The following is a 55,681-nucleotide window of genomic DNA, read 5'->3' on the forward strand; positions in this document are numbered from 1 at the left end:
CGCGAAGTTCGCGGCGAGCGAGCTCGCCGACGCGATCCGTGGTGCGCTGGGTGCCGCGCCGGCGAAGACGGCGGCTTGAGGTCTGGGGTGTCGAGCAGTGAATCGGGTCGCCGCGCTCAACGATGCGCGGTAAGCTCGATCGAGAAGTCCATCCTGCCGATCTCGACGCCCATCGTGTTGAGCCGCTGCGGCGCATGAAAGCCGTCGAGCGCCGCGCGTTGTTCAGGCGTACCGATATCGAGCACGGCGAGCAACTCGGCGGTGATCGCGTAGAGCACGCCGGGATTGCCGTCCTCGATCTTCAGCGCGATGCCTAGCGCGCCCTTCGCGCCGAGCCGCGCGGTCTGCCGCGATGCGCGTACGCCGATCGCATAGCTGCCGTCCGCGCCGACCTTGCCGACCAGCGCGCCATCGAAAGCCTGCATCAGCAGCGTACAGAAGCGCCCCTCCCCGCCGACCAGTTTCGGGTACGACGTCATCGCGCGATAGATGCGAGCGAGCGCGGCCGCGCGCGGCGTCGTCGCGGCGGCTTCGGTTTCCTGTTGATCCTGCGCCGCCGCGAGTTTCGCGAACAGACGTGCGAGCCGGTCGAGCGCAAACGCCGGCGTCGGCAGATTGCAGCCGTCGATCGCCCATTGCACGCCCTCGTCGGGCAGATCGCAGACGCTCGCGACCGTCTGCTTCACACGCACCTGCAACGGATGCCCGGGCAGTTCATAGCCGGCGAGCGCCGCGCCGATCGAACGCGCGCCGGCCAGCATGCCCGCGTGCTTGCCCGAACAGTTGCTGCACACGCCGGTGGGCGTAAAGCCGCGCCGGATCCAGTCGACGTACACCGCATCCGATAGCGGCGGATGACCGCCGCAACGCAGATCGGCCTCGCTCGCCTGCGCTTTCGCGAGCATGCCGCGCGTGCGTTCGATATGACGCGGCTCGCTGCTGTGCGATGCGCACATCAGCGCGAGATCGGCTTCGACGAAACCGCAACGCTCGAGCGCGCCGGTTTCGAGCACCGCGAGCGCCTGGGCCGGCTTCGCCGCGGAACGCGCGAGCGTCATGCGCGCGGCGTCGCCGAACGAATACAGCAGACGACCGTCCGCATCGACGACCGCGACGTGCGCGAGATGCGTGTTCTCGACGGATTCACCACGATAGATCGTCGCCGCGACCGGCGCGGCGGGGTGCAGTTCGGACTGGCTCATGCGGTTCGTCTCCTCGTAGTGTCATTGATCAGGCATTGGCGCACAGGCCCTGGCAATCAGGCGCTCGCCGCGAGCGCCTCTTCGCGCTCGAGCGTGCGCGTGTGCCGCAGTTCGGGAAAGAGCCGCATCCACAACAGCGCGATCGCGATCGTCGCGACACCGCCGACCAGCACCGCGGGCTGCGCGCCCCACCATCCCGCGGTCAGGCCCGATTCGAACTCGCCCAATTGATTCGACGTCCCGATGAACAACGAATTGACCGCGCTGACGCGGCCGAGCATTTCATCGGGCGTGCGCAATTGCACGAGCGACAGCCGCACCACCACGCTGATCGTGTCCGACGCGCCGAGCACCATCAGCGCGAACAACGACACGAGGAACTGATGCGACAGCCCGAACACGATCGTCGCGATGCCGAACGCGATCACGCCGCCGAACATCGCCGCGCCGGGCCGGTTGCGCAATGGAAAATGCGCGAGCCAGATCGTGCCCGCGAGCGCGCCGATCGCCGTGCCCGAGCGCAACAGGCCGAGACCGAGCGGGCCCGCGTGCAGCACGTCGCGCGCGAAGATCGGCAGCAACGCGGTCGCGCCGCCGAACAGTACCGCGAACAGATCGAGCGACAGCGCGCCGAGAATCACCGGCTCGCGACGAATGAACGCGATGCCCGAAAAGATCGATTCGAGCGTGACGGGCGCGCGGCTCGCCGGCTTCATCTGCAACGGAATGCTCCACACCGACGCGGCCGCCGCCGCGAACGTCAGCGTGCACGCGAGATACGCGGCACCGGGACCGATGCCGTACAGCAGACCACCGAGCGCAGGCCCGGCGATCTGCGCGGTCTGATTGGCGGACGTCGCCCACGCGGTCGCCTTCGGCAGATAGCCGCGCGGCACCACGGCCGGCAGCAGCGACGCCACGGCCGGCGATTCGAACGCGCGCGACGCGCCGACGCAGGCGGCCAGCACGTAGATGACCGGCGCGCTGATCCAGCCGCCGAAGGTGCCGATCGCGAACAGCAATGCAGCGACACTTTCGAGGCTCTGGCAGACGGCGGCGATGCGGCGGCGATCGTAACGATCGGCGACATGGCCGACGACGAGCGTCAGCAGGAACATCGGCAGAAACTGCGCGAGACCGACGAGGCCAAGTGCGAACGCGCTATGCGTGAGCGCGTAGACATGCCAGCCCATCGCGACCGCGAGCATCTGGAACGACAGCGACGACAGGATGCGGGTGCACCAGAAACGCTGGAACGGCGGGTGTTTCGGCAGGCTGAAATGCGGGGAATCGGCGGGATCGATGGAGGCTGGGGGCATCGGGATTGTTGCTCGTGACGGGGCGCATCGGGGCGTGGGTTGGGCGGGCGCCAGTTTAGAGCAAGACCGGAGGAGATGCACAAAGGAGGCCGATCTCGAATCAGTGGAGACGCCCATCGTCGAAATGGGGCGCCATACCTAAACCGTAGCCCGGCACATCGGACACCCCATGTGCCATCGAAAAGATTGAAAGCCAGATTGTGGCCTGGCTCTTCAGTTGCATACAGATCCAGTTCAGTTCCTTTCAATTTGGCGCCTCGATTGATCGTCAAGTCTGCCGATTACGGTGCATCAGCGCGCCGTATGTCACGCGACGGGCGTTAAATCGAACGCGCGTCCGCATCAATGGGCATGATTGGGCATCAGTCGGGCTCGCCGCGCGCTTCGCAGTGCGTATATTTATGCTTGATGTATCGATGTGAACTGCCGGCCTGTTTGCGGCTATGATTGTGCCCCGTGGGGAGCCGCCCGGCTGGCGGTACTCCGGCCCACTCCCCACCGGCCAGCCACACCGTCTGACACTCGAACTACCGGAGGGCATCGAATGGTACTGGGGTGGCTCGTCCTACTTCCGTTCATGGCCGCGGCGCTCATCGCGCTCACGAGGCCGCGCGCCGCCGCGCTCTGCACCTGGATCGCGTTCGCGACGGCGCTGTTCGGCTGCGGGCTGCTGCTGAGCGAGCGCATGGGCATGGGCGACCACGACGTGCTGCAATGGCGCTATGAGTGGATGCCCGACATCGGCCTCGCGCTGTCGCTGCGCCTCGATGGCCTCTCGTTCATGTTCGCGTTGCTCGTACTCGCGATCGGCCTGCTCGTCTTCATCTACGCACGCTACTACCTCGCCGGCAGCGATTCATTGCCGCGTCTGTACCTGCTGCTACTGCTCTTCATGGGCGCGATGCTCGGCATCGTGCTGTCGAACAACCTGCTGCTGCTCGTCATCTTCTGGGAACTGACGAGCCTCGTCTCGTTCCTGCTGATCGGCTTCTGGCCATCGCGGCCCGACGCAAGGCGCGGCGCACGCATGGCGCTCACCATCACCGGCGCGGGCGGTCTCGCGCTGCTTGCGGCCGTGCTGTTGCTCGGCCACGTATGCGGCAGCTACGAGCTGAACGACGTGCTCGCCCAGCTTGACAAGGTGCAGCACGATCCTGTCTACCCGGCCATTCTGCTGCTCACGCTGTTCGCGGCGTTCACGAAGTCGGCGCAGTTTCCTTTTCACTTCTGGCTACCGCACGCGATGTCGGCGCCCACACCCGTGTCGGCCTATCTGCATTCGGCGACGATGGTGAAGGCCGGCGTGTTCCTGCTCGCGCGTCTCTATCCGGTCTTCGAAGGTACCCACCTATGGGCGTACACGGCGACAGTGGCCGGGCTCGTCACGCTGGTGGGCGGCGCGGGGATGGCGTTGTTGCAGCGCGATCTGAAGGGCCTGCTCGCCTATTCGACCATCAGCCATCTCGGCCTGATCGTGCTGCTGTTCGGCCTCGACACGCAGCTCTCGACTGTCGCCGCGCTCTTTCACACGGTCAACCACGCGGTGTTCAAGGCGTCGCTCTTCATGGCGGCGGGCATCGTCGATCACGAAACCGGCACGCGCGATCTGGGCCGTCTGCGCGGCCTGCGCAGGTACATGCCGCATACGGCCGTGCTCGCGAGCGTCGCGTCGCTGTCGATGGCCGGCGTGCCGCTGCTCAACGGCTTTCTCTCGAAGGAAATGTTCTTCGGCGAAACACTCGCGCAAAGCATGTTCGGGCCGCTGAACCTTGCCGTGCCGGTCATCGCGATCGTGGCGGCGGCGCTCTCCGTGGCGTACTCGCTACGTTTCGTCTGGGGCGTGTTTTTCGACGGCGAGACGCCGCGCGATCTGCCGCACTATCCGCCGCACGAGGCGCCGCGCTTCATGAGGCTGCCGATCGAGATTCTCGTGGGGCTGTGCCTGCTGATCGGCCTGTTCCCGCAGCAATGCATCGGCAGGCTGCTCGAGTCGGCCGCGTGGGTCACGCTCGGCGGCAAGCTGCCCGACTACAGCCTGAGCCTGTGGCACGGCGTCAATACGCCGCTCGTGATGAGCGCGGTGTCGTTCGCGGCGGGCGCGGCGCTCTTTTTTCTGCGCCGCAATGCGTTCCGCCACCGTCGCACGGCGCTCACCGAGTTGAACGCGAGCGAAATCTTCGACCGCTTCGTGCAGCGTCTCGAACAGAGCGCCGGCGTGATCGTGCGCTTGTTCGAGACGCGCTCGCTGCCGGCCTACCTCGCATGGATGATCGCGGCGATGCTGATCGTGCCGGGCGTGCCGCTCGTCGCGCTCGACACCTGGAGCGGCAGCCACACGCGCCTGCCGCCCGATCCGTTCACGCTGGGCGGCCTCGTGCTGATGGCGTTGCTCGCCGTCGGCGTGGTGCTCGTGCGTGCGCGCACCCTTTACGCGCTCGTGATGCTGAGCACCTGCGGCCTGCTCGTGTCGCTCGCCTTCGTGCGCTTCTCCGCGCCCGATCTCGCGCTCACGCAGATCTCCGTCGAACTGGTCACGATCCTGCTGCTCGTGCTGGCCGTCTATTTCCTGCCCGCGCTGCAACGCGCCGTCGAGCCGCTCCCCGTCCGGCTGCGCAACGGCGTGCTCGCGCTCGCGGGCGGCGCGCTGCTCGGCGCCGTGTCGTACAGGATCATGACGAGCGCGCCGCTGCCAGGCATCGCTCCGTACTTCCTCGCCAATGCGCTGCCCGGCAGCGGCGGGCATAACGTCGTCAACGTAATCCTCGTGGATTTCCGCGGCTTCGATACGATGGTCGAAATCAGCGTGCTCGTGGTCGCGGGGCTCGCCGTCAAGGCGCTGCTGCGCGGGCTGCGCCTGAAGTCGCCCGATGCGGGGCCGGATGGCCGGCCATGGTCGTCGCAATCGCATCCGCTGATGCTCGCGATCCTCGCGCGGCTGATGCTGCCGCTCACCGTGCTCGTCGCCGTGTTCGTGTTCCTGCGCGGCCACAACCTGCCCGGTGGCGGCTTCATCGCGTCGCTGATCCTCTCGATCGCGTTGTTGCTGCAGTACGTCGCGAGCGGGGTGCTGTGGACCGAGTCGCGCATCCACCTCAACTACCGCGCGCTCGCGGGCTTCGGCATTCTGATCGCCGCGGCCACGGGGCTCGGCAGTCTCGCGTTCGGCCAGCCGTTTTTGACCAGCGCGTTCGGGCACCTGCACGTGCCGCTGATCGGCGAGATCGAACTGTCCACGGCGATGCTGTTCGATCTCGGCGTAACGGGCGCGGTGGTCGGCACGACGCTCACGATCGTCTCGCACCTCGGCGTGCGCGACAAGGACATGCAGTCCGTGGAGAAAAGCTGATGGAAGCTGCCTTTGCCATCGCGATCGGCGTGCTTTGCGCATGCGGCATCTACCTGCTGCTGTGCGCACGCGTGTTGCCGGTGATTCTCGGTATCACGCTGTTCTCGTATGCGATCAACCTGTTCCTGCTCGGCATGGGCCGGCTTTCGATCGGCAAGCCAGCGGTCATCGCGGCGGGGGCGCAATACGCCGATCCGGTGCCGCAAGCGCTCGTGCTGACGGCCATCGTGATCGGCTTCGCAATGACGGCCTTCACCGTGGTGCTCGCGCTGCGCTCGTTTTCGATCACGGGCAACGATCACGTCAATGGCGAGGAGACGCCCGTCGAATGAACCACCTTCTCCTGCTCCCGATCCTGATTCCGCTCTTTTCCGCGGGCGTCATCGTCGCGCTGCCGCTGCGCGCGAAACGCCTGCAACGCGCGCTGAACGCGCTCGCCATCATCGCGCTGCTGCCCGTCGCGTGCCTGCTGATGGCGCGCGCCGCGCAAGGCGAGATCGCCAGCTACGCGCTCGGCGCATGGCCCGCGCCGTTCGGCATCGTGCTGGAACTCGACCGGCTCGGCGCGCTGATGCTGGTGCTCACCGCCGTGCTGGCGGTCTGCTGCCTGCTCGGCACCTCGAGCGAGGACGCGAGGCGCGGCCGCTATTTCCGTGCGCTGTTCCAGTTCGAACTGATGGGCCTGAACGGCGCCTTCCTCGCGGGCGATCTCTTCAACCTGTTCGTGTTCTTCGAGCTGCTGCTGATCGCGTCGTATGCGCTGCTGCTGCATGGTGGCGGCGCGCGACGGGTGCGCAACGGCTTGCACTATCTGTTGATGAACCTCGTCGGTTCGTCGTTCTTTCTGGTCGCGATCGGCGTGCTCTACGGCGTCACGGGCACGCTCAACATGGCCGACATGGGCGAACGTCTGGCGCATCTCGGGCCGGAGTCGCTGCCCCTCGCGCAGTTCGCGGGCGCGACGCTGATGCTCGTGTTCGGCCTCAAGGCCGCCGTGTTTCCGATGTCGTTCTGGTTGCCGCAGGCCTACCGCAGCGCCATCGGCCCGGTGGCGGCGCTGTTCGCGATCATGACCAAGGTCGGCATCTATGCGATGCTGCGCTGCGACGCGCTCGTGTTCGGCGCGGCGGGCGGCGTGCTCGATGCGTTCATGCATCAGTGGGCATGGTGGCTCGCGATCGCGACGATCGTGTTCGGCGCACTGGGCGCGTTGGCGGTGTCGAGTCTCAAGACCACGACGGGCTATCTCGTGCTGGTTTCGGTGGGCCTGCTGATCGCGGCGATCGCACTACAGACGCCGCTTGCATGGAGCGCGCTGCTCTACTACCTGATCAGCACGACGCTCTGCACAGGCGCGCTGTTCCTGCTCGCCGACACGCTCGAACCCGAGCAAGCCCCGACACCGCACGCCGCGCATGCCGCCGTTTCCGCCGATGCCAATTCGATCGAGCCCGGCTCGCTCGAAGCGCTCGACGACGCGGCCGCGGCGGCCATCTCGCCCGACCCGGACCGCGAAGCGGTGGCGACGCTGGCGCGGGTGCAGCCGCTGCAGGTCGAGACGGCCGGCGCGCTCGCCGTGCTGGTCGGGGAACCGGCTCGCACCGAAGCCGAAGCTACGGTCGAAGCGGTCCCGCGCACGCATGCACCGTGGCCGTCGAACCTCGCCGCGCTGCTCTATCTGATCGCCGCGGTGGGCGCCGCGGGCCTGCCGCCGCTGTCCGGGTTCCTCGGCAAGGCGATGGTGCTGGCCGCCACGCCGCTCGGCGCGGCAGTCGTGCTGTGGCCGGCCGTACTGCTGTCGAGCCTGCTCTCGATCGTCGCGCTGAGCCGCACGGGCACGCGCCTGATGTGGGCCGCGCCGGCCGCGCGCGCCGTCGCCGGCAAAGAGGAGCGCGCACCGCGTGGCAGTAATGCGAAGCTCGCCGCCTGCGCGGTCCTGCTCGGCTGTGTCGTGGCCATCACGCTCGGCGCGGGCGCGGTGCGGCACTATCTCACCGATACGGCGACACAGCTATTCGATCGCGCCGCCTACGTGCACGCGGTCCTCCCCGCGGCGCGCTCCTCGCCACCAGCGGCCGCCGCGACCACGGCCGACGCACAGGGGAACTGACGATGTTGAAACGGCTCTTCCCCCACCCGTGGCTCGCGGTCTTGCTGATCATCTGCTGGGTGCTGCTGATGAACGACGTCTCGCCGGGCAATCTGTTGCTCGGCGCCGTGCTCGGCTACGTGATCTCTTTTCGCGTCGCCAAAGGCTTGTGGCTGCGACCGGTGCGCTTCGGCCGACCGTGGCTGCTCGTGCAACTCGCCTGGCATGTGTTGGTCGACATCATCGTGGCCAACGTCGAGGTCGCGCTGCTCTTGCTCGGCCCGACGCAGCGGATGCGCCCGGCGTTCATCGAAGTGCCGCTCGACAGCACCCACGAGATCGCGCTCACGGTGCTCATCAGCGTGGTCTCGCTGAGCCCTGGCACGCTGTGCGCCGAACTCAGCGACGACCGCACGCGCCTCTCCGTGCACGTGCTCGATCTCGACGACGAAGCGGCACTCATCGCGCTCATCAAGTCCCGTTATGAAGCCCCTTTGATGGAGATCTTCGCATGCTAGCCATCGTGATTCCGATCTCGCTCGCGATCCTCGGCATCGCGTTCCTGCTCGCGCTGTGGCGCCTCGTGCGCGGGCCGTCGCTGCCCGATCGCATCGTCGCGCTCGACACGCTCAACATCAATGCGATCGCGTTGATCGTCGTGTACGGCATCAGCTTGCGCTCGACGGTGCTCTTCGAGGTTGCGCTTCTGATTGCCGTGATGGGTTTCGTGGGTACCGTCGCGCTCACCAAGTACCTGCAGCGCGGCGACATCATCGAACTCAACTAGCGTGGGGTATGCCGATGGAAACTTTTGTCGAAGCGATCGTTTGTTTGCTGCTGCTGGCCGGCAGTCTGTTCACGCTGGTCGGGGCGGTCGGGCTCGCTCGGCTGCCCGACTTCTTCATGCGGCTGCACGGTCCGACCAAGTCGACCACGCTCGGTGTGGGCGGCATCGTGTTCGCGTCGGTGGTGTATTTCAGTGCGCATAACAACTTCGCGAGCCTGCATGAGTTGCTGATTCCGGCGTTTCTGTTTCTCACCGCGCCGATCAGTGCACATATGCTGGCGAAGGCGGGGATTCAGCAGGGAGTGACGTTGTCAGAGGGGACGCGGGGGCGGCCGCCTGTTACGGGCGCTTGCGCGGAACGGGGGAATACGGGGGAGTTGCGGGAGGGGGATGAGGGGTGAGGCTCGTCGAATCTTCGTGCCTCTCGGGACGATCCCACGTGCACAAAATTCTCGTTGACCGGACTTCGCAGTTGCAGTTGCAGTTGCATAGAGGCAGATGCCGCTGGGCCGATGTGTTGCTCGCGGACTATGCATCGAAACCGCCGCTAACGGACACCGGATAGCTACAGCTCGCGTCATGTGGGTAGCGGTGTAGGTACACAAACGAAAAACGGGCCGAGGGCCCGTATTCATTTGATGTCCTGGCGGAGAGAGGGTCCGCCCGAGCCCCGTCTCCCACCGTCGTCCTTTATCGCAATCAGCCGGTAATTTCCCCGTAAAATCAATGCATTACCGTTCAGGTGCGTCGGTAATGTATCCGACCCCATTGCAATTTGTCGCCTTTAACCGTAAATTTTATGGTGGGTAGATTGGGGGGTAGACGAATGCCGAAGATTGCACGGGAGCTGGGCGCGCTGGCGGTGTCACGCCTGACCGAACCCGGCTTACACATGGTCGGCGGGGTGGCGGGCCTGGCGTTACAGGTCACGCCGGGTGGCGCGCGCTCATGGATCCTGCGCGTGATGGTCGGCAGCAGGCGGCGCGAGATCGGACTCGGCGCATATCCGGCCGTCCCGCTCAAGACTGCGCGCGAACACGCGAGTGCCAAACGCGACGAGATCGCCGCCGGGGTCGACCCGGTGCTGGCGCGCAAGGAGAAGTTCAGCCAGCTGCGGGCCCGTCAGGCGCGCGAAATCACCTTTGAGGACGCGGCGAAGCGCTTCATCGAGGCGAAGTCGGCCGAATGGAGCAACCCGAAGCATGCGAGCCAGTGGCGCAACACGCTTGCAGAATACGCCTATCCGCTGATCGGCAGGCTTCAGGTCGCGCATGTCGGCCGCGAGCATGTGCTCGCCGTGCTCGAAACCATCTGGACAACGAAGACGGAAACCGCGTCGCGGCTGCGCGGCCGGATCGAGAACGTGCTCGACTGGGCACGCGTCAAGGGCTATCGCGAAGGCGAGAATCCCGCGACGTGGCGCGGTAACCTGGACAAGCTGCTCGCCGCACCCAGCAGGACGAAGCGGGTTCGCAATCATCCGGCGATGGCCATCGACGAAATGGGTGCCTTCATGGTGTCGCTGCGCGGCACGCTGACGATGGCCGCGCGCTGCCTGGAGCTTGCCATCCTGACTGCCGCCCGCTCGGGCCCTCAAGCGTGCCCACTTCCCCGGAGGGAGGGCGGTGTCCATTCCATCTCGACCCGCGCACGAACGTCCGTATCGGGTCCGCCATTCTGCACGATTACATCAGAGCGTCGGATGGGAACCTCGAGAACGCATTAGATCGCTATAGCGGGGGCGCCAAAGACTATGCGCGACGCGTGGCCGATCACTTGAGCATGATCAAGGCTGAATTCGGCTTGTAGTGCGGCTTGCTCTAGAACACGATCATGCAAGTGCCTGGCGCGGTGGCCGAAACCCAGTCGGGGCTGAGCTGCCGATCAGGTCTGGCCTCAGTTCCGTCTCGACCGGCAATGTCGCATCTCCGGCCAGCAGCCGGATATCGGAAAGCATCGAGTTCGGCCTGCGTGGTCGTGCCGGTCCCGACCTGATGTTTCCATTGTTCTCGTCGCGCACGTTCAGTCGGCTACCTGGTCCGCTGCCTTCCAGGGCGCCCGTCGTTGATTGGGGCGATTACTATTCCCGCTGGCTGGGTCGTAATTCAAGCGTCTCACGAAGCGATAGAAGAGCCATGGATGGATCTTCAGCAGCGAGATGACGACGGAAAGTTTCGGCCGGCCGTCGGCATAAATGCCTATCAAGTGCTCGATGCGCAACTTTTCCGAAACGCTTTTCAGAATCGGCCTTGCTAGTTGATAGCTCGGCGCGGTGCTGGCGGTTTGAAACGCAATTGCACGGTATGCAAAGACGTATTTGAGCCGGAAGAACAGCCGCTTGTAGTCGGGAATCCCAAGGGAGGCGGTGTATTTTTCGACGCGATACTCTTTCAGCAGCCCCATATAAGTGACGATGTTTTTCCGTCGCACAGGATTGCTGCCCTTTACTGCATGAATGAAGATCATTGGATTGCCCACTCTTGTGCCGCCGCAGTAGATATGCATCATGTGCTCGTCATCAATGACGCGCTGCCCGTGTGGCAAGCCGCCAGCGCGTTGCTTCCCGAGCGCTATCGATGGTACATCGTCCACGAGCAGTACGCGCTCCTGTTCGCGGTGAAGCGCCTCGATTGATGCACGCGCGCCTTGGCTTCGCTGAAGCTCATGGCGCGGCACGCAAGCCGCGCTAACCCTCACGTCTACTGTGTCGACCAGTGTTGGTGCTTCAGCAGCCCGCTTACGTACCGTAGCGGCATTTTTAGAAGCTCATACATTTTCCTGACACCATCAATAATCGCGACAGGTGTGCTGCTTCGAAAACGGTCTATTCCGGCAGTAGCGATACCGTATTCGCATCAATCACACGCATTATCATTCTCAACGGCTTGAGCGCCTTTCCGGAGCCGGATGTATTGGCCACGTTGTGCGCTTGATATGATGAAGCCATGGGAGATACTCTTTTAGTAGCCTCATAAAACTGACGATATCTTTCCGTCGCACCGGATTGCTGCCCTTTACCGCATGAATGAACAACATTGGATTGCCCAGTCGACCGCTCGCATATGATTTGCCTACATCGCTTGTTTTGCCACGAATGACCTTTATCGGAGCGCCCAGCATCCCGTATTGCGCGAGCGTCTGATTCAATTCAAACAATGGACTCGTAGTTGAATCGTCTCCCATGCCGCTCCCAGCCGAACCGACCGGGCGTGTATGGAACACGGAAAAACGATCAATAATGCCAACCTTTCCAAAAGAAGCGACCCACTTGGGCCACAAGAAATCGACGCCCCAGCCTGATTGGCTCATCCCAAAGCTGTGTTTTATCGCATGCAAAGCATTCGACGAGAAACATGGCATCATCACCTCCACGAAATTTGTTTCGCGAAATTCAAACGCGCTGTTTTGCAACGTCGTTTGGTGACCGAAATAGCTTCTCTCGTCGAGAGACGGTTGCGCGAGTGCGAAATTCTCTCGTTCTACATACTCGAAGAAGTCGTTCAGGGTTTGAACATCCGTCAGGATGTCGTCGTCCGGGAGCCAGATGTAACGATATTGCAGAATCAATTGGGCATTTTGCAACATGAAGTCGTTAAGACCTTCCCATTTTGATCCTTTGAATCGATGTATGGCTTTGGCAAAGATGTCTGCATAATCTTCGTTCTTCCCGTAGTAACTCAGCATCAAATCAAAGTTGGGGGCCTGTCCGCCGCTGAACCATTGCGGATGCAAGGAACTGTCTCCACACCTCAGAACGACCAGGTACTTTTTCATCTTTCAATTTCCCTATGCGTAGATGCAGATTGCGCGGCACGTAAAGACAGTCACTGGCGAAGAATTGCATTTGACCGACACCAACCGCGCGAAATCATGAAACGACACACTCCGCTCGGCGACGCGCGCCCTTCCCATTTCCACAGCGTGCGCACTCGCCGATAGATTGCGCGGCTGACACGCCTCGACACGGCGAGTGTCACGTTGGTGGTCTGCGGTGGGTGATCTTCGAGCCACCGCAACCGTGCTTCGATATCGCGTTCGCGGTCCGCGTAGAGTGAAATCGGAAAGGGATGGCCGAGCCTCGCGTCGTACAGCGCGCGAGCGGCATCGACGATGTCGCGGTTCTCCTCACGCTGGGTAAAGTACGCGATGTGAACGAACGGCACGCTGCGCGTACAAACGATTCGCAGCTGGTGTCGCGCGCAGTACATATGCATCATGTGCTCGTCGTCTTGCCCACCGTCGTCGATCATGTCCCATAACTGCTTGCGAAAAAGAATGCAGCCGATCGAATAGCGCGATCCTGAGGGCACTTCGCAAGGTTCGAGCGCCCGAGTGGCGGCGATGAAAGCATCAGGCTGCAGCGTCGTCCGTTCATGTAGCCAGCGCGCGATATGCGGATAGCCCCATATCGTGCCATTGGTGCCTTTCTCGATCTGGTCAGCAGGGATGATTCGCATCGGACAGCGACCGTCCCCGGCGGCACCGACGAAATGCGGATGCGCCTGGTTCGTGAAGTACTCGCGTTCCAGACTCATCGCACGCATCACCTCAGAGAAGCCCCAGTTGTTGTTGATGAGCGGGGTGACGTAGGCACGCCCGTTCCCGCTTTCCTTTTCCACCGCGTCGTACGTGGCGAGCATCTTGTCGAACCACCCGCCGGCGATCGGGAACGCGTCGTCGTCCACCTTGCAGATCAGGTCGATTTCGGCGAACGCCGGCTGCGAGAGTAGTTTTTTGATCGTGCGATAGGGTGGACCAGGCGGAATATCGTCGACGACCCGAACGACGCCCGGAAAAAGCCTTGCGTAGCGCCGCGCGACGGCAAGCGTGCGTTCCGCGTCATAGCCGCCCCTGCAGTTCTGAAGCAGGATGAACTCTACGCCTGTCGGCCGGTCCGCCATGTGACTGGCGAGGGTCAGTTCAAGCGCTGCGTAGTCGCGACAGAGCAGGACCAGAATGGCGACTCGCCTCAATCCCGCGTTTGAGCCGGATGCAGTCATGCTACTCCTTCGTAGGACGAGCACATTGCCGAGGCAAGACGGCTACGTTGCATCGCAGCACTTTCCGGGTGCCGGATCGAGAGGCGCGGTCCGGTGAGTTTCCGGACTGAGCGTCGGCGAGTGCGAAGAAAAACTCGGCGGTAGCGGATAACTGTCTCTGACCTCAACGTTGTAGATATCTATGCCCGACGGCGTGACCAGGATTGCGCGGGGTTCCAGTGATTTTTATAGGGGTCCCACCGCACCGCCCGACGCATGCAGCGTGCTTATATCTTATATATCCGCTGCAGGAATGAAAGATAACCGGCCCAAATCGTTGATGAGTTGTCGCGATTGGCGGTGCCTCTGCCAGTCGGATGCGGATCGTTCGAGAAAATGAGCATTTGCACCAGCCGCTCGAACGGCCTTGGGGTCAAGACCGCTTTGCAAATACGTCTTTGAACGCGGGCATTGCCGAAAAGACGTTTGGCCAGCCCGCATAGAAGGCAAGTTGAGTCAGCACTTCCGACGCGTCGTCGCGAGTCAGTCCATTGTCCATCGCGCGATTGAGGTGATACGGTATTTGCCCCACCTGGCCGTTTGCAACGAGCGCGCTGACTGTCACGAGACTGCGATCACGAGGGGCGAGTCTGGGCCGCAACCAGAGATCGCGAAACAGAACGTCCGTCGTGTACTGGACTACGCCGGGGGCTACCTCGCCGAAGTTTTCCTTCACCGTCTGCGCGCGTTGTTGCTCGTCCGCTTCGTTCAACGGCAGAAGCGCGACGTCGGTGGCATACGCGTGATCTGGACCGACGCCGCGTTCAGCGAAGATGGGCCCGACGACCGCCGCAGCCGCGATTGCGTTTCCCCAGCCGGCATAGAAGGCCAAATGCGCGATCATCTCCGACACTTCTGCCGCATTTACCCCGTTATCGAGCGCGAACCGTAATTGAAACGGCATCTCGATGACCTGCTTGCGGGCGATGAGTACCGACAGCGTCACGATGCTCCGGTCTCGCGGCGACAGTTGCGGCCTCTTCCAACGGCCGCCGAACACGGTTTCGTTGGTATAGCGCGCGAAAGCGGGAGAGGCGAGCGTGAGGTGAACGTTCATTGATGGAACTTGCATCTTTCGAGTCCTTTGATTGAGGCGCCGGCCGCATCCTGAGTTGCGGTGCACAAAAGTGCAGGTCTGCGGCCGCGTGAACGGCACTTACACCTGGCCGCCGCTGCCGAGGTACTGCTCGTCCGTAACTTTCTCCAGCCATTCGACATTCTTGCCGTCGAGCGCTTCCTGAATGGGATGTGTGTCATCGCGGTGGTCGAAGTTGCGCCATGCCAGTGCTTGTGGCCAGGCGGGCACCAGACCACGTCACCCGCGCGAATTTCCACGCGCGGCTCGCCCTCGCACTGGGTCCAACCGCAACCGGCTGTAACGATCAGTTGCGTTGAGTGCAGGGCCAACAATCATCATTGGTCGAAAAGGAAGCGTCGGCGAAGTTTTAAACAATATAAATTCGCACGAAGTTCGGGCGCTTCCGCTGTTGTTGCCGCCCCTTGACGAACAGATGGAAATCGCCGGTCGTGTCGAAAAACTGTTCGCATTTGCCGATCGCGTTGAGGCACGGATAGAGCAGGCGCGCCTTTCTGTTGAGCGACTTTCGCCGGCTATTGTCGCCAAAGCCTTCCGTGGCGAACTCGTTCCGCAGGATCCGAACGATGAGCCAGCCGCAGAACTGTTGAAGCGGTTGGCCAAGCAGCGGTCCTCCGAAGGCAAGACGACGAAGAGCACGCGCACAAAACCCGCCGCGGCAGTTGCGCTGAAGAGAGAAGAGAAAACGACTGTCGAGTAGGAGTTTACCCGTCGCAGCCCGACAAGTGGGGTAGTGCTGCGCGGTCATGCATCCGCTGTGCGCCGCCCTACCCGCTCAGCGAGTGTCCGATTTCACTGGGACCGATCACACGCTACCCGCGGAGACGCGAACGTCAGGTAGATGACGTGCCGCCTCCTGGCCAGAGCCGGCTCTCGAATGACGACAAGGGCCGAGAACTCGGCAGCGAATCCCCCGTCAATGCCTTTTGCGCTCCACAACGCGCCACATGGTCTCAAGCTGGCGACCGGCGGCAACGGGTCCGATAGTACTCATCGTGACAATAACGCGAAATTCGTGGTACGCAGATCCGAACGTCCGGAAGACGGCTTTAAGCTGCCCCATGAACGGCGCGACCTGAACGTCAACATGGGCCGAGCAACCGTCCTATATTAGCTGCACATACAACGATCTTGACTGTTTCGACAGCCGACGGGCGGTATCCAAGTGTCGGCCAACTACAGCTTCGCAGACTTTAGTGCCGGCGTTGGCGGATGGCAGCTTTCGCATGCGGGAAGTGAGACTTCAGACCTCGTTGCCATCGGTCGGTCCTTCGACGTTTCGATGCTGCCTTTCAGCGCTCAGCCATCGACTGCAACAGGCACTCGTTAAGTGGATGGGTCTTTGCTCTCGCAAGCCGTTACCGCGTCGCTTGTCGACAAGCGGCTTCAGTCCACAAGGCGCATCTGGCCTCGCGCTTCCAGTTGCTGTTGCTCTGATCCTTTGGCCTTGCGTCTCCTGCGGGGTCCCTGGCGCAAGCACTCGACGAGGATCAAGCGCGCCTCGTCGTCAGTACACGCGAAGCCATCCGGCCGGGTTACCGTGATCGTGTATTCGTCGCCGAGGCTGGGCTGATTCAGCAGCGCCTTGCCGGGCAGTTCAAGGAAAATCTTGCGCATGAATGTGTTTGACGCATTTGGGTCGGTACCTTCCTTACGGTCGAACGATCTGGCGGGACCGCGATATTGTGCTGTCGATGTCCAGGCATTGCGATGCGGTCTGCCTTGCCACGCAATGTGCACCCACCGTCTTGGCTGATCAATGCGGCAGCACACACTTATCGTCGCAATTGGCGGGAACAGATTCCAAGCAGGACCGGCTGTGTGGCATACGGGTAACGATGATGTGTTCCCCCGGAAATTTTTCAATTTGTGATTTTCCTCATGCAGCACTTCGTCGAGCGCAGAAAACGATGAGCTGCTCGAAAATCAGGCCGCGCGGCGTCAGCTCAGATTGGCGATGCTGGTACGTGCGGTAGCGACAGGGCAGTTGCCCAGTCTCGATGAGAACTGAGCCACCTGGACAGTTTCACCGGCGACGAGGCACCGTTTGTTCTATCTATGAAATGTCCGCCGGAAACGGTGAACCGGCCATAGATTGCGGAGTACGGTTCCGAAGCGATCAAGCAGTCGCGCAATCTCCCGGAGTTCCCGTAACGAGAGCGGAGATCTTTTTTACGGCCATGGTCAACGGCGCCAGGCTGAGGATGACCGCTTCAGCTTGCGCGGCAGCGGCGTCCTCTACGCCGGTGACGCCTGCCGCTGCGCATGATCTGCGACAGAGGACCGAGCCCGCACTCCCGGGCGCGTCCGCGTTCGAGTTGACCGTCGCTTAAGGCATCGGGAGAAACATGGGCGCGTCAGATTTTGCGCGACAAGTGCGCGAGGACCGCGAGCGATGGGAGCACCAGCGCGAGGAACAAGATCGCAGACTTAAAGAGCCGATAAACGAGTGGACCGATTCATCCGCTGGTTCGCATGGCCGATGTGCGCTTTGGCTGGCCTGTCGTTTCTCGTGCTGCTTTACACGGTCGCGCCGGCGATGCAACGCGGTCATCCGGCCACCCACGCACCAGTGGCAGGCCCTAACCCGATAAGGAGGTTGCATGGACACGCACAAGTTCGTACTTGCGCTGGAGGTCGAAGGTATGGATCCCGACCAGGCAGCCATCATCGCCCACGAGATATAGCAATCTATGCTCACTCCGGACTGGGTGGAGTCTATAAACCCGTGGACTATGGCGATCTTGAAATGCTTCGCGCGAAGGCAGATCTTGTGCGACCCGAGAAAGAAGCGCGACTCCAGGCGCTACTCGCGATGAGAGCTGACGACGCCGTGCAACAAGCGTACTGGATGGGCGAAATGAAGCGGATCGAAGGAGAGAGAAGGAAGCGCGGCTTCATCAGATGAGCGGTTCCAGACTCCGCAGCCGAATGGCGATTCAGGCAGACGATTGCCTCCGAACCTGACCGGTTGCATGGCCGCCGGGAGTTGGCATTGCCGGCCGGGACCCAGGCGGCGTTCCGCGAAGTCGGCAACGGCAACAGGTATCACGCGCGCGCGTGTCGCCGCCAATGCTCAATGCAAACGGGATGGTTTCAACCCATGGTGGCAACGTGGCGTGCGCCGACCCCTGTACCGACGGGCCACGACCCGCAACCACAGTTTGGCGTATGGTGGGTTGTTTGGTGGGTAGAAACGAAAAACGGGCCGAGAGGCCCGTATTCATTGATATCCTGGCGGAGAGACGGGGATTCGAACCCCGGATAGGCTATTAACCTATACACGCTTTCCAGGCGTGCGACTTAAACCGCTCATCCATCTCTCCGGCGAGGAGCCGAATTATAGCAAACTTCGCGCCCTGCGCCACACCCAGGCCAAAGCCTCGCGCAAACCGCCTACGGATGCCGGATATAGTCGACCAGCGCGATCGTATAAGCGTCCGCCTTTCGATCGATCAAACTCACCCCGATCGCCACGAGAAAACCCGCCGGCACGCCGAACACGCCTGAACTGATCGGCTCGATGCCAAACCAGCGCGCACCTGTGAATCCCGTCATCTGCGTGAAGAACGGATACGTCGACACGATGTAGTAGATGCACACGACGAGCCCGGCGACCATCCCCCCCACCGCGCCGAGCCGCGTCGTGCGTTTCCAGAACACGCCGAGCACGAGCGCCGGAAACAGACTCGACGCCGCCAGAGAAAACGCCGCCCCGACCAGAAACAGAATATTCCCCGTATTCAGCGACGCCACGTACGACGCGAACAATGCGACACCCAGCAGCAGAATCTTCGAGATCGTCACGCGCCGCTGGCTCGACGCGTTCGGATCGATCATGTGGTAGTACACGTCGTGCGATAGCGCGTTCGCGATCGTCAGCAGCAGACCATCCGCGGTCGATAGCGCCGCCGCGAGCGCCCCCGCCGCGATCAAGCCCGACATCACATACGGCAGCCCCGCGATCTCGGGCGCCGCGAGCACGACCATATCGGGCTGCATCTGGATCTCGCTCCAGCGCACGATACCGTCGCCGTTCATATCGGCGAGGCTGATCAGGCTCGGTTCGACCTTGCGCCATTGCATTAGCCACTGCGGCAGATCGGCGAAATGATGGCCGACCAGATTCGACAGGATCTCGTACTTGATCAGCACCGCCAGCACCGGCACGGTCAGATAGAACAGCGCGACGAAAAAGAGCGTCCAGCCGACCGAGCGGCGCGCCGACGCCACCGAAGTCGTCGTGTTATAGCGCGTCAGGATATGCGGCAAGCTCGCCGTGCCAAGCGACAGACACAGCAGCAGCGATAGAAAGTTACGCGCGTGCGTGCTCCGGTCTTCATCACCGACAGCAGGAAACGGTTCCTGCATCGGCACTGGCGCGGTCGCCCGCATCAGCATGTCGTCGCGCTTCTGACTCCAGACGATCTGCGCGGCGGCGGCATCGCGCGGAAACTGTTCGAGCGCGCGCTCGCGCTCCTTGATCTCGCGCAACGGACCGTTATGGCGGCGCAGATCGCCGACCTCCTGCGTGAGCCGCCGCTTTTCGTCGATGAACGATTGCGGCAGCGTATCGAGCCGCAGTTGCATCAACGCGGCGCGGCGTCGATAGTCGTCGCGCACGCGCTCCTCGAGCGGCGCGTCGCGCACCTGTTTCTCGAGCCCTTCCATGCGCTCCATCAGGCGCCCATAGCTGAATTGCGGCACCCAGCCGAGGCCGTCCTTGTGCGCGATCATCGATACCGGTATCAGCATTGCGAGGATCAGGATGATGTACTGTGCGACCTGGGTCCAGGTAACGGCACGCATGCCGCCCAGAAACGAGCAGACCAGAATGCCCGCGAGCCCGCAGAAAATGCCGACCGCGAAATCGACGCCGATAAAGCGCGTCGCGATCAGCCCGACGCCCTGGATCTGCGCGACCAGATAAACGAACGAGCACAGGATCGCGGCGAGCGCCGCGAGGCCGCGCACCGCGTTGCTCGAATAGCGCGTGCCGAGAAAATCGGGAATCGTGTAGCGCGCGAGCTTGCGCACATACGGCGCGAGCAGGAACGCGACGAGGCAATAGCCGCCGGTCCAACCCATCAGGTACGCGAGGCCGTCGTAGCCGGTCGCGTAGATCGAGCCGGCGAGACCGATGAACGATGCGGCCGACAACCAGTCGGCCGCGGTCGCCATGCCGTTGAACGCCGACGGCACGCGCCGCCCCGCCACGTAGTATTCGACCAGGTCGGACGTGCGCGACAGCACGCCGATCACCGCATACACCGCGATCGGCACGAACAGGAACACATAGCCGATCCACACCCCGGGACCGGTGCTGCGCTCGATGCGCCACATCACGTAGACGAACAGCAGAAAGCCGAGCGTATAGAGCGCGTACGAGCGGATCAGCCGATGCGTGAGCTTCATCGGCTCAGCGCCCTCGCGCGGCCGGCGCGTCTGTGTCGATCTTGACGTCATCGTTCGCGCCGCTGGTGGAATCCGCGGCGGGACCACTTGCCGCATCGCGCTGCGAATCCGCTTCGAACGCGTGCTGCAACTGACGATCGGCGCGCTGCATCAGCACGATATAGACGACGATCAACGCGAGGTAGATCAGGATCGCGCCTTGTGCGCCAAAGTAGAACGGCAGCCTGAAGCCGCCTGCGTGCACCTGCGCGAGCGCGGGCGCCAGCAATGGCACGACGAAGGAGACGAAGAAGCCAAGCGTCATCAGCACCGCGATCAGCGCGAGGTTGAAACGCCAGTACTTGCGATGCGCGAGCGCCATCGCCGCCGAGACCGGTGGCGGTTCGGGCGGGGGGTTCAACGTGGCGTGGGAGGATAGGTGCGGCGCGGTCATGCGCCTATGTATCAAAAAGGCATCGGCGAGGCAATTGGGATTGTCCGCGCAACGCCGCGATGCAACCCGTCCGCTCGAATGACGGGTTTGCGCGGCGTGCCCGCAAGCATGTCGATCGACACACCGCCGCCGTCCGCGCAGACCCGCTTACAACGCTTTAAATCGACTCACCGAGCTGATCGAGAATCGCCGGGTTTTCCAGCGTCGACACGTCCTGGGTGATTTCCTCACCCTTCGCGAGCGAACGCAACAGACGACGCATGATCTTGCCCGAACGCGTCTTCGGCAGGTTCTCGCCGAAGCGGATGTCCTTCGGCTTCGCGATCGGACCGATCTCCTTGCCGACCCAGTTGCGCAGGTCGTTCGCGAGCTTCACGGCCTCTTCGCCTTGCGGACGCGCACGCTTGAGCACCACGAACGCGCACACCGCCTCGCCGGTCGTCGCATCGGGGCGGCCCACCACGGCGGCTTCCGCGACGAGCGGATTGGCCACCAGTGCCGACTCGATCTCCATCGTGCCGAGCCGATGGCCCGACACGTTCAGCACGTCGTCGATGCGGCCCATGATCGTGAAGTAGCCGGTCTCCTTGTCGCGCACCGCGCCGTCGCCGGCGAGGTAGAGCTTGCCGCCGAGCTCGTCGGGGAAGTAGCTCTTCTTGTAGCGGTCCGGATCGCCCCACACGTTGCGCAGCATCGCCGGCCACGGGCGCTTGATCACCAGAATGCCGCCCTGCCCGTTCGGCACGTCCTGCCCGGTTTCGTCGACGACCGCGGCCATGATGCCCGGCAGCGGCAGCGTGCACGAACCCGGCACGAGCGGCGTCGCGCCCGGCATCGGCGCGATCATGTGGCCGCCGGTCTCGGTCTGCCACCACGTATCGACGATCGGACAGCGGCGGCCGCCGACGTTCTCGTAGTACCACACCCACGCTTCCGGATTGATCGGTTCGCCGACCGTGCCGATGATGCGCAACGTCGACAGGTCGTAGCTCTTCGGATGCACTTTAGCGTCGGCCTCGGAGGCCTTGATCAGCGAGCGGATCGCAGTTGGAGCCGTATAGAACAGCGTGACCCTGTGCTTCGCGATCATCTGCCAGAAGCGCCCGGCGTCCGGATAGGTCGGCACGCCCTCGAACACGACCTGGGTGCCGCCAAGCGTGAGCGGCCCGTACGTAATGTAGCTATGGCCGGTGATCCAGCCGATGTCGGCGGTACACCAGAACACGTCGGAGGGGCGCCAGTCGAAGGTCCACTTCAGCGTTTGCGCGGCCCACAGCAGATAGCCGCCGGTGCTGTGCTGCACGCCCTTCGGCTTGCCGGTCGAGCCCGACGTATAGAGGATGAAGAGCGGATGCTCGGCGTCGACCCATTCGGGCGCGCACTGGTCCGACTCGCCATGCGTGAGTTCGTGCATCCACAGGTCGCGCCCTGCGTCCCACGCGACCTTGCCGCCGGTGCGCTGGTACACGATCACGCTCCTGACCTTCTCGCAGCCGCCGAGCGCGAGCGCTTCGTCGGCGATGTTCTTCAGCGGCAAGGCCTTGCCGCCGCGCATCTGTTCGTCGGACGTGATCAGCGCGACCGCGCCGACGTCGACGAGCCGCTCGTTGAGCGACTTCGACGAGAAGCCGCCGAACACGACCGAGTGCGTCGCGCCGATCCGCGCGCACGCCTGCATCGCGACGATGCCCTCGATCGACATCGGCATATAGATGACGACCGGGTCGCCTTTCTTCACGCCGCGTTTTTTCAGCGCATTCGCGAAGCGCGATACGCGTTGCAGCAGATCCTGATAGGTGACGTTGGTGATGGTACCGTCGTCGGCTTCGAACACGATCGCGACGCGCTCGCCGTTGCCGGCCTCGACGTGACGGTCGATGCTGTTATACGACGCGTTCAGCTGGCCGTCTTCGAACCACGTGTAGAACGGCGCCTTCGATTCGTCGAGCACCTTCGTAAACGGCTTGTGCCAACTCAGCGTCTCCTTCGCGAGACGCCCCCAGAAGCCTTCGTAGTCGCGCTCCGCTTCGGCGGCGAGCGCCCGGTACGCGTCCATGCCGCAGATCGTGGCACCCTTCGCAGTGTCAGCGGAGGGCGGAAAAACGCGGCGTTCCTGAAGAACCGATTCAATCGCAGACATCGACAACCCCTTGGTGAAGATGAAACGTAAACCTGTACCGGCGCGCGGCGCGCGCGGGCCTTATCCTGTTCGAGCCGCCACGAGCGGCGCTGTCTCCCGCCGCGATGCCGTCCGACGCGTGTGCGTGCGGCATCGCAACATTCCTGCAGGCGGGCGCTCTGCTCAATCGTATCCAGCGTTGAGGCTTAACCATAAGCGCTGCAACTTACCGGCCACTTACGCGCATCATGTTGATCTGCAAGCGAAAACCCTTAGATCGCGAACGCCGTCGACGCGGCCACGCGTTGATCAGACGAGAGGCGCCCGCCTTTACGCTCTCTTGCACGGCCTCTTACAATGCTAACTGAACTAGCCGTCCGGATTCCAGCTTGAATCGCTACGCCCTGCTTCTCATTACCTCGATGCTGCTGGTCGGCAGCAATGTCGGAATCGGTAAATCGATCGTCGCCTTCGTCCCCGTCCCGCTGTTCGCGCTGCTGCGTTTCGTGATCGCGATGGTCGTGCTCTGGCCACTACTGCGTGTGACCAAACTGCGGCGCGTCAAACGCGACGAATGGATCAACCTGTTTTTGCAGGCGCTATTCGGCACCTTCGGCTTCACCCTGCTGATGCTCAACGGCGTCGCGCGCACGAGCGCGGTCGCGGCCGGCGTGATCACGAGCACGATTCCGGCGGTCGTCGCGCTGCTGTCGTGGCTGATCCTGAAGGAGCGGCCGGATGGCCGCGCGCTCGCGTCGATCGTGCTGGCGATCGTCGGCGTCGTCGTCATCAATGTCGCGCACGTCGAAACGGGCGCGAATGCGACGGCCGGCGCCGGCTCGCTCGCGGGCAACTTCATGGTACTTGGCGCCGTGTGCTGCGAATCGCTGTACATCATCCTGTCGCGTCGTCTCACGCAAACGCTCGCGCCGATCGACATCTGCGCGTACACGCATCTGTTCGGCCTGCTGCTGATGCTGCCGCTCGGCGCCGGCGCGCTCGCGCATTTCGACTATCGCGCGGTGCCGTCGAGCGTCTGGATGCTGGTGCTGTGGTATGGGCTGTCGGCCAGCATCTTCTCGTTCTGGCTGTGGATGAAAGGCATCCGTCACGTGCCAGGCAGTCTTGCCGGCGTGTTCAGCGCGGTGCTGCCGGTCGCCGCGGCACTCTACGGCATCGTGTTCCTCGGCGAGCGGCCCACGCTTGCGCACGGCATCGCGCTTGCCTGCGTGGTCGCCGGTATCGGCCTCGCGAGCCTGAAGGCGCGCAGCGTGCCGCCGATCGCATCGTAATTCTGGTGTGGCGGGCGCGCTGCCCGCCGCAAAGCAGCAGATTCGACCGACGCTGTACAATGGCGCGCCTGACGCGAGTCTCGCGCCCCTTCGACGGCCGCGCCCCGCACCGCCGTCGGCGCCTGGCCCCCGTGTTCCGTCACCCGCGCTTCATCTGACCGTTGCCTATGTCCGCTTCGCGACCCGCCTCCGCCCGTCCGCGCCGCCCCATGCGCGCGCTGCCCCACCTCGTTTTCATGAGCCGCTGGCTGCAGGTGCCGCTGTACCTCGGGCTGATCGTCGCGCAGGCGGTCTACGTCGTGTTATTCCTGAAGGAAGTCTGGCATCTGGTCACCGACTCGATGAAGCTCGACGAAACCAGCATCATGCTCGTCGTGCTGGGCCTGATCGACGTGGTGATGATCTCGAACCTGCTGATCATGGTGATCATCGGCGGGTATGAAACGTTTGTATCGCGACTCGGCCTCGACGGTCATCCGGACGAACCGGAATGGCTCGATCACGTGAACGCCGGCGTGCTGAAAGTGAAGCTGTCGATGGCGCTGATCAGCATCTCGTCGATCCATCTGCTGAAGACCTTCATCAGCCCCGACCAGAACACCACGCACACGATCATGTGGCAGGTGATCATCCATGTCGCTTTCCTCGTATCCGCGCTCGTGATGGCGTTTGTCGACCGCCTCACCACGCACACGCACCCCAAGCATCTCGAAGAGCCCGCGGCCTTGCACGCCGTGGGTGGCACCAGAATTTCCACTCCCATGAAGGCGCAAGACTGACCGCACCGCGCTGCGATCCGACAACAAGCGTCAATCCCCACTGAGCTAGCCATGACCGTCATCAAACAGGAAGACCTGATTCAGAGCATCGCTGATTCGCTGCAGTACATCAGCTACTACCATCCGCTCGACTACATCGAAGCGCTCGGCCGCGCGTACGAGCTCGAACAGAGCCCCGCAGCGAAGGACGCGATCGCGCAGATCCTGACCAACAGCCGCATGTGCGCCGAAGGCAAGCGCCCGATCTGCCAGGACACTGGCATCGTCACGGTGTTCGTGAAGGTCGGTATGGACGTGCGTTGGGACGGCGCCACGATGAGCGTCACCGACATGATCAACGAAGGCGTGCGCCGCGGCTATCTGAATCCGGACAACGTGCTGCGCGCATCGATCGTGAGCCCGCCCGAAGGCGCGCGCAAGAACACCAGGGACAACACGCCGGCCGTGATCCACTACGAGATCGTGCCGGGTAACACCGTCGACGTGCAGGTCGCGGCCAAGGGCGGCGGCTCGGAGAACAAGTCGAAGTTCGCGATGCTGAACCCGTCGGACTCGATCGTCGACTGGATCCTGAAGACCGTGCCGACGATGGGCGCGGGCTGGTGCCCGCCGGGCATGCTCGGCATCGGCATCGGCGGCACCGCTGAGAAAGCGATGGTGATGGCGAAGGAATCGCTGATGGACCCGATCGACATTCAGGACGTGATCGCGCGAGGCCCGAAGGACTGGATCGAAGAGCTGCGCGTCGAGTTGCACGAGAAGGTCAACGCGCTCGGTATCGGCGCGCAAGGCCTCGGCGGTCTGTCCACTGTTCTCGACGTGAAGATCATGGCCGCGCCGACGCACGCCGCATCCAAGCCGATCGCGATCATCCCGAACTGCGCGGCGACGCGCCACGCGCACTTCACGCTCGACGGTTCGGGCGTCGCCAAGCTCGAAGCTCCGTCGCTCGACGCATGGCCGAAGGTGCACTGGGAACCGAACACGGAAACCAGCAAGCGCGTCGACCTCAACACGCTGACGCCGGAAGAAGTGGCGGGCTGGAAGCCGGGCCAGACGCTGCTGCTGTCGGGCAAGATGTTGACGGGCCGCGACGCCGCGCACAAGCGCATCGCCGACATGCTCGCGAAGGGCGAGAAGCTGCCGGTCGATTTCACGAACCGCGTGATCTACTACGTCGGCCCGGTCGATCCGGTGCGCGACGAAGCGGTCGGCCCGGCGGGCCCGACCACTGCGACGCGGATGGACAAGTTCACCGAGACGATGCTCGCGCAAACGGGCCTCATTTCGATGATCGGCAAGGCCGAGCGCGGCCCGGTCGCGATCGAGGCGATCAAGAAGCACAAGGCCGCGTATCTGATGGCCGTCGGCGGTGCCGCGTACCTCGTGTCGAAGGCGATCCGCAGCGCGAAGGTGCTCGCGTTCGAAGACCTCGGCATGGAAGCGATCTACGAGTTCGACGTACAGGACATGCCGGTCACGGTCGCCGTCGATTCGAACGGCACCTCCGTGCACCAGACCGGCCCGAAGGAATGGCAAGCCAGGATCGGCAAGATTCCGGTCGCCACGGCTTGATGAGTCGCGATTAACGCTACTCAGGTCAGTCGAAAAGCCGGGGCCGCGATCCCGGCTTTTTCTTTCCGTGCGTCATGCTCGCGCAAGGCGCCGCACGCACGAGGCCGCCAACGCCGCCAAAAGTTGTATCGGATTTCTTGGCTTTTTTGGACATGACGTTTATTGTTGTTGGAAATTCAAGGTCCCCGGAAAAGGAAATAACATGCAAGGCGACAAGAAGGTCATCGAATATCTGAACGCGCAGTTGAAGAACGAACTGACCGCGATCAATCAATACTTCCTGCATGCCCGAATGTACGGTCACTGGGGCCTCGACAAGCTCGGCAAGCACGAGTACGACGAGTCGATCGGCGAAATGAAGCATGCCGACATGCTGATCGAACGGATCTTCATGCTCGACGGTCTGCCGAATCTGCAGGACCTGCACAAGCTGCTGATCGGTGAGGAAACCAAAGAGATCCTCGAATGCGATCTGAAGCTCGAACAGATTTCGCAAGGCACCTGCAAGGAGGCGATTGCCTACTGCGAATCGGTGCGCGATTTCATCTCGCGCGAAATCTTCACGAAGATTCTCGACGACACCGAAGAGCACATCGACTGGCTCGAAACCCAGCTCGATCTGATCGACAAGGTCGGTATCCAGAACTACCAGCAAAGCGCGATGGGCTCGGTCGAGTCCTGATCGAAGCACGCTGAAGCATCCCGCGCGGTAGCGGCACGACGCCTGCCCAGCAGGCATTCGCGCCGGACCGTACCGCACGGGCGATATACTTGCGCGCTTGTTCGCGCCTCACCGTGGTTTCACCCTTTTCCCCGACCGCCACTTCACGCTCGTTTTCTTCGCCTATGCCCGCCCCTTTCCCGTCCCCGACTGTCCGCAGTGTTGCCGCTGGCGCCGCGTCGCAGGCGCCGATCGGCATTTTCGACTCGGGGCTCGGCGGCCTGTCCGTGCTGCGCGCGGTGCGCGCGCAACTGCCTGACGAGGCGTTGCTGTATGTCGCCGATTCGCTGTACGCGCCCTACGGCGAGCGCGACGACGACTTCATCACCGACCGCACGCTGGCCATCGGCGAATGGCTAGCCGCACAAGGCGCGAAGGCGCTGGTGGTCGCGTGCAATACGGCAACCGCGCAGTCGATCGCGCTGGTGCGCGAAAAGCTGCCGATTCCGCTCGTCGGCGTCGAGCCGGGTGTCAAGCCCGCCGCGCTGCAATCGAAAAGCCGCGTCGCCGGCGTGTTGGCGACCCAGGCGACACTGCGCAGCGCCCGCTTCCAGGGGCTGCTCGAACGCTACGCCGTCGATTGCCGCTTTCTGTGCCAGCCCGGCCACGGGCTCGTGCAGGCGGTCGAGCGCTGCGACGTCGGCTCGGCCGATCTGCACGCACTGCTGCGCAGCTACCTGGAACCGATGCTCGACGCGGGCGCCGACACGCTGGTGCTAGGCTGCACCCATTACCCCTTTCTCGACGCGGCGATCCGCGACATCGTCGGCGAGCGGCTCGCGCTGATCGACACGAGCGTGGCGATCGCGCGTCAGCTCGAACGCGTGCTCGAGCAGCACGGCCTGCGCGCCGCCGCGTCGGCCGAGGTCACGCCGCTGCCGCGCTTCTACTCCACCGACGACGGCATCCATCAGCAGCAACTCGCCGCCACGCTGCTGCGGATCGAGGCCGCGGTCGAGCAGGTATCGATACCGTCGCGCCGCACGGCCGCATCGGATTCTCGCGCCGCCTAGAGCCGGCAACCGGCGCGCTTCCCGCCCTTCCTTCCAACGAAATCCATTCTAAGAGACTGGTTTTGTTACAAAAAATCGCATAGGACGCTTGCCAAACGAACCAAACAAAATGATAATAATTCGCATTAACGTTAGCTATGACGCCTGCCATGATCGTCTGTGTCTGCAAATCCGTATCCGACCGCACAATCCGCTCCTCGATTGCGGACGGCATCGACTCGTTCGACGAGTTGCAGTTTGAACTCGGCGTCGCCTCGTGCTGCGGCAAATGCGAGGAATCCGTGCGTGAAGTGATGCTGCAAAGCGGCGTGTGCGCGAGCCGTTGCGGCGTGGTCGAGCATCGGCAGGTGCAGAGCGTCGCCGAGGTCGTGCAAGTCGCATTCTACGAGCGCAAGGCCGCCTGAGCTCAGCTAGCACGGCCCGTGCAAGCCGTGTCGGTGCGTCTAAAAGCCCTCTGCTTCACGCACGTTTAATGTAACGCTCGATGCGACGTTGAATGTGCCGGATGTTTGCAACACAACCGCAGTACTGTCCGCCGTACTGCGTTATCCCACTGCCGTCAGCAAGCCAGTACTCGTACCAGCCAGCTACCCCGCGCCCCTTCGAAAGGAGTTCGAGATGGAATTGCTGATTGGTTTCGTGATTACCTTGTTCATTTCGCTGCTGATTTTCCGAACATGACGATGTCCTGTCTGACGCGCCGCCCGCACGGTGCGCTGCCCCACTGACCATGCAGGCTCCGCATCCCGTTTCCGCCGGCGCCCCGCTGGCGTCGTCCACCCGACCGAATTCCCGCGCGCTGACGGCCACTTCCGTAGTCGCCGCGGTTCACGTCGCTCTGCTCGCCGTGATCATGACGCTGCGTCACGAGCCTGTGCCGGTCGCGCTCGAATCGCACGTGATGACCGCCGAACTGCTGCCGCCCGCGCCGCTCGCCGCGCCGGTCGCGCTGCAATCGATCGCTCCGCCGCCGCCCCGGCCAACACCGCCGGTCCATACGAGGCCGAAAGCCCAGCCAAAGCCGACTCCCACGCCCAAGCCGACGCCAACTCCGTTGCCACAGGCCGCTGCGCCATCGCCGACGCCGGTCGCGGCGCCCGATCCGACGCCGCCCGCGCCCGCCGCGCCGGGGACACCGCCCGCCGCGGCAGCGCCCGCGATCGGCAAACCGACAATGGAAATCAGCGCGCCGAAAAACGTGTCGCACCTCGATTGCAATATCACCCAGCCCGAATACCCGGCTCTATCGCGGCGCCGCGGCGAATCCGGCACCGCGTACGTGCACTTCGTCGTCGGTCTGAGCGGCAAGCTCGAGAACATCGAGTTGAAGAAAAGCAGCGGCTTTAGCCGTCTCGACGACGCGGCCGTCGCCGCCGTACGCGCGAGCGCCTGCAAACCGTATCTCGAGAACGGCGAGCCCGTCAGGGCCGCGTACACCCAGCCTTTCAACTTCAATCTGACCGACTGAAGCAAGATTTCAAAAACAAGGAATTGCAATGCAAAACTACGGATTGGCACACGTGTGGGCGCAAGGGGATTTCGTGACGCGCGGTATCGCGCTCGCGCTATTGATCATGTCGGTGATGTCGTGGAGCGTGATCGTCGTCAAAGGCTGGAACGTGATGCGCCTGAAGCGCCTGACGAAGAACGCCGAGCAGGCGTTCTGGCATTCGGACGATCTCGCCGACGGCGTGAAGAAGCTCGGCGGCGGCGCCTCGACGCCGCATGACAACCCGTTCCTCGCGCTCGCGCTGTCGGGCCAGGAAGCGGCCGACCATCATCACCAGACGCAGCCGCATCTGCACGACCGCATGGACGTGTCGGACTGGATCACGCGCTGCCTGAAGGACACGATGGACGAAAGCGTCGCGCGGATGCAGAGCGGTCTCGCGATTCTCGCGTCGATCGGCAGCACCGCGCCGTTCGTCGGCCTGTTCGGCACCGTGTGGGGCATCTATCACGCGCTGCTCGCGATCGGCGCGAGCGGCCAGTCGTCGATCGACCAGGTCGCCGGCCCGGTCGGCGAGGCGCTGATCATGACCGCGTTTGGTCTGTTCGTCGCGATTCCGGCCGTGCTCGGCTACAACGCGCTGACGCGCGCCAACAAGGCGATCGTCGCGAAGCTGAGCCGCTTCGCGCACGGGCTGCATGCGTTCTTCGTAACGGGTGCCCGTCTGTCGTCGACCAGGCGCGGCGACGGCCTGCGTCTCGCAACCCGCGCCAACTGATCGACGAGGCATTCCAATGGCAATGAGCCCTTTCGCCGGAGACGATGACGACGGCCTGATGAACGAAATCAACATGACGCCGCTCGTCGACGTGATGCTGGTTCTGCTGATCGTCTTCATGGTGACGATTCCGGTGATCCGTCACGCGGTCAAGATCGATCTGCCGCACGCGAGCAGTCAGAAGGAAGACACGAAGCCCGCGCAGGTGACGGTATCGATCGACGCGGACGGCAACGTGCTGTGGGACAGCACCAAGGTCGACGATGCGGCGCTCGCCGCGAAGATCGCCGCGGCCGCTCAGGCGAGCCCGCAACCGGAGTTGCATCTCGATGCGGACCGCAAGGTGCCGTACGAGAAGGTCGCGCAGGTGATGTCGGCCGCGCAGGCTGGCGGACTGACGAAGATTGGTTTCGTCACGCAGCCCAAAGCGAAGTAAACGGTAACGTGGCACGCGGAGCAGCGCGCTCGTCCACGGGAAAACCCCTTTAAACAGGGCCAAAAAGTAAAAGGCCTTCATCGTCGGATGAAGGCCTTTTTTTTGCGCACTCGGCGCCTTCGGGCGGCGGGATCATTTGCCATCGGCCGAAGACTGATAGCTTTTATCACCGCATGCGAGGGCCGTGGTCGACACGGACAACGCGGTCAGCCCTATCAGGCCCGCTATGATAGCGGCCATGAGTTTTCGCATAGGACACTCCTTAGCGAAAGGGATTTCACTATATGCCTGTGTGTGCGCGCATTCAAGCACGCGGCCATTGAAAGTAATCATGACAGGCCGCGCTTAAATGCTAAAAACGATTTGCGAAGCGCGCTAGCGGCCCGCGGCGCATCGTGCCCCCTTGACTTGCCACAGAGCCTTATGAAACCGCCGCCGACACAGCGGAGGAAGCCCTCGCCACCGATCCCTGCGCCGCCGCTTTTTCGGCGCGCTCAGGACACTCGCCGATGATGTGCTTGCCCTCATCCGGATCGAGCATCTCGACAAGATAATCGACGAACGCGCGCACGGCCGGCACCATCCCCTGACGCGACACGAACACCGCGTACAACTGCGGCGTCGGAAAACTCCAGCCCGGCATCACGGGCGACAACTGCCCCGCTCTCAACGCGGCTCCATACATCATCTCCGGCAATGCGGCGATGCCAACGCCGGCGAGCACCGCCTCGCGAATCGTCATCAGATCGGCGGTCACGAGGCGCGGCTCGTGTTCGTGAGCATGGCGCGTGCCGTCGGGCGAGATCAGGTTGTACACGTGGCGGCCGTCGCTCGTCGGCACGTCGAGTGTTTCGAAGCGGTTCAGGTCGGCCGGCGTCAGCGGCGGCGCATTCTGCTGCAGCAGGCTCGGCGCGCCGACCAGCATCTGCTCGGTGCGCCACAGCGGCCGCACGACGATGTTAGCGCTTTCCGGCGGATCCGAACGCACGCGCAGTGCGACGTCGATCGAATCCTCGAACAGATCGACCACGCGATTCGTCACGCGCATCACGACGCGCACCTCCGGAAAGCGGTGCATGAATTCCGGCAGGATCGTCGACATAATCGTCTGCGAGATCGTGACCGGCACGCTGACGCGCACCGTGCCGCGCGGCGACGAGCGCAGCTGCTGCACGACATTGACCGCCGCCTGCGCTTCGCTGAGCATCGCCTGACAGTGCTGGTAGAACAGCTGCCCCGCTTCGGTCAGCGCCAGCTTGCGCGTGGAACGCTGCAACAGACGCACGCCGAGCGAGGCCTCCAGCTCCGTGAGGCGACGCGACAGGCGCGACTTCGAGATGCCCAGCACCCGCTCGGCGGCCGAAAATCCGCCATGTTCGACGACCTGCGAAAAGTACATGAGGTCGTTCAGATTGTGTGAATCGATCTTCATCTCATCGTTCCATGAACAGAACAATCCATTGCTGAGGGACGGCTGGCACCGCCAAAAACGGTCCCTATAATAGCCCCATGTTTCAGAAATGACGCTATTCCCCATTTTTCGAGGTGATATTGATGACTACGTCACGCACGATCGAACGCACGTTCCCGTCGGTTCGCACGGTGGAGGGCGGCGGATTTATCGTTTATCGACCGTTTCCGACTCGTCTGCTGATGGACTTCGATCCGTTCCTGCTGCTCGACGAAATGGGGCCGGTCGACTATGCGCCAGGCGAGGCCATCGGCGCGCCCGATCATCCGCATCGCGGCTTCGAGACGGTCACCTATGTGCTCGAGGGCCAGTTCGGCCACAAGGATTCGGCGGGCCATTCCGGCACGCTGCACGCGGGTGACGTGCAATGGATGACCGCGGGCGCGGGCGTCGTGCATAGCGAAATGCCGGACCCGGAATTCACGCGCACCGGCGGTCGCGTGCACGGCCTGCAGCTATGGGTGAACCTGCCGCGTCGCGACAAGATGATCGCTCCGCGTTATCAGGAAATCCCGTCGGCACGCATTCCGGTCGCGACGTCCGAAGACGGTCAGGTGCGCGTGAAGGTCATCGCGGGCGAAGCGCTCGGCGTCAAGGCCGCGATCGAAACGCGTACGCCGATCCTGTATCAGCATTTCTCGTTGCAGCCGGGCGCGACGATCCGCCAGCCGGTACCGGCCGACTATCGCGTGTTCGCGTACGGGCTGTCCGGCAAGGGCGTGTATGGCGAAGGCGACGCGCGCGCGGACATCGACGCGCGCACGATGGTGGTGTTCGCCAACGACGGCGACGCGGTGACCATCACGGCCGGCGACGAACCGCTCGAAGTGCTGCTGCTCGGCGGCGTGCCGCTGAAGGAACCGGTGGTGCGCTATGGCCCCTTCGTGATGAATACCGAAGACGAAATCCGTCAGGCGGTGATCGACTATCAGGCCGGGCGGATGGGCGCGATCACGCACTGACAGGCGAGCGCGTACCGCGCGTTTGTCTCGCCTGTCGGCGCGAGGCGAAGCTTGCCACCAGCCATGCGCGCGCCGCCAAATCACCCGCCTCGGGGCGCGAACGCCGGTAAATTCGTTCACAATATCGGCTCATGTCGCGCGGCCCGCGTCGATTTCAACAGTCCGCGGCGCGCGACGTTATTTGATCCCTATCAGAGGAGCGCGCATGGCAGAGTCCACCGTCACCGCCCACATCGGTTCGACGAATTTCCAGGTCGTGTTCGATGACGGCAAGCATACCTGGCTTGCCGACGAACCCGAATCGCTAGGCGGCGGCGACCGCGGCCCGACGCCGGTCTCGCTGCTGCTGTCGAGCCTCGGCGCTTGTACGTCGATCACGCTAAAGATGTACGCGCAGCGCAAGGGCTGGCCGCTCGCGGGCGTACGGGTCAAACTGTCGATGGAAACCGGCGACGCAGGTTCGACGATCGACCGTCAGATCATGCTCGATGGCGAACTCTCCGGCGAGCAGCGGGAACGGCTTTTGCAAATTGCCAATGCGTGCCCGGTGCACAAGATCCTCACGCACACGATCTCGATCCGCTCCGCGCTCGCGGTCGCTTAAAAGCCGCAGCAAACGAGCATAGGACGGTCGGACGCCGTCCGTTCGGGTCACGAGTATTGCAATATTTTCATAGGACGCAGTCGTCTTGAATTTCGAACACCTTATTCAGATCAACGATCCGTTGAATCCCTTCGTCGAATCGATGACCCGCGAGCAGCTGTGGCAAGGGCTCGTGCTGCGCGCCGAGCAGCCGCAACTGTTCGTGATCGGTCTCGACAGTTGCACGATCCTGTCGCGCGACGGCAATGTTCTCGAGCGTGAGTTGCACTACGGCCACGCCACTGTGCGCGATCGCGTCACCCTGCAGGAAACTGAAAGCGTGCGCTACGACATCCTGCCGACCGCCGAGCACGTCGGCGGCTCCCTGACGATGACGATCGAGCAGCCCGATGAGTTGCAGCTGTTCCTGCGCTTCGAGTACGCGACGACGCTGCCCGTCTCGACCGACCAGGACGCCGTGCAGACGCAGGAGATCGTCAAGTCCGCATATCGCGAGAACGATATCGATACGGTGCGGCTGATCCGTCAGTACGTCGGGGCCAGGCAGGAACCGGGACCGTTACACTGAGATACCGCGCGGGCGCCCTGCCCACGCTGTCGCGGGACCATGTCCAGGATGGCCTCCAGAGTCGCCGTCCAGACGAACTTTCATTCAGCTATCAGAAGTCGGATTCGATCAATTTCTCAATCTTGTAAATACGAATAGTTATCATTTAGAATGATCACATCGAATCGACGAACAAGCTAAAACGAATGACCGATATGACTCGCTCCTCCACGCTCAGCCTGCGCCGCTCGTCCGCCGCGCTAACCAGCCGCCCGAAATCGTCGACGACGGCCGCGCCCGCAGCGAAACCCGGCGCGGAACGCACCGCCGGCCAAGGCGAGACGTCGGAACGGGTCGTGCGCAGCGACGCGCTGCTGCAAGGCCATAGTCATATCAGCATCGTGCACAACGGCGACACGTATCAACTGCGTGCAACGCGCCTCGGCAAGCTGATCCTGACGAAGTAGCAAGACACGAGGTAAGTACCGGGTATTGTGGGGACCACCTCCCAGAGAGGTGTTAGGCATTAGCCAGCCATGACGGCTTGCACGCGAGAACTAGACCCCTTCGTGCAGACACAAGCCAGCCGTCGCAGCAAGCCAGGCCGCTTTTTTGGTTCTCGCTCGAAAGCCGATGCGCGCAACGGCGTACATCGCTGAAAATGAAAATGAAAAAGCCGTGGGATGCCACCATCCCACGGCTTTTTTGTTTGCGCTTGCGCCTGCGTTCGCACCGGACACAGGCTAAAGACTTACTTCGAGGCCCAGCCCCAGAACATCAGCCACCACGCGCTATTGACGACCGCCAGCGCCGCGACGAACCACAGCATCGCCAGCGCGCGTTGCACGAAGCGCTCGCTGTAGCGGCGCGTGACGAGCCACGCGAGCCATGCGCTCCACGCGCTCGCAATCACGAGAATTGCGATGCGCAGATCCGACGCCCACCACAGCGACACGTGCTCGGCGCGCAGCAGCGACAGCGTCGTCGCCGACAAACCAAGGAATACGCCCGCGCCGGCGATCGGAATCAGCCCCTGCGTCAAGTGATGCAGCCGCGTTGCGTCGAAGCGCCCGAGCATGCGCGTCGCGCCCGTCAGCAACAGCAGCAGCGCGGTGCCGTAGACAAGCGCCGTCGACAGGATGTAGCCGATCAGCAGCGAGCCGTCGAGCCATGAGAACACGTCGTTCTGGTCGGGGTAATGCGTGAACAGGAACCACGGCGCGTTGGTGTCGAGCGGCCATGTGATGTCGCGATCGACGAGCCACGTCGCGGCGAACATCTTCAGGTCGATGAACCAGCGCGACGCGGTCCAGTGGAACGCGCCGATCGCGATGCCGAGCAGGCCATACAGGATCAGCGCGGTGTCCCACGGGTTCGCGTTTTTGTCGCCCAACTGCACGACCTCGGTCGACGGCTTGCGCCATGTCAGCGCAATCGCATCGCGGTGTCCGCTGCAGCGGCCGCACATATGGCAGTCCGCCGCGCCCTTCATGTTGCGCAACGGCACGAGCGGCGCGCAGTTGATCGGAATCACGCGATGCCCATGCTCGCCGTTCGTGTACGAGCGGCGCCACGCGTCTTCGTCGACCTTGTAGTGAAACGGCGCGAGCCGTGACAGAAGCGAAAAAACCCCGTTGACCGGGCACAGGTATTTGCACCAGACGCGCTTCTCGCGTCCGTATAGCAGACCGATCACGATTGCCGCGAAGGTCGAGCCGCCGAGTACCAGCAACACCGCTTTCGGATACTGGTAAACGCTCACCATCTGCCCGTAGATCGTCGTGATGCCGAACGCGACGAACGGCCAGCCGCCCCAGCGCATCCAATGCGGAATCGCGCGGCCGCGGCCGAATTTGCTCGCGAATTCGGCGAGCGCGCCCTCCGGACACAGCACGCCGCACCAGACGCGGCCGAGCATCACCATCGACAGCAACACGAACGGCCACCAGATGCCCCAGAACACGAACTGCGCGGCGAGCGTCAGGTTGTTCCACAGATGCGCGGTGTCGTCAGGCAGCGGCATCAGCGCGGGCACGACGATCAGGAACGCATACACCGCGACCACGACCCACTGGATGCCGCGAATCACCGCGCCGTGGCGCTGCATCCACTGGCCGGCCGCCGCGAGGCGGCCCGGCCGGGAAGCCATCACGGCGCTCATGCCGCGCGCCCTGCCGTCTGCTGCGCGGGCTTGCGACTGGCGCGGCGCACGAGCAGATAAACGACCGCCCAATACACGGCGTAGGCGAGCAGATTCATCAGCGCCGGATGCGCGCGGTAGCCGGTCAGTGTCGCGACGAGCGAACCGAAGGTGCTCGAGTCATCGAGAATCGCCGACGAATTCCACAGCTGGCCGACGAGCGTCGGCAGGATTTCCTTGTCGATCAGCTTGTCGACGCCGGTCTGGAACAGCCCCGCGCCGAGGAACAGCAGCATGATTTCGGTGACGCGAAAAAAGAGCCGCCACGAAATGATCTTGCCGCCGAGCTGCAACACGTAGAAGGTCAGGAACGCAAGCGCGAGACCGATCACGACAGCGAGCATCTGACTGCCGTCGACATGACCCGACTGGCCGAAGCCGAGACCGTACAGGAAGATCACGGTTTCGCTGCCTTCGCGCGCGATCGCCAGTGCGACCAGCAGCGCCACGCCCCACCAGTTCGCATCGCGCTGGCTCTTTTGCAGCGACTGTTCCATGTCGCGCTTCAGCGTGCGGCCGTGCTGCTTCATCCACAGCACCATCTGCACGATCAGCGCGCAGGCGATGAGCACCATCGCGGTCTGGAAGTAATCCTGCGCGTCACCAGAGAGCACCTCGGTGAAGCCCACCAGCGCCGCGCCGAGCGCCACCGCCGCGATTACGCCGGCCGCCACGCCGCCCCACAGGTACGGCAAGCCGCGGCGGGCGTCGTCGTCGCCGTTTTTCAACCACGCGTACAGGATGCCGACGACCAGCAGCGCCTCGACGCTTTCCCGCCACACGATGAACAGAATCTGACCCATTCAAGCTCTCCCTTCGATCCTTCTACTGCCCGCTTCCGTTGCCTCGCGCGACCGACTGCGCCCGCTTGCCGTGGCGAGTTCGCGTTCGCGTTCGCATTCGATCGAGACCACTGCTTACTTCGCGACGATCACGCCCTGCGCCTGCTGGTGAAAGTCGTCGAAAAACTTGTATTCGCCCGGCTCCAGCGGAGCGATCACGACGAACGAATCGGCGCCGGGCGCCAGAACCTTCTCTTTACGCAACTGCACGCTTTCGAATTCGGCCGCGCCCTTGCCGGTGTTGCGTACTTCGATCTTGATACGCTGGCCTGCCGGCACTTCGATGCGGGCCGGGTTCAGTTTGCCGTCGTTCATTTCGAGCTTGAAGGTCGGCAGGTCGGCTGCATGAGCCGTGGCCGCCAGGCAAAACGTGGCGGCAAGCATCGCGATCTTTCGGTTGATTCTCATTGCCCTTTCCGGAAAACGCGACGCGCCAACGCCAGATATGACTCCGACTGTCCGCGCGCCGTCTGCTGCATTCACTGATACGTTGAGCGACGCATTGGCACCGCGCGCCGATCAGTAACCGCCCTTCTTGCCGATGCCAGCGAAGGTGAAGTCGTATTCGAGCGTGATTGGCTTGAACCACGGACCCACGCCGGTTTCCTTGTCGACGTGGCGGCCGAACGCCATGTGGCCCATCTGCATCGGCGGTTCGACGATCAGCTTCAGGTGATACTTGCCCGGGCCTTGCAGCTTGACGTTGTCGCCGTAGTGCGGACCATCGTTCGCGACCATCGGCATCAGGTCGCCCTTCACCGGCTGGTTCGAGCCGGCCTTCGTCAGTTCGTAGTGCACCTGCAGATACGGCATCCAGTCCCCTTCGGCGAAACCGGTCGGATTGTTCTTGACCGCGTGGATGTCGGACTCGAGGTGAATGTCCGAATCCGACGCCTTGCGCATCATGCCTTCGGGTTCCATCGTGATCGGCTGCAGATAAACCGCGCCGATTTCCATGCCGCCCTGGATCTGCTGTTTGCCGATCGGATATTCGGCGGCCGAGGCCGACAGCGCCGCGACAGCAGCTACCGCTGCCGCGCCACCGCGCACAAAGGAAGAAATCCGCATTGAAGCTCCTTGTTTCTATCAGACTGGATCGATTTCATTGAAACACTGCGGTCGCAAGTCAGATGTAAATTTAAATGCGAACCATTCTCAATATTGGGCGAGTTTATCATCGATCGTTGACGAGAACAAACCTGTCAGCACGCTCTGCCTAATGACAGCAGGGTCTTAAGGTCCGCTTAAGAAAACCTTCGTGCGGGGGGAGGAAACAGAACAGAATTAGTCACAGCCAAGGCGTCCCGCGCCAACGGCTTCACCGGCAGCTTGAGCGCCGGCTGATGTGAACAGGCGCGGCGAATGGCCGCGCCCTTTCGTGGTGGACAAAAGCGGTGGAGGGACGCGTTAGTTATTCGACGCCCGACACGTGGTCGCCGACGTTCGCGCCGAACACGCGCTGACGCAGCAGCGCTAGCTGGTCGCGGGTCTGCGCGGCCTTCTCGAATTCGAGATTCTTCGCGTGCTCCATCATCTGCTTTTCGAGACGCTTGAGCTCCTTGGCGAGCTGCTTCTCGGACATGTCCTCGAACTTCGCGCGGGCTTGCTGTTCCTTCAACTCGGCGCGCGCTTCGTCGACGTTGTACACGCCATCGATGATGTCGCGAATCCGTTTCACGACGCCGCGCGGCGTAATGCCGTGCGCGGCGTTGAACGCGATCTGCTTCGCACGGCGCCGCTCGGTTTCGTCGATCGCGCGACGCATCGAGTCCGTGATGTTGTCCCCGTACAGAATCGCCTTGCCGTTCACGTTACGCGCCGCCCGGCCGATGGTCTGGATCAGCGAACGCTCGGCGCGCAGGAAGCCTTCCTTGTCCGCGTCGAGAATCGCGACGAGAGATACCTCGGGAATATCGAGCCCCTCGCGCAGCAGGTTGATGCCGACCAGCACGTCGAACGCGCCGAGACGCAGATCGCGGATGATTTCGACGCGCTCGACCGTGTCGATGTCGCTATGCAGATAGCGCACCTTGATGCCGTGGTCGGCCAGGAACTCGGTGAGCTGCTCGGCCATCCGCTTGGTCAGCGTCGTGACCAGCACGCGGTCGCCGGCCTTGATGCGCTCGTTGATCTCGCCAAGCACGTCGTCGACCTGGCTGCGCGCCGGCCGCACCTCGATTTCAGGATCGACGAGGCCGGTCGGCCGCACCAGCTGTTCGGCGACCTGCCCCGCGGTCCTCTTCTCGTAATCGGCGGGCGTCGCCGACACGAACACGACCTGGCGCATCTTGCGCTCGAACTCGTTGAACTTGAGCGGCCGGTTGTCGAGCGCCGACGGCAGCCGGAAGCCGTAGTCGACGAGGTTTTCCTTGCGCGCGCGGTCGCCGTTGTACATGCCGTTCAGCTGGCCAATCAGCACGTGCGATTCGTCGAGCATCATGATCGCGTCGGGCGGCAGGTAATCGACGAGCGTCGGCGGCGGCTCGCCCGGCGCCGAGCCCGAGAAGTGCCGCGAATAGTTCTCGATGCCCTTGCAGAAACCAAGCTCCTGCAGCATTTCGAGGTCGAAGCGGGTGCGCTGCTCGAGGCGCTGCGCCTCGACGAGCTTGCCTTGGCTATAGAAGAATTCGAGGCGCTCGCGCAGCTCGGCCTTGATCGTTTCGACGGCGCGCAGCACGGTGTCGCGCGGGGTCACGTAGTGCGACGACGGATACACGGTAAAGCGCGGAATCTTCTGTCGCACGCGGCCGGTGAGCGGATCGAATAGCTGCAGTGTTTCGATTTCGTCGTCGAACAACTCGACGCGCACCGCCATCTCAGCGTGCTCGGCCGGGAAGATATCGATGGTGTCGCCGCGCACGCGGAACGAGCCGCGCTGGAAATCGGCTTCGTTGCGGCTGTACTGCATCGCGATCAGCCGCGCGATGACGTCGCGCTGGCCGAGCCGGTCGCCGGTGCGCAACGTCAGGATCATCCGGTGGTATTCGGACGGATTGCCGATACCGTAAATCGCAGACACTGTCGCGACGATCACCACGTCGCGTCGCTCCATCAGGCTCTTGGTCGCCGATAGCCGCATCTGCTCGATATGCTCGTTGATCGACGAGTCTTTCTCGATGAACAGATCGCGCTGCGGCACATACGCTTCCGGCTGGTAGTAGTCGTAGTACGAGACGAAGTACTCGACCGCGTTGCGCGGAAAGAACTCGCGGAACTCCGAATACAGCTGCGCGGCGAGCGTCTTGTTCGGCGCGAACACGATCGCCGGGCGGCCGAGCCGCGCGATCGTGTTGGCCATCGTGAAAGTCTTGCCGGAGCCAGTCACGCCGAGCAGCGTCTGGAACGCGAGACCGTCGCCGACGCCTTCGACGAGCGTGTCGATGGCCGTGGGCTGGTCGCCGGCGGGCAGATACGGCTGGTAGAGCTTGAACGGTGAACCTTCGAACGTGATGAATTTTGATTCGTCGAGCGTATCGTCGGCTTCAGTCAGATGGTGTTCGGACATGAGGGCGGCACCGGGCCTTGGGCAAAAGATCATTCTAACGGGTTGCGGAAAGCGAAGATCGAGCGGGCTTACGTAGGGCGGCCCTGGGCGCCGGTGTGTCATGGCCCTTTGCGGACTTGGGCGCCCTGAAGGGTTAGCGCGAACTCGCACGCCGGCTGTGTCCTATACGCCACGCGTCATCGTCGCGCAATCAGCGCCAATGGACAGCGCACCTCGGCCCGTTCGCGTCGTCGACATCGCCACGCCCGCTCGAATTCCTTGCTGCCACATGCTCCCAGTGCCTGTTTTTCAAGCAAATAATTGCCTTTTGCCCGTCCGGTCGTCCGAAAAAAGCGGCCGGATTCGCTACAATGCGAAGTTGCGCTCGCTCGCCGCTGTCCATAGGCCGTCCCCGATTTTCGCGTTTCGTCGAACTCACGCCCACCCGCGAAACGCCGCCGACGCCCCAGATGAGACCGCTCGCGCGCGAAGCCGCCCTCTTTTCACTACTGCTGCCCACCCATCATGTCTCTGTTCTCCGCCGTCGAACTTGCTCCCCGCGACCCGATTCTGGGCCTGAACGAAGCTTTCAACGCCGATACGCGCGCCACCAAGGTCAACCTCGGCGTTGGCGTGTACTTCAATGAAGAAGGCAAGATTCCGCTGCTGCGCGCCGTGCGCGAGGCGGAAAAGGCTCGCGTCGAAGCCGCGCTGCCGCGTGGCTATCTGCCGATCGAAGGTATCGCCGCTTACGATGCCGCCGTGCAAAAGCTGCTGCTCGGCAACGACTCGCCGCTGATCGCGGCCGGCCGCGTCGCCACGGCGCAGGCGCTGGGCGGCACGGGCGCGCTGAAGATCGGCGCGGACCTCCTGAAGCGCGTGAATTCGAATAGCAAGGTCGCGATCAGCGATCCGAGCTGGGAAAATCACCGCGCGCTGTTCGAAGGCGCGGGCTTCGTCGTCGAATCGTATCCGTACTATGACGCGCAGACGCACGGCGTGAACTTCGACGGCATGTTGAGCGCGCTGAACAGCTATGAGGCGGGCACGATCGTCGTGCTGCACGCGTGCTGCCATAACCCGACCGGCGTCGACCTGAGCGTCGAGCAGTGGAAGCAGGTCGTCGAGGTCGTCAAGGCGCGCAACCTCGTGCCGTTCCTCGATATCGCCTATCAGGGCTTCGGCGACAACATCGAAGCGGACGCGGCAGCCGTGCGTCTGTTCGCGGCGCAGGAACTGAACGTGTTCGTGTCTTCGTCGTTCTCGAAGTCGTTCTCGCTGTACGGCGAGCGCGTCGGCGCACTGTCGATCATCACCGCGAGCAAGGAAGAAGCGGCGCGCGTGCTGTCGCAACTGAAACGCGTGATCCGCACCAACTACTCGAACCCGCCGACGCACGGCGGCTCGGTGGTCGCGGCCGTGCTCGCATCGCCGGAACTGCGCGCGACGTGGGAAAGCGAACTGGGCGAAATGCGCGACCGCATCCGCGCGATGCGCAATGGTCTCGTCGAGCGTCTGAAGGCAAGCGGCGTTGATCGTGACTTCGGCTTCGTGAATGCACAGCGCGGCATGTTCTCGTACTCGGGTCTGACGGCACCGCAAGTGGACCGTCTGCGCGAAGAGTTCGGTATCTATGCAGTCAGCACGGGCCGCATCTGCGTGGCTGCGCTCAATACGCGCAACCTCGACGTCGTCGCCACCGCGATTGCTCACGTGCTGAAGTAAGGCGATTCACGGCGAGCAGGTCTGCCGTGCAAGTGCAGCAGGTTCGCCGCTGCCACCCCTATAAAAACGGCGCCCTTTTCTGAAAGGGCGCCGTTTTTTTATTTTCTGACGGTTCGGCCTTGGTTGGCGCAGCGTCGGGGCTCTCCGCGAGGAATCAGCGCGAATCCCGATGAATATCGTGCGTGACGAACCCGGCATCGTTTTCCGGCATATCGAGCCAGTCGGGCTGCTCGAGAGAACGGAGAATATCTTCAAGACCGCTTCGCCAATGCTCGCGCATCGTCGACAGACCGAATTGAAAGTCCTTGTAGTGTCCTTCGTATTCCTTGTGCCGATAGATCAGGTGAATCACGTTGTAGCGCCTTGAACACGACAGATCTTCGGCCAGCTTGCACCACGGATCGTCGCGTTGGTCTTCTGGCACACGGTCCAGCACCTCGCGCAGTACGTGACGGAAACGCTGCGAGCGCTGCAGCATGTCGGTCACGAGACGCGTACGGCTCGAATACTGGATGTCTTTCATGCGGCCCTGCACGTCGGTGATGTTGTCCGGCACCGGCCCGATCGCACTCCATAGGTCGACCTGAAACGCGAGCGTGTCGCGACGCGGCGTGGACTGGAGTACCTCGTAGAGCGGCGTATTCGACATCAGCCCGCCGTCCCAGTAGAACTGACCGTCGATCTCGACGGCCGCGAAGCCCGGCGGCAACGCGCCAGACGCTATGAAATGCTCGGGCCTGAGCGTGGTGTGGGTATTGTCGAAGTACGCGAAATTGCCCGTGCCGCAATTCACCGCGCCCACCGACACGCGTGTTTCGCCGGAATTAATCCGGTCGAAATCACACAGCGACTCGAGCGTGGCCTTCAGCGGCGTGGTGTCGTAGTAGCTCGCCAATTGAGGCGGACCGGACACAGTGGGCAACGGCGGTGGGAAACGCGGCACGAAAAAGCCCTTTTGCCCTTCGACGATCGCGCTCATTGCCTGCGCTGCCGTAAATGCCTTGCGCACCGCTTCGCTCGAATTGAACAGCAGGTGTTCGATCGGAGCTGGCAAGGGCGCCCCGAACGCCGGCTGGCAGATCGTCTCCCAGAATTGCAGCAGACGCTCGACGCGTCTTCCCGGTGGATTGCCCGCAATGATCGCCGTATTCAGTGCACCGATCGAGATGCCCGCGATCCAGTTCGGTTCGATGCCGGCTTCGTAAAGTCCCTGAAAGACGCCGGCCTGATAGGCGCCGAGCGCGCCGCCGCCTTGCAGCATCAGCGCGACGGTTTCGTAGTTGGGCAACCGGGGATGCCGGCGCGGGCGGGCGGCGACCGACGGACCCGCGCCCTCCCCGTCGCCCGACACGCCCACGCGCGCCCGCTTCAGATTGCGTTGCGCCATGGACGGCCCCTTAGTGCATGTACCAGCCGTGGCTCACGACGAACGACTGGCCGGTCAGAGCCGCGCTCGGGAACGTTGACAGGAACAGCACGGTCTGCGCGACGTCTTCAACCGTCGTGAAGATACCGTCGACGGTGCCGCCCAGCATCACGCGCTTGATCACGTCCTCTTCGCTGATGCCGAGTTCTTTCGCCTGCTCGGGAATCTGCTTGTCGACGAGCGGCGTGCGCACGAAGCCCGGACACACGACGTGCGAACGCACATTATGCGCAGCGCCCTCCTTGGCAAGCACGCGCGACAGGCCCAGCAGAGCGTGCTTCGCGGTCACGTACGCCGACTTCAGCGGCGAGGCGAGATGCGAGTGGACCGAGCCCATGTAAATCACGACGCCGCCGCGATTGTCCTTGTACATGTGCTTGAGCGCGGCCTTGGTGGTCAGGAACGCGCCGTCCACGTGAATGGCCTGCATCTTCTTCCAGTCCGAGAACGAATAGTTTTCGATCGGATTGACGATCTGGATGCCGGCGTTGGAAACGAGAATGTCGATCGAACCGAATTCCTCGGCGACCTTGTCGATCCCCTGGTTGACGGCATCTTCGTTCGTCACGTCCATTGCCACGCCGATTGCCTTACCGCCGCCCTTTCTGATTTCTTCAGCCACGGCGTTCGCGCCGTCCTGGTTCAGGTCGGCGATCGCGACCGCAGCACCCGCGGCCGACAGAGTCAACGCGATCTGTTTGCCGATGCCGCTCGCGGCGCCAGTGACGACGGCAACCTTGCCGTTCAGATTCGAGTTCACAGACGACATCCAGAACCTCCATGCAGTTGATGAGCAATGAGACCACGAGACCGCGCGCGGCGAGAAGTCGGCCAAACGGTATAGACCGTTCGGCGGATCCAGCGCGGCGGCCGACTTTGCTATTGTGCATGAACCCTGTGAACGACATAGGTAAAACGCACATCGAACCGTATCTCTTTAAACTGGACGCTTTCGGGCTGAATCCGGGCTCCATTCCCGTGGCATCGCCAACCAGGAGACATGTATGAATTATCGACGTCTGGGCCGCTCGGGCCTGCAAGTGAGCGAGTTGTCCATCGGCTCATGGGTCACGTACGGCAACCAGGTGGATCACCGCGCCGCGCGCGAATCGCTTGCCGCGGCGCGCGACGCGGGCGTCAATTTCTTCGACAACGCCGAAGTCTACGCGGGCGGCAAATCCGAGGAAATCATGGGCCATGCGTTGAAGGAGCTCGCGTGGCCGCGCGTGAGCTACGTCGTGTCGACGAAATTCTTCTGGGGACTCAACGAAGCGCCGAACCGGTACCGCACGCTGAACCGCAAGTACCTGATGAACGCGATCGATGCGTCGCTGAAGCGCCTGCAGCTCGACTATGTGGATCTCGTGTTCTGTCATCGTGCGGACCCGAACACGCCGGTCGAGGAAACGGTGTGGGCAATGAGCGACATGATCGCGCGCGGCAAGGCGCTGTACTGGGGCACCTCGGAATGGAGCGCCGACGAGATTCGCGCCGCCTATGGAATCGCCGAGCGGCATCATCTGCACAAGCCGGTCATGGAGCAGCCGCAATACAACCTGTTTCACCGCAAACGCGTCGAGCAGGAATACAAACGGCTCTACGAGGACATCGGCCTCGGCCTGACCACGTGGAGCCCACTCGCATCGGGGCTGCTCACTGGCAAATATCGTGACGGCGTGCCAGCCGACAGTCGCGCGCAGTTGCAGGGCTATGACTGGCTGCGTCAGCAGCTCACGGACCCGACCCGGAACAATGTGGTCGGCCAGCTCGGCGCGGTCGCCGACGAGCTCGGCTGCACGGTCGGTCAGCTCGCGATCGCGTGGATTTTGAAGAATCCGAATGTCAGCACGGTGATCACGGGCGCCTCGCGGGTCGAACAGATCGGCGAAAACATGCAGTCCGCCGAGGTGGCCAAGCGCATCACACCAGAGATAAAGCAGCGGATCGAGGAGATCATCGGCGACGCGCACGAGTAATCGCGCGCGCAGCGCCCTAACCGGGCACGCGCGGTCGCGTACAATACGCGACCGCGCATCGCCGGCTCCTTCGGGCCAGCCTGCGCTCTCTCAGCGTCCTCTCATCATGCTCAGCTACCGCCACGCCTTTCATGCCGGCAATCACGCCGACGTTCTGAAACACGCCGTCGTGTTGCAGCTCCTGCGCTACCTTGGCCAGAAGGACAAGGCCTACTGGTATATCGACACGCACGCGGGCGCCGGCGTTTACTCGCTGAAGGAAGGCTACGCGACGAAGACCGGCGAGTTCGAGACGGGTATTGCGAAACTGTGGGGCCGCAACGATCTGCCGCCGCTGTTCGCCGAATACGTCGATGAAGTCAGCGCGCTCAATGCCGATGGCCAGTTGCATTTTTATCCGGGCTCGCCGTATCTCGCGTGGCGACAGCTGCGCGCGCAGGATCGTATGCGGCTCTTCGAATTGCACAGCACCGAAATCGACGTGCTGCGCCACAATTTTCGCGACGCGGGCCGACGCGCAATGCTGTATGCGGGCGACGGCTTCGACGGCATTCTCGCGCTGTTGCCGCCGGCGCCGCGTCGCGCGCTGATCCTGCTCGACCCGTCGTATGAAGACAAGCGCGATTACGGGCGCACGCTGCGCTGTGTCGAGGAAAGTCTGAAGCGGTTTCCGACCGGCACGTATGCGATCTGGTATCCGCAGGTCAAGCGCCCCGAGTCGCAGCGCTTTCCCGATCAACTGAAGCAGTTGCAGAAGGACAACTGGCTGCACGTCAGCCTGACCGTCAGCAATCCGCCGGAAGACGGCCATGGGCTGTTCGGTAGCGGCATGTTCATCCTGAATCCGCCGTATACGCTCGCCAAGACGCTGAAGGATCAGATGCCATGGCTCGTCAAAACGCTCGGCGAGGACAAGGCTGCGACGTTCAACGTCGAATATCGCGGCAATTGAGCGTGATGACCGGCGCGTGAGCGTGCCGCGCGCGGTTCCCCGTCACCTGTCTTGCGCAACCCGATCTCCGCATACGCTCACTTGAACTGCGCGGCCGCCTTGCTCGCGAACTGGTTCGTATAAGTAGCACTCAGATCGATCTTTTTCGGATCGAGCCGGCTATCGAACGACGACAACGCGCGCAGCGACGTCGCCGGGCCATCAGCGGGCATAAGTCCGTCCGGCGAATACGCGTCGCGCACGTTGTGAAAGGCGTCGAGATAGAGCGTCGGGTCGCCCAATAGATAGGCTTGCGGCACCATCTTCAGCAGATCCGCGTCGCTCGCAGTCTGCAGCCAATGATTCGCACGCACGATCGCGTTGGTCAGCGCCTGCGTTGTCTTCGGATTTTTCTGGATGAAGCTTTCGGCCGCGTAAAGCGTCGCCGCGGGCATCATGCCGCCGAACACCTCCTGCGTGCCTTTCACCGTGCGCGTATCCACAAGCACCTTGATGGCGCCGCTACGCGTGAGCTTGGTCATCATTGGATCGACATTGGACAGCGCGTCGATCTGCCCACTGCCCACCGCGGCCAGCACCGTCGCGCCGCTGCCGACACCGATCGCCGAAATGTCGCTGCGCTGCACGCCGGCCTTGCGCAACGCAACGGTGAGCACGAGATCCGTCGACGAACCCGGTGCGCTCACGCCGACCTTCGCGCCTTTGAAGTCCGCGAGCGACTTGAGCTGATCGGCCTTCGACTTCACCACGCCGATCACGATCTGCGGTGCGCGGCCCATCAACACGAACGCGCGATAGTGCTGACCCTTCGCCTGCATGAACAACGTGTGCTCGAACGCGCCCGCGCCGACTTCGGCGCTGCCGCCCACCACCGCTTCGAGCGCTTTCGAGCCGCCTGCGAAATCTTCGAGCGTGACGTTCAGGCCTTCGTCCTTGAAGTAGCCGAGCTGCTGTGCGGCGAGGACCGGCAGATAGTAGAGGCCAGGTAAGCCGCCGACGGCCATCGTCAGTGTCGGCATTTCCGGCGTGTCCTTCGCGAACCCAGCGCCCGGCAACGCCGCCAGTGCGAGCAGCATCACGCAGGTGCGCGTCGCACGCTGCGTCCATTGATTGAGCATGGTGACGTCTCCTTGTCGTGTTTTCCGTTCGAAGCAGTGACGCAGGCGCACATGCCGAGATCGAAGCTCACGGCGCCAAAGCGCGCAACGATTGTCGTCGGACGGTTTCACGGACGCCATGCGCCCAAACCCGAATGCGATTGTCGGGTGCGAGGCAGGCTGGCGTATGGGAGAGAAACGGGACCGTGCAGAAGCACCGCCGACGATCTTTCGCGCCGCCGGTACCTATTGCGGCAGGGGCACCGCTCGAGGCATCGGCCGCGGCGGCACGCCACCACCCGCCGGCAATTGGATATACGGCGCAACCACGAACGGCGGCGACGATTCCGGAGGCAGCTCGACCGGTGCCGCGATTGGCGGCGCGGCGACGATCGGCTCCGGCGCAGGCGGCGAACTCAGCAGTACGGTACCGCTCTGGCCATTATTGACGCCGCCAAGCGTATCGAGGATCACGGGAGGACGCCCGTTATCGGACACCGCGAATGCGTCCGACGCGGCGCAGAGGGTGGCGAGCGTCGCCACGGCGGCTGCGGCCATCGCGGATCGGAAAGTTTGCAGCGAACGGACGGAGGACATGGACAGCCCGATTGGTTATGAATGCCGTCTTGCGCGAAAAACGCCTTACATTACCGCGGGCCGCGTTACGAAGCTAGTCGATATTCGCCATCAGCAGCTTTCTTGCGCCGTTCACTCGAAAAACGTTGAAGGCATACGCGGATTTCGATGTCCAGATACGACAAAGCCCCGCTTTGACGGGGCTCGACATTGGTACTGCAATGGCCGCGCAAAAGCAGGCCACGTCAGGTCAAACTCAAGGCGGAAACTTACAGCGAATAGCCGTTGGTTTCGAGCGAACGGATGCGCTGTTCGAGCTGAACGATATCCGACGACGATGCGAGATATGCCTCACGACGGCTACGTTCCGCAGTCTCGAACCAGGTGCTGAGCTTCTCAAGAATGAATGCAAACATCATGTTCTCCAAGGATCAGATCGAATCCCCGGTGATTTGACATCAGGGATTTCCCGTAAAAGGGTTAACCCGGATTATAGCCCTAAGGTGCAACCTGGAAGAGTGAAATGCACGCATGGCGGGCATTCCGTTTTGGAATAACGCACTGGAAAGGTGCAATCCAGCGCCTGATTTTATTAAGATTCATCGAGGCGACCTTTAAGCGGACGTTATTTTCGCAATTTTATGCGCACTTTCGGTGCATAAATCGCTCGAACCTTAAGAATCGTCAGGCTGGGTTGCACTTCGATCAGCTGCTAAAGCGGACGGCAACCTTGTCCCGATACAAGATCGGTGTCCGCCAGTCGCTCGATAATCGGACAATCTGGCCGGTCATCACCATGGCAATGATCGGCCAGATGCGCGAGAGTGTCGCGCATGTCCGTCAGTTCGGCGATGCGGCGATCGAGTTCGGCGACATGTTCGAGCGCGATCCGCTTTACTTCGGCACTTGCACGCGAGCGGTCGTGCCATAGAGCAAGCAGCCGCCGGATATCCTCGACCAGAAATCCGAGGCGGCGAGCCTGGCGAATAAAGCGCAAGGAATGCACTTCCTGCGGGCCATACACGCGATAACCGGCACTCGTGCGCGCCTTCGCAGTCAATAGGCCGACACTTTCGTAATAGCGGATCATTTTTGCCGTAACGCCCGACACGCGGGCCGCTTCGCCTATGTTCATGACTGTTTCCCCAAGGTTGCGGCTGAACTCCAATCGATCCTACACCTTCCCATGGTGGGAAGGTCAGCTACTCAAACAAGGTACGGGAGGCATAATTCGACTATCCGCAATCTGATTCCGCCGAGGTCTTTGCAATGACAATCGAACTCCAGGTAGAAGGCATGAGCTGCCAGCACTGTGTTGCCGCTGTCACGAGCGCGATTCGCGAGCACGACGCCGCCGCGCAGGTTCAGGTGGATCTCGCGACCGGCCGCGTGCTCGTGGAGTCGGCGCAACCCGTCGATGCGCTGAAGGCCGCGATTGACGAAGCCGGATACACGGTCACGTCTGTGCGCTGAGGTGCCGCGCATGTTCAAGGTTGCCGTAATAGGCGGTTCCGGATTGCTCGGCCGCGCGCTCAACGACGAACTCGCGCGCCAGACCGGCTGGCAGATCGTCTCCACCGCATGTAGCCGAACGTCTCCGCGAATGGTCGCGTTGGATGTTCGCGATAGCTTTGCGGTCGAGAGTTTCATCGACCGCGTAGCGCCGGATGCCGTCGTCATTGCCGCGGCGGAGCGCCGTCCCGATGTATGCGAGCGCGATCCGGCGCTTGCTCGCGCGCTGAACGTCGATGCTGTGCGAATGATCGCCGGGGCGGCGAACCGACACGGCGCGTGGACACTGTCGATCTCAACCGACTACGTGTTCGACGGCACGCACCCGCCCTATCGTCACGACAGCACACCAGCGCCACTGAACGCGTACGGACAGAGCAAGCTCGAAGGCGAGCGAGCGCTGACCGACACGGCCGAGGGCGGATGCGTGCTGCGTCTGCCGCTGCTATATGGTCCGACCGTCAGTTGGTCGGAATCGGCCGTGACTAGCCTCGTGCCGGCGATTGCAGCGGCGGCGGCTCCGGGGGCCCAGGCTGCCAGGATGGACGCTTGGGCGATCCGCTATCCTACGTTCACGCCCGATGTCGCTTTCGTGATCCGACAGATGCTCGAGCGGCACGCGCGCGGCGAAACGATCTCTGGCATCGTGCAATGGTCGGGCGACGAACCGATGAACAAGTATGAGATCGCCGTGCGCCTGGCAGAAGCGTTGCAACTCGACGCGCGTCTGACGCCTCAGCGCACACCCACCGACGCGACGCCGCGCCCGCACAACTGTCATCTGGCATCGAGCCGTTTAGAGGTACTCGGAATCGGCCGACGCTCGCCCTTCGATATGGCGATCCGGCAGGTGCTGACCGCGTTTCCGTGGCAGGGACAGGCGACTTCCGTATGATCCGGCGGCTTGCGTGCGTACGGTAAGCGGCTGGCGAACCCACGTTGACGAACGGTGAATCAGGCGACAGCGGTAAGAGGCTGCCAGTTATGTGGCAGCAATGCGGCGATGTCGCTTGCCCTGTGGGCGGGCAGCCGTGTCCCGATGTCTTTCAGATATGCGTGGGGTTCGTGACCGTTGAGTTGCGCTGAGCGGATGAGGCTCATGATTGCGGCCGCACTTTGGCCAGCGCGCAGCGACCCGGCGATCAATCAGTTGGCCCTGCCGATGGCCCCATGGACGGATCTGGTTTCCGAGCTAATTGTTGTCTATGGGCACGTGCCCGTCATCGAGATAGCGCGTAAGCGCCTCCCAGCGTTTGAGGCTGTAGTCCAGCGCTTTCGCAATCGCCGAACGTGCCGATACCAGCTTGCGTTGCACCACCATCCATTCGTGAAGGGCGTCGCACACCGGTTTGGCGCGGCTCTGCCGATGCCGGTGTCGTGCGTCGATATCAAGCGCCGCGGCATCGCATTCGATGTTGTAGAGCTCGGTGAAGAACGGCAACGCCTGCTCAGCCACCTGACTGCTGTGATTGGCATGCAGCTCGAAGAACTTGCGCCTTGCGTGAGCTGCGCAGCCGATTTCGGTGATGCCCTAGAGGAATGAGGCCTTATAGCCGCCGTAGTCGTCACACACCAGCTTGCCGTGCCAACCGTTCAGGAACGTGCGCGCATGCTCCCCGGCCCGGCTGTTGGCGAAATCGTAGACCACCGCGCGCAGGTTGCTGAATTGCGTAGGCGTATACGCCCACAGATAAGCCCTATGTGTCTTGCCCTTGCCGGGACTGAGCGTTTGCACCGGGGTTTCGTCCGCGTGCAAGACACCTTGCTGCAGGATCTCTCGATGAAGGGCGTCGACCAATGGCTGCAACTGCGCGCCACATGTGCCCACCAGGCGCCTAACGTGGACCTTGGTATTGCCAGTCCCGCGCGCGCATAGATCTGCTCCTGACGATACAGCGGCAAGTGATCTGCAAATTTGCCGACCGGTACCGAGGCGAGAAGTCCGGTGGTCGAATGCCCTTGTCGATGACGTGCGCGGGCACCGGTGCCTGAACGAGCGTCTCGCAATTGCGACACACCCAATTACCCCGAATGTGCCGCTCCACCGTGAAGACGCCCTGTGCGTAGTCCAGCTTCTCGCTGATGTCTTCGCCGATACGCACGCGCTCGCAGCCGCGCTGGCAGACCGTGCTGTCCGGTTCGTGATGGATATCGATACGCGGCGATTGCTGCGGCAAGGGGGCGCGCTTCGGCTGCCCGTGTTGCCGCTTCCGTGTGGGCTCGAGCTGTTCGAGTTCTATCTCGATGGCGGCCAGGTCGGCGTCGATCGCTTCCTCAAGCAGACTCATCTGTTCGTTGTTGAGTGTATCCGGTCCATAAACGACGCCCTTCCTTTGACCTTGCCCCCGTTTGGCGAATCCCATAGCTGGGGGAATTATGCGGCTTCGCCTTGCTGAGTCGCGAACCAGTTCTTGTCGAATGTCATGGGGCTGACGTAGTCGAGCGTTGAGTGTAACCGGCGTGCGTTGTAAAAGCCCAGCCAGTCAATCACCTCATCCATTGCGGCACGCCGGGTGGCGAAGTGTCGTCCGTGCATGCGCGCCACCTTCAGCGAACCCCAGAGACTTTCCGTCGGCGCATTATCCCAACAATCACCGCGTCGGCTCATCGACGAACGCATGCCGTAGGCCTTCAACGTATCCTGAAACAGGCCGCTGCAATACTGGGCGGATTCAACACGGACAAGGGCGAGGACGAATGATCGGCCTCGAGGATCGCCAGCGGCTGGCCCGGGAAATCGAATCGGCCAATCGGGCTGGCGCACGGTTGCGTCTGGCCTGCGAGGTCGCCGGAATCGATGTGCGAACGCTGGAAGGCCCATCAGGGGCTCGTCAAGGGCGACGCCAGGCCCGGCGCGATGCGCCCACTGCCCGCGCACACCCTGAGCCCGCAGGAGCGGGCAAACGTGCTGCGCATAGCCAACGAGCCACGCTTTGCCGACATGCCACCGGCGCGTATCGTGCCGATGCTGGCTGACGAAGGCGTGTACATCGCCAGCGAATCGACCTTTGCGCGCGTGCTGCGCGAGCATGGGCAGATGACGCGCCGTGGTCGTGCCAGAACGCCTTCGAGCGCCCGGCCGCCGACCACGCACGTCGCAACGGCGCCGCTCCAGGTGTGGTGCTGGGACATGACGTTTCTGCCGGCAACGGTAACAGGTCGATGGTTCCACCTGTACCTGATCCTGGACCTGTATAGCCGCAAGATTGTCGGCTGGGAGGTGCACGACAGCGACGCGGCCGAACACGCTGCTCATCTCGTGCGTCGTACGGCGCTCTCCGAAGGCATTGCCGTCCTTGAGACCCGGCCGGTGCTGCACGGCGATAACGGTGCGACGCTCAAGGCCACGACCGTGCTGGCGATGCTCCACTGGCTGGGTGTCAAGCCGTCGTACTCACGCCCCCGTGTCAGCGACGACAACGCCTACGCCGAGGCGCTGTTCCGAACCGCGAAGTACCGGCCGGAGTTTCCGGTCACAGGCTTCGAGGACCTGAACGCTGCTCGCAACTGGGCTGCCGGCTTCGTGCAGTGGTACAACTTCGAGCATCGTCATAGCGGCATCCGCTACGTGACGCCTGCGCAGCGTCATGCCGGCGACGATCGTGCGCTTCTCGCGGCACGTCACGCACTGTACGTGAAGGCGCGCGCATGCAATCCGGCCCGCTGGTCGTGTCACACGCGCAACTGGACACCGGTTGGTGCCGTGACGCTTAACCCCGAACGTGACTCAGTCGTTGAGATGGCGTCGATCGGCGCAAATAAGTAAGCACCTCGCGACGGCCGTCCGCAACGCGGCGCCCGCGTGAGGCATGATCGGGAATCGGGTTACGTGTCAGCAGACGCCGATGGGCCAGACTGCCGAGGCAGCTTCGTGACCACGTTCCAGGGCAACAGTTCGTCGATGCGGTTAATGGGATGGTCAGCGATATGGGTCAGGACGTATTCGAGGTAGGCGCGCGGGTTGATCCCGTTGAGCTTGCATGTGCCGATCAGACCGTACATCGCGGCTGCCCGCTCGCCTCCGCTGTCGGAGCCGGCGAACAGGAAGTTCTTGCGGCCCAGACTCACACAGCGCAGCGCGTTTTCGGCCAGGGCGTTGCTGATCTCAGCACGACCCTCTTCGCAGTACAGCGCGAGCGCGTCCCACTGGTTGAGCGAGTAACGGATCGCTTTGGCCAGTTCGGATTTCTTCGACAGCGTTGCGAGCTTGTCCGTCATCCACGTCCTGATGGTCGCGAGCAGCGGCACGCTTTTCTCCTGCCGCACGCACAGCCGTTCAGCGGCTGGTTTGCCGCGGATGTCGGCCTCGATGCCGTAAAGTTCGCCGATCAGTTCGAGCACCTCTCGGGTCGCCTCGGTAGGCGTGCGAGCGTGTACGTCGTAGAGGTACCGTCTCGCGTGATCCCAGCATGCAGCTTCACGGATCTTGCCGCTCTCGTACAGTTCGTTGAAGCCACTGTAGGCGTCGGCCTGCAGGATGCCCTCGAATCCAGCGAGATGGGTCTGGGGGTGGATGCCTTTGCGGTCGGGCGAGTAAGCAAACCACACCGCGGCCGGTTCGGTCGAGCCCGAACGGGTGTCATCGCGCACATATACCCACAGTCGCCCGGTCCTTGTCTTCTTCCTGCCCGGTTCGAGCACCGGGATCGGCGTGTCATCCGCGTGCAGCTTCGACGGTGCCATCGTGTGGCGGCGCAGCGCCTCGGTCAGCGGCACGCAAAGGGCCTCGCACTGGCCGACCCAGCGTCCCATGCTGGCCGGATCCAGCTTCACGCCGTCGCGCGCGGCAATCTGCGACTGCCGGTACAACGGCGCGTGGTCAGCGTACTTCGAGACGAGGATGTCGGCCAGCAGGCTCGGATGGGCAATGCTGCGCGTGATCGGCAGGCCGGGCATGGACGGCTGCGAGAAGTGGTGGCCGCACGGACAGACCGTCTTGCGCCGGATCGTGCGGATCACCTTGAACATTGCCGCGACGCGGGCGAGCTGCTCGGACACGTCTTCTCCGAGCGGCTGCATGGCGCTGCCGCACTTCGGGCAGGTCGCGTCGGCGTCGAGTACGCGTTCTTCGCGTGGCAGATGCGGCGGCAGCGCTTCTTTCGGCGATGCGTCGCCCACAGGCGTGCTCGCGCCTGATTCGTGGGCGCGTCGCACGTCAGCGACACCACGCTCACCGGTCAAGTCCTCGAGCGCGGTTTCGAGCCGCGCGACCTCCCGGTCCAACTGCTCGGACTTGCGGCCGAACTGCATGCGCTTGAGCCTGTCGATCTGCGCCTTGAGCCGCCCGATCTCCAGATCGCGCTCGGCAAGCTGGGCACGCGCCTCGACCAGCAAGGCCCGCAGGGTTGCAACATCGTCAGGAAGTTCAGCGCCGTTCGACATGTGGCGCAGTTTACGAGCCTTCCTCGCGGTTTACAA

At 62.9% G+C, this 55,681-nt stretch carries 55 protein-coding genes, 1 tRNA gene and 4 pseudogenes (2 of these 60 running past the window's edge); 30 read left to right on the forward strand and 30 right to left on the reverse strand.

From position 1 onward, the window contains the following. On the forward strand, nucleotides 1-79 hold the end of the coding sequence (locus tag OKW45_RS25915; protein ID WP_018418602.1) for a chemotaxis protein. Its footprint begins 911 nt before the window's first position; 79 of the gene's 990 nt are visible here — the last part of the coding sequence; its start codon lies beyond the left edge, outside the window; its stop codon occupies nucleotides 77-79. 37 nt (nucleotides 80-116) lie between these two features. On the opposite strand, the gene OKW45_RS25920 is transcribed toward OKW45_RS25915, so the two are convergent. Continuing rightward, nucleotides 117-1,202: an asparaginase gene (locus tag OKW45_RS25920; protein WP_429471928.1), complete on the reverse strand. Its 1,086-nt coding sequence runs from the start codon at nucleotides 1,200-1,202 to the stop codon at nucleotides 117-119. Between the two features lie 56 nt (nucleotides 1,203-1,258). Then, a complete protein-coding gene (locus OKW45_RS25925; protein WP_429471930.1) occupies nucleotides 1,259-2,521 on the reverse strand; it encodes an MFS transporter in 1,263 nt (420 codons plus the stop codon). A gap of 544 nt (nucleotides 2,522-3,065) precedes the next feature. Here OKW45_RS25925 and OKW45_RS25930 point away from each other — a divergent pair. From OKW45_RS25930 to OKW45_RS25960, 7 genes are all read left to right on the forward strand, one after another. Further along, nucleotides 3,066-5,867 carry a monovalent cation/H+ antiporter subunit A gene (locus tag OKW45_RS25930; RefSeq protein WP_429471932.1) on the forward strand — a complete coding sequence of 934 codons (2,802 nt, stop codon included), beginning with the start codon at nucleotides 3,066-3,068 and terminating at the stop codon, nucleotides 5,865-5,867. Beyond that, complete coding sequence (locus tag OKW45_RS25935; protein WP_018418606.1) at nucleotides 5,867-6,199, forward strand: Na+/H+ antiporter subunit C; 333 nt, start codon at nucleotides 5,867-5,869, stop codon at nucleotides 6,197-6,199. Before OKW45_RS25930 ends, OKW45_RS25935 begins: the two co-directional genes overlap by 1 nt. After that, a complete protein-coding gene (locus OKW45_RS25940; protein WP_429471933.1) occupies nucleotides 6,196-7,977 on the forward strand; it encodes a monovalent cation/H+ antiporter subunit D in 1,782 nt (593 codons plus the stop codon). The genes OKW45_RS25935 and OKW45_RS25940 overlap by 4 nt, the downstream gene beginning before the upstream one ends. Before the next feature lie 2 nt (nucleotides 7,978-7,979). Next, the gene (locus OKW45_RS25945) at nucleotides 7,980-8,474 is read left to right on the forward strand and encodes a Na+/H+ antiporter subunit E (protein ID WP_018418608.1); all 495 of its coding nucleotides are present in this window, start codon (nucleotides 7,980-7,982) and stop codon (nucleotides 8,472-8,474) included. Beyond that, nucleotides 8,468-8,743 carry a K+/H+ antiporter subunit F gene (locus OKW45_RS25950; protein WP_018418609.1) on the forward strand — a complete coding sequence of 92 codons (276 nt, stop codon included), beginning with the start codon at nucleotides 8,468-8,470 and terminating at the stop codon, nucleotides 8,741-8,743. Before OKW45_RS25945 ends, OKW45_RS25950 begins: the two co-directional genes overlap by 7 nt. Nucleotides 8,744-8,751: 8 nt before the next feature. Next, entirely contained in the window at nucleotides 8,752-9,144 is a 393-nt protein-coding gene (locus OKW45_RS25955; protein WP_429471935.1) for a Na+/H+ antiporter subunit G, read from the forward strand. Nucleotides 9,145-9,569: 425 nt separating this feature from the next. Beyond that, the gene (locus tag OKW45_RS25960; protein ID WP_429471936.1) at nucleotides 9,570-10,469 is read left to right on the forward strand and encodes a tyrosine-type recombinase/integrase; all 900 of its coding nucleotides are present in this window, start codon (nucleotides 9,570-9,572) and stop codon (nucleotides 10,467-10,469) included. Between the two features lie 296 nt (nucleotides 10,470-10,765). Here the strand turns inward: OKW45_RS25960 and OKW45_RS25965 are convergent, their stop codons facing one another. After that, complete coding sequence (locus OKW45_RS25965) at nucleotides 10,766-11,251, reverse strand: hypothetical protein (protein WP_429411307.1); 486 nt, start codon at nucleotides 11,249-11,251, stop codon at nucleotides 10,766-10,768. On the opposite strand from OKW45_RS25965, the gene OKW45_RS25970 reads away from it, so the two are divergent. Beyond that, a complete protein-coding gene (locus OKW45_RS25970) occupies nucleotides 11,243-11,377 on the forward strand; it encodes a hypothetical protein (RefSeq protein ID WP_429471938.1) in 135 nt (44 codons plus the stop codon). The genes OKW45_RS25965 and OKW45_RS25970 overlap by 9 nt on opposite strands. Nucleotides 11,378-11,620: 243 nt before the next feature. Here the strand turns inward: OKW45_RS25970 and OKW45_RS25975 are convergent, their stop codons facing one another. The 4 genes and pseudogenes from OKW45_RS25975 to OKW45_RS25990 all read right to left on the reverse strand — a co-directional run. Next, the gene (locus tag OKW45_RS25975) at nucleotides 11,621-12,517 is read right to left on the reverse strand and encodes a DUF707 domain-containing protein (RefSeq protein ID WP_018418614.1); all 897 of its coding nucleotides are present in this window, start codon (nucleotides 12,515-12,517) and stop codon (nucleotides 11,621-11,623) included. Between the two features lie 50 nt (nucleotides 12,518-12,567). Then, complete coding sequence (locus OKW45_RS25980; RefSeq protein WP_429471940.1) at nucleotides 12,568-13,743, reverse strand: hypothetical protein; 1,176 nt, start codon at nucleotides 13,741-13,743, stop codon at nucleotides 12,568-12,570. A gap of 412 nt (nucleotides 13,744-14,155) precedes the next feature. Continuing rightward, on the reverse strand, nucleotides 14,156-14,938 hold the full coding sequence (locus OKW45_RS25985) for a carboxymuconolactone decarboxylase family protein (RefSeq protein WP_429471941.1): 783 nt from the start codon (nucleotides 14,936-14,938) through the stop codon (nucleotides 14,156-14,158). Further along, nucleotides 14,939-15,168: pseudogene (locus tag OKW45_RS25990) on the reverse strand (cupin domain-containing protein); the annotation flags it as partial. Between the two features lie 5 nt (nucleotides 15,169-15,173). Between OKW45_RS25990 and OKW45_RS25995 the strand changes: the two are divergent. Further along, nucleotides 15,174-15,578 (forward strand): restriction endonuclease subunit S, encoded by a 405-nt coding sequence (locus tag OKW45_RS25995; protein ID WP_429471943.1) that lies wholly within the window; start codon nucleotides 15,174-15,176, stop codon nucleotides 15,576-15,578. A gap of 686 nt (nucleotides 15,579-16,264) precedes the next feature. Here the strand turns inward: OKW45_RS25995 and OKW45_RS26000 are convergent. Next, nucleotides 16,265-16,495 carry a hypothetical protein gene (locus OKW45_RS26000; protein ID WP_018418617.1) on the reverse strand — a complete coding sequence of 77 codons (231 nt, stop codon included), beginning with the start codon at nucleotides 16,493-16,495 and terminating at the stop codon, nucleotides 16,265-16,267. 1,111 nt (nucleotides 16,496-17,606) lie between these two features. Between OKW45_RS26000 and OKW45_RS26005 the strand changes: the two genes are divergently transcribed. Continuing rightward, nucleotides 17,607-17,786: a hypothetical protein gene (locus OKW45_RS26005; protein WP_429471945.1), complete on the forward strand. Its 180-nt coding sequence runs from the start codon at nucleotides 17,607-17,609 to the stop codon at nucleotides 17,784-17,786. A gap of 327 nt (nucleotides 17,787-18,113) precedes the next feature. Here OKW45_RS26005 and OKW45_RS26010 read toward each other — a convergent pair. From OKW45_RS26010 to acs, 4 genes are all read right to left on the reverse strand, one after another. Beyond that, a tRNA-Ser gene (locus OKW45_RS26010) sits at nucleotides 18,114-18,204 on the reverse strand. A 70-nt stretch (nucleotides 18,205-18,274) separates the two neighbouring features. Beyond that, on the reverse strand, nucleotides 18,275-20,293 hold the full coding sequence (locus OKW45_RS26015; protein ID WP_429471947.1) for a sodium:solute symporter family protein: 2,019 nt from the start codon (nucleotides 20,291-20,293) through the stop codon (nucleotides 18,275-18,277). Nucleotides 20,294-20,297: 4 nt separating this feature from the next. Beyond that, nucleotides 20,298-20,726 (reverse strand): DUF4212 domain-containing protein, encoded by a 429-nt coding sequence (locus OKW45_RS26020; RefSeq protein WP_026225493.1) that lies wholly within the window; start codon nucleotides 20,724-20,726, stop codon nucleotides 20,298-20,300. Between the two features lie 157 nt (nucleotides 20,727-20,883). Next, nucleotides 20,884-22,866, reverse strand: coding sequence for an acetate--CoA ligase (gene acs, locus OKW45_RS26025; protein ID WP_429471948.1), 1,983 nt, complete (start codon nucleotides 22,864-22,866; stop codon nucleotides 20,884-20,886). Nucleotides 22,867-23,234: 368 nt separating this feature from the next. Between acs and OKW45_RS26030 the strand changes: the two genes are divergently transcribed. The 9 genes from OKW45_RS26030 (at nucleotide 23,235) to OKW45_RS26070 (ending at nucleotide 30,889) form a co-directional block, all read left to right on the forward strand. Next, nucleotides 23,235-24,137: a DMT family transporter gene (locus OKW45_RS26030; RefSeq protein ID WP_018418624.1), complete on the forward strand. Its 903-nt coding sequence runs from the start codon at nucleotides 23,235-23,237 to the stop codon at nucleotides 24,135-24,137. A 209-nt stretch (nucleotides 24,138-24,346) separates the two neighbouring features. Next, nucleotides 24,347-24,916, forward strand: coding sequence for a TIGR00645 family protein (locus tag OKW45_RS26035; RefSeq protein ID WP_429471950.1), 570 nt, complete (start codon nucleotides 24,347-24,349; stop codon nucleotides 24,914-24,916). A 51-nt stretch (nucleotides 24,917-24,967) separates the two neighbouring features. Beyond that, nucleotides 24,968-26,491, forward strand: coding sequence for a fumarate hydratase (locus tag OKW45_RS26040; protein WP_429471952.1), 1,524 nt, complete (start codon nucleotides 24,968-24,970; stop codon nucleotides 26,489-26,491). 202 nt (nucleotides 26,492-26,693) lie between these two features. After that, nucleotides 26,694-27,173, forward strand: a complete 480-nt coding sequence (gene bfr, locus OKW45_RS26045; RefSeq protein ID WP_018418627.1) for a bacterioferritin — start codon at nucleotides 26,694-26,696, stop codon at nucleotides 27,171-27,173. 164 nt (nucleotides 27,174-27,337) lie between these two features. Beyond that, nucleotides 27,338-28,225, forward strand: coding sequence for a glutamate racemase (gene murI, locus OKW45_RS26050; protein WP_429471953.1), 888 nt, complete (start codon nucleotides 27,338-27,340; stop codon nucleotides 28,223-28,225). A 149-nt stretch (nucleotides 28,226-28,374) separates the two neighbouring features. Further along, on the forward strand, nucleotides 28,375-28,629 hold the full coding sequence (locus tag OKW45_RS26055) for a (2Fe-2S)-binding protein (RefSeq protein ID WP_026225496.1): 255 nt from the start codon (nucleotides 28,375-28,377) through the stop codon (nucleotides 28,627-28,629). 326 nt (nucleotides 28,630-28,955) lie between these two features. Next, complete coding sequence (locus tag OKW45_RS26060) at nucleotides 28,956-29,693, forward strand: energy transducer TonB (RefSeq protein ID WP_018418630.1); 738 nt, start codon at nucleotides 28,956-28,958, stop codon at nucleotides 29,691-29,693. A gap of 28 nt (nucleotides 29,694-29,721) precedes the next feature. After that, complete coding sequence (locus tag OKW45_RS26065) at nucleotides 29,722-30,453, forward strand: MotA/TolQ/ExbB proton channel family protein (protein ID WP_018418631.1); 732 nt, start codon at nucleotides 29,722-29,724, stop codon at nucleotides 30,451-30,453. Nucleotides 30,454-30,469: 16 nt separating this feature from the next. Next, complete coding sequence (locus tag OKW45_RS26070) at nucleotides 30,470-30,889, forward strand: ExbD/TolR family protein (RefSeq protein WP_184032602.1); 420 nt, start codon at nucleotides 30,470-30,472, stop codon at nucleotides 30,887-30,889. Nucleotides 30,890-31,310: 421 nt separating this feature from the next. On the opposite strand, the gene OKW45_RS26075 is transcribed toward OKW45_RS26070, so the two are convergent. Beyond that, nucleotides 31,311-32,321, reverse strand: a complete 1,011-nt coding sequence (locus OKW45_RS26075) for a LysR family transcriptional regulator (RefSeq protein WP_018418633.1) — start codon at nucleotides 32,319-32,321, stop codon at nucleotides 31,311-31,313. Nucleotides 32,322-32,443: 122 nt separating this feature from the next. Here OKW45_RS26075 and OKW45_RS26080 point away from each other — a divergent pair, with 122 nt between their 5' ends. The 4 genes from OKW45_RS26080 to hemP all read left to right on the forward strand — a co-directional run bounded on the left by OKW45_RS26080 (nucleotide 32,444) and on the right by hemP (nucleotide 34,940). Continuing rightward, nucleotides 32,444-33,322: a pirin family protein gene (locus OKW45_RS26080; RefSeq protein WP_429471955.1), complete on the forward strand. Its 879-nt coding sequence runs from the start codon at nucleotides 32,444-32,446 to the stop codon at nucleotides 33,320-33,322. 205 nt (nucleotides 33,323-33,527) lie between these two features. Continuing rightward, nucleotides 33,528-33,926 carry an OsmC family protein gene (locus OKW45_RS26085; protein ID WP_018418635.1) on the forward strand — a complete coding sequence of 133 codons (399 nt, stop codon included), beginning with the start codon at nucleotides 33,528-33,530 and terminating at the stop codon, nucleotides 33,924-33,926. 85 nt (nucleotides 33,927-34,011) lie between these two features. Then, nucleotides 34,012-34,494 carry an SRPBCC family protein gene (locus OKW45_RS26090; protein ID WP_018418636.1) on the forward strand — a complete coding sequence of 161 codons (483 nt, stop codon included), beginning with the start codon at nucleotides 34,012-34,014 and terminating at the stop codon, nucleotides 34,492-34,494. 185 nt (nucleotides 34,495-34,679) lie between these two features. Continuing rightward, nucleotides 34,680-34,940 (forward strand): hemin uptake protein HemP, encoded by a 261-nt coding sequence (hemP, locus tag OKW45_RS26095; RefSeq protein ID WP_184009442.1) that lies wholly within the window; start codon nucleotides 34,680-34,682, stop codon nucleotides 34,938-34,940. Nucleotides 34,941-35,224: 284 nt separating this feature from the next. Here the strand turns inward: hemP and OKW45_RS26100 are convergent, their stop codons facing one another. The 5 genes from OKW45_RS26100 to uvrB form a co-directional block, all read right to left on the reverse strand. After that, nucleotides 35,225-36,634 carry a 4Fe-4S binding protein gene (locus OKW45_RS26100; RefSeq protein WP_429471957.1) on the reverse strand — a complete coding sequence of 470 codons (1,410 nt, stop codon included), beginning with the start codon at nucleotides 36,632-36,634 and terminating at the stop codon, nucleotides 35,225-35,227. After that, entirely contained in the window at nucleotides 36,631-37,476 is an 846-nt protein-coding gene (locus OKW45_RS26105) for an FTR1 family iron permease (RefSeq protein WP_018418639.1), read from the reverse strand. Before OKW45_RS26105 ends, OKW45_RS26100 begins: the two co-directional genes overlap by 4 nt. Before the next feature lie 114 nt (nucleotides 37,477-37,590). Next, complete coding sequence (locus OKW45_RS26110) at nucleotides 37,591-37,923, reverse strand: cupredoxin domain-containing protein (protein ID WP_018418640.1); 333 nt, start codon at nucleotides 37,921-37,923, stop codon at nucleotides 37,591-37,593. A gap of 111 nt (nucleotides 37,924-38,034) precedes the next feature. Next, a complete protein-coding gene (locus OKW45_RS26115) occupies nucleotides 38,035-38,583 on the reverse strand; it encodes an iron transporter (RefSeq protein WP_429471959.1) in 549 nt (182 codons plus the stop codon). 343 nt (nucleotides 38,584-38,926) lie between these two features. Beyond that, nucleotides 38,927-41,020: an excinuclease ABC subunit UvrB gene (gene uvrB / locus OKW45_RS26120; protein ID WP_429471961.1), complete on the reverse strand. Its 2,094-nt coding sequence runs from the start codon at nucleotides 41,018-41,020 to the stop codon at nucleotides 38,927-38,929. A 504-nt stretch (nucleotides 41,021-41,524) separates the two neighbouring features. Here uvrB and OKW45_RS26125 point away from each other — a divergent pair. Next, the gene (locus OKW45_RS26125; RefSeq protein ID WP_429471962.1) at nucleotides 41,525-42,724 is read left to right on the forward strand and encodes an amino acid aminotransferase; all 1,200 of its coding nucleotides are present in this window, start codon (nucleotides 41,525-41,527) and stop codon (nucleotides 42,722-42,724) included. A gap of 154 nt (nucleotides 42,725-42,878) precedes the next feature. On the opposite strand, the gene OKW45_RS26130 is transcribed toward OKW45_RS26125, so the two are convergent. Continuing rightward, entirely contained in the window at nucleotides 42,879-44,111 is a 1,233-nt protein-coding gene (locus OKW45_RS26130; protein WP_429471964.1) for a DUF3734 domain-containing protein, read from the reverse strand. A gap of 10 nt (nucleotides 44,112-44,121) precedes the next feature. Further along, nucleotides 44,122-44,919 (reverse strand): 3-hydroxybutyrate dehydrogenase, encoded by a 798-nt coding sequence (locus tag OKW45_RS26135; protein WP_018418645.1) that lies wholly within the window; start codon nucleotides 44,917-44,919, stop codon nucleotides 44,122-44,124. A gap of 235 nt (nucleotides 44,920-45,154) precedes the next feature. Here OKW45_RS26135 and OKW45_RS26140 point away from each other — a divergent pair, with 235 nt between their 5' ends. Both OKW45_RS26140 and OKW45_RS26145 read left to right on the forward strand, forming a co-directional pair. Beyond that, nucleotides 45,155-46,126, forward strand: coding sequence for a potassium channel beta subunit family protein (locus OKW45_RS26140; protein ID WP_429471966.1), 972 nt, complete (start codon nucleotides 45,155-45,157; stop codon nucleotides 46,124-46,126). Nucleotides 46,127-46,232: 106 nt separating this feature from the next. Further along, entirely contained in the window at nucleotides 46,233-47,078 is an 846-nt protein-coding gene (locus OKW45_RS26145; RefSeq protein WP_429471968.1) for a 23S rRNA (adenine(2030)-N(6))-methyltransferase RlmJ, read from the forward strand. A gap of 77 nt (nucleotides 47,079-47,155) precedes the next feature. On the opposite strand, the gene OKW45_RS26150 is transcribed toward OKW45_RS26145, so the two are convergent. The 4 genes from OKW45_RS26150 to cueR form a co-directional block, all read right to left on the reverse strand. Then, complete coding sequence (locus OKW45_RS26150) at nucleotides 47,156-48,196, reverse strand: ABC transporter substrate-binding protein (protein WP_429471970.1); 1,041 nt, start codon at nucleotides 48,194-48,196, stop codon at nucleotides 47,156-47,158. 225 nt (nucleotides 48,197-48,421) lie between these two features. Then, complete coding sequence (locus OKW45_RS26155; RefSeq protein WP_429473363.1) at nucleotides 48,422-48,733, reverse strand: hypothetical protein; 312 nt, start codon at nucleotides 48,731-48,733, stop codon at nucleotides 48,422-48,424. Nucleotides 48,734-49,020: 287 nt separating this feature from the next. After that, complete coding sequence (locus OKW45_RS26160; protein WP_018418650.1) at nucleotides 49,021-49,167, reverse strand: DUF3563 family protein; 147 nt, start codon at nucleotides 49,165-49,167, stop codon at nucleotides 49,021-49,023. A 296-nt stretch (nucleotides 49,168-49,463) separates the two neighbouring features. Then, complete coding sequence (cueR, locus tag OKW45_RS26165) at nucleotides 49,464-49,886, reverse strand: Cu(I)-responsive transcriptional regulator (protein ID WP_018418651.1); 423 nt, start codon at nucleotides 49,884-49,886, stop codon at nucleotides 49,464-49,466. 134 nt (nucleotides 49,887-50,020) lie between these two features. Between cueR and OKW45_RS26170 the strand changes: the two genes are divergently transcribed. Both OKW45_RS26170 and OKW45_RS26175 read left to right on the forward strand, forming a co-directional pair. Then, nucleotides 50,021-50,224 carry a heavy-metal-associated domain-containing protein gene (locus OKW45_RS26170; protein ID WP_018418652.1) on the forward strand — a complete coding sequence of 68 codons (204 nt, stop codon included), beginning with the start codon at nucleotides 50,021-50,023 and terminating at the stop codon, nucleotides 50,222-50,224. Nucleotides 50,225-50,234: 10 nt separating this feature from the next. Beyond that, a complete protein-coding gene (locus OKW45_RS26175; protein WP_429471973.1) occupies nucleotides 50,235-51,158 on the forward strand; it encodes a dTDP-4-dehydrorhamnose reductase family protein in 924 nt (307 codons plus the stop codon). A gap of 59 nt (nucleotides 51,159-51,217) precedes the next feature. Here OKW45_RS26175 and OKW45_RS26180 read toward each other — a convergent pair whose 3' ends face one another. The 4 genes and pseudogenes from OKW45_RS26180 to OKW45_RS26195 all read right to left on the reverse strand — a co-directional run. Continuing rightward, nucleotides 51,218-51,364, reverse strand: a complete 147-nt coding sequence (locus OKW45_RS26180) for a transposase domain-containing protein (RefSeq protein ID WP_429471975.1) — start codon at nucleotides 51,362-51,364, stop codon at nucleotides 51,218-51,220. A gap of 91 nt (nucleotides 51,365-51,455) precedes the next feature. Next, nucleotides 51,456-52,165 (reverse strand): annotated as a pseudogene (gene tnpC, locus OKW45_RS26185) (IS66 family transposase). Further along, nucleotides 52,099-52,626, reverse strand: coding sequence for an IS66 family transposase zinc-finger binding domain-containing protein (locus tag OKW45_RS26190; protein WP_429471976.1), 528 nt, complete (start codon nucleotides 52,624-52,626; stop codon nucleotides 52,099-52,101). Before OKW45_RS26190 ends, tnpC (OKW45_RS26185) begins: the two are co-directional and overlap by 67 nt. 11 nt (nucleotides 52,627-52,637) lie before the next feature. Continuing rightward, nucleotides 52,638-52,931 (reverse strand): annotated as a pseudogene (locus OKW45_RS26195) (integrase core domain-containing protein); the annotation flags it as partial. Between OKW45_RS26195 and OKW45_RS26200 the strand changes: the two are divergent. Then, nucleotides 52,928-54,029: pseudogene (locus OKW45_RS26200) on the forward strand (IS3 family transposase); the annotation flags it as partial. The pseudogenes OKW45_RS26195 and OKW45_RS26200 overlap by 4 nt on opposite strands. Nucleotides 54,030-54,088: 59 nt before the next feature. On the opposite strand, the gene tnpC (OKW45_RS26205) reads toward OKW45_RS26200, so the two are convergent. Then, the gene (gene tnpC, locus OKW45_RS26205) at nucleotides 54,089-55,645 is read right to left on the reverse strand and encodes an IS66 family transposase (protein WP_429471978.1); all 1,557 of its coding nucleotides are present in this window, start codon (nucleotides 55,643-55,645) and stop codon (nucleotides 54,089-54,091) included. 30 nt (nucleotides 55,646-55,675) lie between these two features. Beyond that, nucleotides 55,676-55,681 carry the 3' end of an IS66 family insertion sequence element accessory protein TnpB gene (gene tnpB / locus OKW45_RS26210; RefSeq protein ID WP_026225368.1) on the reverse strand. It continues 339 nt past the right edge of the window, so the window shows 6 of its 345 coding nt (coding positions 340-345); the start codon falls outside the window, past its right edge; the stop codon is at nucleotides 55,676-55,678.

This window comes from Paraburkholderia lebeckiae (assembly GCF_050436225.1).
In the GTDB taxonomy this organism is placed as follows: Bacteria; Pseudomonadota; Gammaproteobacteria; order Burkholderiales; family Burkholderiaceae; genus Paraburkholderia; species Paraburkholderia tuberum.

Bases quoted from the DNA above. Each gene is read 5' to 3' on its own strand.
- OKW45_RS25920 (WP_429471928.1), bottom strand. From the start codon at position 1,202: ATGAGCCAGTCCGAACTGCACCCCGCCGCGCCGGTCGCGGCGACGATC.
- OKW45_RS25925 (WP_429471930.1), bottom strand. From the start codon at position 2,521: ATGCCCCCAGCCTCCATCGATCCCGCCGATTCCCCGCATTTCAGCCTG.
- OKW45_RS25930 (WP_429471932.1), top strand. From the start codon at position 3,066: ATGGTACTGGGGTGGCTCGTCCTACTTCCGTTCATGGCCGCGGCGCTC.
- OKW45_RS25935 (WP_018418606.1), top strand. From the start codon at position 5,867: ATGGAAGCTGCCTTTGCCATCGCGATCGGCGTGCTTTGCGCATGCGGC.
- OKW45_RS25940 (WP_429471933.1), top strand. From the start codon at position 6,196: ATGAACCACCTTCTCCTGCTCCCGATCCTGATTCCGCTCTTTTCCGCG.
- OKW45_RS25945 (WP_018418608.1), top strand. From the start codon at position 7,980: ATGTTGAAACGGCTCTTCCCCCACCCGTGGCTCGCGGTCTTGCTGATC.
- OKW45_RS25950 (WP_018418609.1), top strand. From the start codon at position 8,468: ATGCTAGCCATCGTGATTCCGATCTCGCTCGCGATCCTCGGCATCGCG.
- OKW45_RS25955 (WP_429471935.1), top strand. From the start codon at position 8,752: ATGCCGATGGAAACTTTTGTCGAAGCGATCGTTTGTTTGCTGCTGCTG.
- OKW45_RS25960 (WP_429471936.1), top strand. From the start codon at position 9,570: ATGCCGAAGATTGCACGGGAGCTGGGCGCGCTGGCGGTGTCACGCCTG.
- OKW45_RS25970 (WP_429471938.1), top strand. From the start codon at position 11,243: ATGCATCATGTGCTCGTCATCAATGACGCGCTGCCCGTGTGGCAAGCC.
- OKW45_RS25965 (WP_429411307.1), bottom strand. From the start codon at position 11,251: ATGATGCATATCTACTGCGGCGGCACAAGAGTGGGCAATCCAATGATC.
- OKW45_RS25975 (WP_018418614.1), bottom strand. From the start codon at position 12,517: ATGAAAAAGTACCTGGTCGTTCTGAGGTGTGGAGACAGTTCCTTGCAT.
- OKW45_RS25980 (WP_429471940.1), bottom strand. From the start codon at position 13,743: ATGACTGCATCCGGCTCAAACGCGGGATTGAGGCGAGTCGCCATTCTG.
- OKW45_RS26000 (WP_018418617.1), bottom strand. From the start codon at position 16,495: ATGCGCAAGATTTTCCTTGAACTGCCCGGCAAGGCGCTGCTGAATCAG.
- OKW45_RS26015 (WP_429471947.1), bottom strand. From the start codon at position 20,293: ATGAAGCTCACGCATCGGCTGATCCGCTCGTACGCGCTCTATACGCTC.
- OKW45_RS26020 (WP_026225493.1), bottom strand. From the start codon at position 20,726: ATGACCGCGCCGCACCTATCCTCCCACGCCACGTTGAACCCCCCGCCC.
- acs (WP_429471948.1), bottom strand. From the start codon at position 22,866: ATGTCTGCGATTGAATCGGTTCTTCAGGAACGCCGCGTTTTTCCGCCC.
- OKW45_RS26035 (WP_429471950.1), top strand. From the start codon at position 24,347: ATGCGCGCGCTGCCCCACCTCGTTTTCATGAGCCGCTGGCTGCAGGTG.
- OKW45_RS26040 (WP_429471952.1), top strand. From the start codon at position 24,968: ATGACCGTCATCAAACAGGAAGACCTGATTCAGAGCATCGCTGATTCG.
- bfr (WP_018418627.1), top strand. From the start codon at position 26,694: ATGCAAGGCGACAAGAAGGTCATCGAATATCTGAACGCGCAGTTGAAG.
- murI (WP_429471953.1), top strand. From the start codon at position 27,338: ATGCCCGCCCCTTTCCCGTCCCCGACTGTCCGCAGTGTTGCCGCTGGC.
- OKW45_RS26055 (WP_026225496.1), top strand. From the start codon at position 28,375: ATGATCGTCTGTGTCTGCAAATCCGTATCCGACCGCACAATCCGCTCC.
- OKW45_RS26060 (WP_018418630.1), top strand. From the start codon at position 28,956: ATGCAGGCTCCGCATCCCGTTTCCGCCGGCGCCCCGCTGGCGTCGTCC.
- OKW45_RS26065 (WP_018418631.1), top strand. From the start codon at position 29,722: ATGCAAAACTACGGATTGGCACACGTGTGGGCGCAAGGGGATTTCGTG.
- OKW45_RS26070 (WP_184032602.1), top strand. From the start codon at position 30,470: ATGGCAATGAGCCCTTTCGCCGGAGACGATGACGACGGCCTGATGAAC.
- OKW45_RS26075 (WP_018418633.1), bottom strand. From the start codon at position 32,321: ATGAAGATCGATTCACACAATCTGAACGACCTCATGTACTTTTCGCAG.
- OKW45_RS26080 (WP_429471955.1), top strand. From the start codon at position 32,444: ATGACTACGTCACGCACGATCGAACGCACGTTCCCGTCGGTTCGCACG.
- OKW45_RS26085 (WP_018418635.1), top strand. From the start codon at position 33,528: ATGGCAGAGTCCACCGTCACCGCCCACATCGGTTCGACGAATTTCCAG.
- hemP (WP_184009442.1), top strand. From the start codon at position 34,680: ATGACCGATATGACTCGCTCCTCCACGCTCAGCCTGCGCCGCTCGTCC.
- OKW45_RS26100 (WP_429471957.1), bottom strand. From the start codon at position 36,634: ATGAGCGCCGTGATGGCTTCCCGGCCGGGCCGCCTCGCGGCGGCCGGC.
- OKW45_RS26105 (WP_018418639.1), bottom strand. From the start codon at position 37,476: ATGGGTCAGATTCTGTTCATCGTGTGGCGGGAAAGCGTCGAGGCGCTG.
- OKW45_RS26110 (WP_018418640.1), bottom strand. From the start codon at position 37,923: ATGAGAATCAACCGAAAGATCGCGATGCTTGCCGCCACGTTTTGCCTG.
- OKW45_RS26115 (WP_429471959.1), bottom strand. From the start codon at position 38,583: ATGCGGATTTCTTCCTTTGTGCGCGGTGGCGCGGCAGCGGTAGCTGCT.
- uvrB (WP_429471961.1), bottom strand. From the start codon at position 41,020: ATGTCCGAACACCATCTGACTGAAGCCGACGATACGCTCGACGAATCA.
- OKW45_RS26125 (WP_429471962.1), top strand. From the start codon at position 41,525: ATGTCTCTGTTCTCCGCCGTCGAACTTGCTCCCCGCGACCCGATTCTG.
- OKW45_RS26130 (WP_429471964.1), bottom strand. From the start codon at position 44,111: ATGGCGCAACGCAATCTGAAGCGGGCGCGCGTGGGCGTGTCGGGCGAC.
- OKW45_RS26135 (WP_018418645.1), bottom strand. From the start codon at position 44,919: ATGTCGTCTGTGAACTCGAATCTGAACGGCAAGGTTGCCGTCGTCACT.
- OKW45_RS26140 (WP_429471966.1), top strand. From the start codon at position 45,155: ATGAATTATCGACGTCTGGGCCGCTCGGGCCTGCAAGTGAGCGAGTTG.
- OKW45_RS26145 (WP_429471968.1), top strand. From the start codon at position 46,233: ATGCTCAGCTACCGCCACGCCTTTCATGCCGGCAATCACGCCGACGTT.
- OKW45_RS26150 (WP_429471970.1), bottom strand. From the start codon at position 48,196: ATGCTCAATCAATGGACGCAGCGTGCGACGCGCACCTGCGTGATGCTG.
- OKW45_RS26155 (WP_429473363.1), bottom strand. From the start codon at position 48,733: ATGGCCGCAGCCGCCGTGGCGACGCTCGCCACCCTCTGCGCCGCGTCG.
- OKW45_RS26160 (WP_018418650.1), bottom strand. From the start codon at position 49,167: ATGTTTGCATTCATTCTTGAGAAGCTCAGCACCTGGTTCGAGACTGCG.
- cueR (WP_018418651.1), bottom strand. From the start codon at position 49,886: ATGAACATAGGCGAAGCGGCCCGCGTGTCGGGCGTTACGGCAAAAATG.
- OKW45_RS26170 (WP_018418652.1), top strand. From the start codon at position 50,021: ATGACAATCGAACTCCAGGTAGAAGGCATGAGCTGCCAGCACTGTGTT.
- OKW45_RS26175 (WP_429471973.1), top strand. From the start codon at position 50,235: ATGTTCAAGGTTGCCGTAATAGGCGGTTCCGGATTGCTCGGCCGCGCG.
- OKW45_RS26180 (WP_429471975.1), bottom strand. From the start codon at position 51,364: ATGAGCCTCATCCGCTCAGCGCAACTCAACGGTCACGAACCCCACGCA.
- OKW45_RS26190 (WP_429471976.1), bottom strand. From the start codon at position 52,626: ATGGGATTCGCCAAACGGGGGCAAGGTCAAAGGAAGGGCGTCGTTTAT.
- tnpC (WP_429471978.1), bottom strand. From the start codon at position 55,645: ATGTCGAACGGCGCTGAACTTCCTGACGATGTTGCAACCCTGCGGGCC.